Genomic DNA, 57671 nt, shown 5'->3' with positions numbered 1-57671 from the left:
GACCCGCGCGCCCCTGCGGCTGAACGGCGTCCACGCCCGCGACGAGGCGGGCCAGGCGGCGTACCTGCGTGAGTTGCTGGAGGCGTTCGACGCCGGCGGGGTCGACACCACCTTCGTGTTCACCTTCGCGCTCCGCGACCACCCGCACCGCCCCGGCGGCGATCCCCGCGAGGACCTGGACCTGGCGAGCTACGGCCTCGTCAAGGTCCTCGAGGACCGCACGGGGACCACGTACCCGGGGATGCCGTGGGAGCCCAAGGAGGCCTTCACCGCCGTCGCCGAGTACCACCGCGGGCACTGAGGCGGCGCGTGCCGCTCAGTCCTGCGGCCGGCGGTTCCGCAGCCGCGAGAGCTCCGACGACCACCGGGCCCGGCGGCCGGCGGGCACCTCGGAGTCGGAGGGATCCGGGGCGGGCACGGGCAGCCGGACCGATTCGCTGTACGCCTTCCACGCCTGGTACCAGTTGGGCGCCAGGACGGCGGCGAGCATGATGAGCGGGACGAGGACGGCGGATATCAACACGGCTGCTCCCTTCCGTGCGGTCGTCGCGCCGGCGGGGGCGCGGACAACGGCCGGTGGACGCTGGTCCGCCGGCCGGACCGGATGAAACGGGCTCCGTCCGATATCGTCCCTCCGGCCGCGTCGAACGCAAATCGAGTGAACGCCCCCCGCCCGTCGCGCTCCTGGTCACGCCGTCGTCGCGACCCCGCGACGAGGGCCGCGGCACCGCCGCCCCGCTGCTCCGAACGGATGACGCCACGGGACCCCTGGCCAGAGGTCTTGGGGGCGCCGCGGTGGCGTCAGCCGGCAGCGCCGTAGAGCTCCAGGGCCAGCGCGACGGCCGCGTGCGTGGCGGGGTGCGGGTCGTGCCGGCGCCAGATGAGCCGCACGGGCACCGGGGCGGCGTCGCGCAGCGGGCGGTACACGATGCCGTCGCGGCGGTACTGCGCGGAGGTGGACTCCGGTGTGACGCCGACGCGGCGCCCGGTGGCGATCGCGGCGAGCCAGTCGTCGATGTCGTGGGTGTACTCGACGGCCGGCCTTCCGCCCTCCGGCCACAACTGCGGGCTGGTCGTGCCGGTGCGCCGGTCGACGACCAGTGTGCGGCCGGCGATCTCGGCCAGCCGGACGCTGCGGCGCCGCGCCCAGGGGTCGTCCGCGGCGAGGGCCACGCAGCGGGGTTCGTGGCCGGCCAGGGCGTGCGACCAGCGGTCCAGGTCGACCGGGGCGCGGACGACCGCGAGGTCGCACAGACCCTCGGCGAGCCCCGCGGTGGGGGTGTTGTGCCGGATCAGCTGGAGTTCGACGTCCGGGTGCCGGTCGCGCCAGACGCGCTGGAACTCCGTGGTGCGGCGGCCGAAGGCGGACCAGGCGTGGCCGACGCGCAGGCGGGTGTGACCGGTGGCGGCCTCCCTGACCAGCTCGTCGGCGCCGGCCAGCAGGACCCGGGCGCGGGCGAGGACCTGCACGCCCGCGGTGGTGGGCGCGACCGTACGGCTGGTGCGGTGCAGCAGCCGCGTGCCGAGCACGCGCTCCAGGGCCAGCAGGTTCCGGGACACCGCCGCCTGGGAGATCCCGAGGTCGATGGCGGCGTCCGTGAAGCTTCCCGCGTCGACGATCGCGACCAGGCAGCGCAGGTGCCGCAGCTCGAGCCCGGCGGCTCCGCCACGATGCTCGTCCATGCGTCCAGCGTATCGATGGTGCGGCACATGCATTTCGCGTAGGGCCGCCCGGGGCGGGACAGTGGCCCGCATGACGACGGAGACCTCCGGCGACCTCGCGGCGGACGCGGCCGGAACGGCGCGGGCCGGGACGCCCGGCCGGCGTGCGGGACGCCTCGGCGGGGTGGCGCTGATGCTGGGCAGCGGGCTGTCCAACCAGGTCGGTGCGTCCGTCGCCGCCCTGGCGTTCCCGGTGATCGGGCCGTTGGGCGTGGTGGCGGTCCGCCAGTGGGTGGCCGCGGCGGTGCTGTACGGGGCGGGACGGCCCCGGATGCGGTCCTTCACCGCCGCGCAGTGGCGGCCGGTCCTGGCCCTGGCGGTGGTCTTCGCGGCGATGAACCTCTCCCTCTACACCGCCGTCGACCGCATCGGCCTGGGCCTCGCCGTCACGCTGGAGTTCCTGGGGCCGCTGTCCGTGGCCCTGATCGGCTCCCGCCGCCGCACCGACGTGCTCTGCGCGCTGGCCGTCGCCGCGGCGGTGGTCGTCCTGACCCGCCCCGAACCCTCCACCGACTACCCGGGCATCGGCCTCGCGCTGGTCGCCGCGGCGTGCTGGGCCTGCTACATCGCCCTCAACCGCGTCGTCGGCGGACGCCTCCCGGGACTGCAGGGCCCGGCCGCGGCCGCCGCCGTCTCCGGCGCGGCGTACGTGCCCGCCGGCGCGCTGGCTCTGTGGTGGCATCCCCCCACCCCCAGCGCCCTGGTCTGCGCCGTGACCGCCGGGATCCTCTCCTCCGCCGTACCGTTCCTGTCCGACCTGCTGACGCTCCGCCGGGTGCCGCCGCACTTCTTCGGCGTCTTCATGAGCGTGAACCCGGTCTTCGCCGCGCTCGTCGGCCTGGTCGTCCTCGACCAGCACCTCGACGCGGCCGCGTGGGCGGCCACGTTCGTGATCGTCGCCGCGAACGCGGTCGCGGTCGGAACGGTCGCGCGCAGGGGCTCGCCTGCCGCTGCGTCGGGCGGCGAGACTGTCCCGCATGGGTGAACCGTCCGACGACCGGGCATGCAGGGAGTTCTTGAACGGGATCCGCGTGGGTGACCTCTGCGGCGGGACGGCGGCGGAGGTCACGCGCCGCGGGGTGACGGTGACCCTGGACGGTTTTCCCGCGCGTCCGCTGGGGACGGTGGGCCCGCTGGACCTGTCCTGGATCCGGACTCCGGTGATCGAGCCCGGGCAGCGGATCACCGCTCGGGTGACGTCCGTCGACGTGGACGGGGCAGAGGTCCGCCTGTCGACGGCGGCCACCCTGCACCCCGAGTTGTGGTCGTTCCTCGCGTCACTGCGCCCGGGCGCGTGGATGACCGGCACGATCGCGTCGATCGAGCGGTTCGGGGTGTTCGTGGCGCTCGACGAGGGGCCGGACCACCCGGTCTTCCCCGGCGTGGGGTTCATCACCCATCCCGAGCTCTCCTGGCGCCACTTCGAGGACCCCATGGAGGTCGTCCGGGTCGGGGAGCGCGTCACCTGTGAGTTCATCCACTTCGACACGACGCGCGGCGAGGCGCGGCTGTCCCTGCGGGCGACCGGGCCGGACCCCTTCGCGGAGTTCGCCGAACGGACGGGCGTGGGTCGGACGTTGCGCGGGCGGGTCACCAAGCTGGTCCCGTTCGGCGCCTTCGTCGAGGTCGCTGACGGGGTCGGGGGCCTGGTGCACCTCCGGGAGCTCGCCGACCCGCCGGTGGACGCGCCGGAGGACGCCGTCAGGACCGGCGAACGGATCACCGTCGTCGTGACCGGTGTCGACCGTGCGGGGCGCAGGCTCTCGCTCTCCCGGCGGCGGGTTCCCGCGGTGCGTCAATCCGACGGATGACGGAGCCGGCCGGGCCGTCCGGTCGTAGCCGGCGACCCGGCGGAGGGTGGTTCCGCGTCGTCTTGCCCCGGGGGTGTTTCCCGCGGTGGGCGGGGTGGGCAGCCAGGGACTGTGCGTGCGTACCCCGGGGTTCGTTGACACGTGGAGATGAGGGACCAATGCCTCCTGAGATAGTCGGTCGTCGAGGCTCGCTGGCAGGGGAGAGGTTCGGGATCGGCGACAAGCCCGTCACGTTCGGGCGCAAGGCCGGGAACACGGTGGTGATCGCCAGCGTCAGCGTCTCCCGCCTGCACGCGGAGGTGCGCCGCGAGGGGCACGGCTTCGTGCTCTACGACCGGGGGAGCAGCAACGGGACGCGGGTCAACGGGGAGCACGTGACCTCGCACGTGCTGCAGCCCGGCGACGAGATCGTCATCGGGGACGAGACCTTCGGCTTCGAGGCCGCCGACGCGATGGAGACCATCCTCGACCTCTCGCTGCTGGAGGCGCTGATGCCGCCGGCGGAGCCGGAGGAGCCCGGGCCGGTGCTGAAGGTGACCGTGGCGGGCGGCGGTCCGGTGGGGCTGGCGTTCGCCCTCCTGCTGGAGAACCTGATGGGCCGGCGGGTCTCCCTCACCGTCTACGACGGCCGCTGGACCCAGGAGGGGGACCGCGTCGTCTGGAAGGACGAGGGCCAGGGCAACGTCCGCCGGCAGCAGGTCGTGACGGTGCAGAGCCGGCAGTACCTCAACCTCCCCCAGGAGGTGCAGGACCGGCTCTTCGCGGAGGGCACGTACACCGAGATGTGGCCCGCGGGCCCGGACTCGATCCGCGGTTTCAACCCGCGCAACATACGCATCGCCTACGTCGAGGACACGCTGCTGGACCTGGCGAACGCCAAGCGCGACCGCATCCGCCTGGTCCCCGCCCGGTTCGACGCGGCCGAGCAGCAGGAGACGGTCGCCGGGGACCACGTGCTGGCGATCTGCGAGGGCGGCCGGTCGCGTACGCGCGAGCACTTCGCCGCACGGTTCGGGACCGCCGACACCTCCATCTACTCGCTCGACGGCGAGCACCTCCAGGACGTGGTGCTGGGCCTGCGCGTGCGGTCCAAACTCCCCGACCCCACGACCGTGCTGCTGACCGTCGCGCAGAACCGGTTCCTCCTCAACTCCCTGCGCGGCGAGGGCTTCCTGAACATGCGGTTGACCGACGCCGAGGCGCGGGAGGTCGTCGGGATCGACCCCGTGCGGCAGGTCTTCGAGCAGTGCATCGCCTCCCGCCCCTGCGTGATGAGCCGCGACGGCCACGGGGACTTCCACTGCTCCACCCACAGCACGTTCTTCCTGCCCGCCCTGATCAGGGGGTCGGCGCTCTGGCAGCGCGTCAAGGAGGGGCTGACGCTCTTCGACGTCGACGAGGAGGACCTGAGCGCGATCACCGCCTTCCGGCTGGACATGGTGCAGCGCCCCCGCTTCACGGCCCGCCTGCACCCGGCGACCGCGGCCGGCCCGGGGACGTACGGGTTCCTGCTCGGGGACGCCGCAAACGCCATCCACTTCTGGCCCGGCCGGGGCCTGAACAGCGGTCTCGCCTCGGCGATCTCGCTCGCCCGCACGCTCAGCGGCACCTGGCGCGGCAGGGCGCTGCGCGACGCGGACTTCGTACGCCACGAAGCGGCGATGTCGATGCTGCAGTACCGGCACAAGAGCCGCGCCTGGAACGCGATGATCACCACCGACGAGAACGGCGTGGGCCAGGCGATCAAGGACAAGATCGCGCGGAGCATCGAGGAGTCCGCCGCGGGCGAGCCGGACCGGGAGGCGGACGTCGACGCGCTGATGGAGCAGCTCCGCGCCATCCGGGAACGGCTGGCCCCGCGCATCCCCGGGATGCCCGACGACGCCGTCCTGCGGGAGCGGTTGGAGGGGCTCGGGAGCGAGACGCTGCGCGCCCTGCGGGACAGCGGCCCGTGGGACACCGTCACCGTCGGCGGCGAGGAGGTCGACATCGACATCTTCTACCGGGACGCGGGGAACGCGGGGGCGGCCTCGCGCCCGTCGCCGGTGGCCGGCTGAGCGGCCCCCGTCAGAAGTCGACCGGGCCGGGTGGTGCGGCGCCCGGCTCGTCGAGGACGGCGCCGATCAGCCCGGGGAAGCGGCTCTCCAGGTCCTCGCGGCGCAGGCTGACCAGTCGCTGCCGGCCGTGCGGGTCGTTGCGGATGACCCCGGCCTCGCGGAGCGTCTTGAGGTGGTGGGAGAGGGTGGACTTGGGGATCTCGCCCTTGACGGGCTGGCAGGCCGAACCCTCCAGGGGCCGGTCGGCCAGGCGGCGCACGAGGTCCAGCCGCGAGGGGTCGCTCAGCGCGAAGAGCACGTCGGTCAGCACCAGGTCCACGGTGTCGGGGTGCGGCAGCTCCCGCGGGGCTCCAGTCATGGTTCGATAATAGTTGAACAATCGCCGGGTGTGCGCTTACCCTCGCATGGTTCGATATTTTTGGAACCATTCGGAGTACCGCCATGCCCACCCAGCGCCCCGCGCGGCGGATGCCACGTCCGGCCGGCTTCTGGTCGCTCGCCGCGACCCTGCTCGCCTTCCTGGCCGCATCCAGCGCGCCGTCCCCGCTCTACGTGGTCTACCAGCACCAATGGGGCTTCTCGTCGACCGTGCTCACCATGGTCTTCGCGGTCTACGTGCTCGCGCTGCTGGTGGCGCTGCTGACCGTCGGAGGACTCTCCGACCACGTCGGCCGGCGCCCGGTGCTCCTCGCGGCGCTGGTCGTGGAGGCGGCGGCCATGGTCGTCTTCCTCGCCGCGGACGGCGTCGGCGCGCTGTTCCTGGCCCGCATCCTCCAGGGCGTGGCGACGGGCGCGGCGGCCGGCGCCATCAGCGCCGGGCTCATCGACCTGCAGCCGTCGCCCACCTCGCCCCTCGGCTCCCTGCTGAACACCGCGGCCCCGGCCACCGGACTCGCCGCCGGCGCGCTCGGCGCGGGCCTGCTGGTGCAGTACGCACCGGCCCCCACCCACCTGGTCTTCGCCGTGCTGGCCGCGGTGTTCGTGGTGCTGGCGGCGCTCGTGCTGTTCCTGCCCGATCCCGTCTCGCCGCGCCCGGGGGCCTGGGCCTCGCTGCGGCCCAGGGCGGCGGTGCCCGCGCAGGCCCGCCGGACCTTCCTGGCGGCGACCCCCTGCCTCGTCGCCACCTGGGCGATGGGCGGGCTGTACCTCGCCCTCGGCCCCTCCCTGACCGCCGGGGTGCTGCACCTCGGCAGCCACCTGGTCGGCGGCCTGGTCGTGACCACCCTCTTCGGGGTGGCGGCCGTCGCCTCGCTGGTCGTCCGGGACGTCACGCCGCGGCGGATGATGGCCGGCGGCTCGGCGGTGCTCGCCGTGGGCACCGGGCTCACCCTGCTGGCGCTCGCCGGACTCTCGACGGCACTGTTCTTCGCCGGGACCGGGATCGCCGGCTTCGGCTTCGGGGCCGCCTTCCTCGGCGCCTTCCGCTCCCTGGCGGCACTGGCCCGGCCCACGGAGCGGGCGGAACTGTTCGCGTCCGTCTACGTCGTGAGCTACCTCGCCCTGAGCGTCCCCGCCGTGCTGGCCGGGCTCGCCGTGCCCTCCTTCGGCCTGCACGACACGGCGACGGTGTACGGCGCCGCTGTGGTCGTGCTCGCCCTGCTGGCGGCCGTCTCGGGGGCCGTCGTGCGCAGGCCCGCGGTCGTGGCGCCGTCCGCGCCCGAGCCCGTGTCCGGCGCCGGCCGGCCCGCCGTGGCGGCCGCGGCCGGCCAGGCACCGCCGAGACACAGCTGACGGCGGTACGACGAGCGGGCGTCTCAGTGCTCCGAGGCGCCCGTGAGCCGCTGGTACAGCTCCCAGGTCGAGCGTTCCACCCAGTTGTGCCGCAGCCTGCCGTCCTCGCGCACCGCCCAGACGGCCGTACCGGAGAAGGAGACCGGCCGTCCGTCGGGCTCGGTGCCCAGGAGGCCGTTGTTCCTGCCGTGCACGATCCAGCGCGACGCCACCCGGCTCCCGTCCTCGTTCTGGAAGGTCTCGACGACCTCGATCCGCAGGTCGTCGACCTGGCCCAGGAAGGCGGTGAACCACGCCTTGAAGTCCTCCCGGCCCTCGACCGAACCGCCGGGCTGGGTGAGGACGAAGTCCTCGGTCACGAAGTCGTCGATCCGGTCGGCGTCGTGGCCGTTCCAGACCTCCTCCCGGAACGCCTCGACGATCTCCACGGAACTCCTGTGCGCCACGGGTCCCACCTCTCCTCCTCCCGGCCGCGGCCGGGAGAGCCGCTCGGGTCTACAGGCGGACCGGCAGCTCCGTCCTCCCGTTGAAGACGAAGGTCGGCAGGGGCCTCAGCTCCTCCAGCGGCACCGCGGGGCGCAGGCCCGGGAAGCGCTCGAACAGGGCGGGGAGGGCGGCTGCGGCCTCCAGTCGTCCGAGGGGTTCGCCGACGCAGCGGTGCACGCCGTGGCCGAAGGCGAGGTGGTCCTTGTCGCGCCGGTGGACGTCGTAGGCGTCCGCGTCCTCCGGGTGCCTGCGCGGGTCGCGGCCGCCGGCGCCGAAGCCCATGACGATCGCCTCGCCGCGGCGGATCAGCACTCCCTCGCCGAGGTCGATGTCCTCCACGGCGTACCGCAGCGGCATGTGCTGCACCGGGGAGTCGGCACGCAGGGTCTCCTCGACGACCGCCGGCCACGGCACGGCGCCGGTGAGGACGTCCCTCAGCTGCTCCGGGTGGCGCAACAGGCCGATGACCGCGTTGGTGATGAGGTCCGTGGCCGAGGGGAGGCCTCCGGCGACGGTGACGGCGAGGGCCAGGAGCCGTTCCTCGTCGGACATGTCCGGGGCCTGGGCCAGGGTCGTCGCCATGTCGTCGCCGGGCGTGCGCGTCTTCTCGGCGAGCAGCGCGGCCCAGAAGGCCATGGCCTCGTCCGTCGCGGCGGCCGCGGCCACGGGATCGGGAGGCGGCTCCAGCAGGGCGCCCATCGCCCGTACGGCCCGTTCCCAGCGGTCCTCGGGTACGCCGAACAGGTCGCACAGCGTCTCGCTCGCGACGACCCGGGCGTACCGGGCGCGGATGTCGACGGTGTCCCCGGACCCGGGCGTCCCGAGCGCGTCCAGGTAGCCGGCCGTCCTGTGCCGCAGGTTCGCCCCCAGCACGGCCGTCCGTCCGGGGGTGAACGCGCGCTCCATGACGGCGCGCAGCCTGCGGTGGTCGGAACCGTAGGCGTTGAGCACGGTCGGTGAGGCGAGGAAGGGCGCCAGCGGCCAGTCCTCGGGCACGTCGCCGAGTGCGGGCCAGTGCTGCCGGGCGTCGCGGGACACCCGGTGGTCGGCGGTCAGCCGCCGCAGCACGTCGTGCCGGGTCACCGACCAGGCGGCGACGCCCCCGGGCAGTTCGACGGGGGTGGCCGGGCCCGCCGCCAGCAGGCGTGCGGTGTCCTCGTGCAGACGGTGGCCGGCCGGGTCGAGCCGGAACCGCTCGGGGGGCTTGTGCATGGGGAGTCCTTCCTCCGGCATGGCGCCGTCGCCGCCCGGGAGCCCGCCGGAGTGCCGGCGGCGGCCGGCGTGGGCGGCCCGAAGGCCGTTCACGCCGCGTCCCCGCACGGGGCCCGTGCGCACGCCTCCACCTTTCCGGTGTTCGCCGTGTTCCGCGCGGCGTGCCGTGCGGCCCGCCGGGCTCCGGCGGGGCGGACCGGGGCTTGCGCTGCCCAGGGTGGATCGCGCAGCAAGGTGCGGCAAATCGATGGACCGCATCCCGTGATGCGAGGCGTCGATGGCACGGGGCGGGCGACGCCGTCAGCGGCCGCCCGGTGCGAAGGCGCCGCCGTCGGCGAACACCAGACGGGCGAAGTTCTCGCCGATGCGCCGGTGACCGGCGGGGTCGGGGTGGACCTCGTCGGGCAGCGGCAGTTCGGCGTAGTCGGCCGTGCCGTACAGCTCGCGGCCGTCGAGGTGGTGCAGATGGGGGTCGTCGGCCGCCCGGAGGGCGACGATCCGGGCCAGCTCGTCGCGGATGACGTTGAGGGTCAGGCGTCCCGCGGCGCGTTCCGCCGGGTCGCCGGTGGCCCGGAACCGCAGCCTGCCGCCGTCGAAGTCCGGCGCCAGCGGGCCCGGGGTGTCCTCCTGGACCGGACAGAGGATGGGGGAGACGACCAGCAGCGGCGCCGTCGGGTGCCCCTCGCGGACGATGTCGAGGAAGCCGTGGACCGCCGGGGTGAAGGCCCGCAGGCGCATCGCGTCGGTGTTGACGATGTTGATGCCGATCTTGAGGCTGATCAGGTCGGCCGGGGTGTCGCGGATCGCCCGGGCGGTGAACGGATCCAGCAGCGCGCTGCCGCTGAAACCGAGGTTGACCAGGTCCACGCCGCCCGCGGCGGCGGCCAGGGCGGGCCATACGGCCGACGGGTGCGCGGCGTTGGAGCCGTGGCTGATGGAACTGCCGTGGTGCAGCCAGACCTTGCGGTCCTGCGGTGCCGGCGGCTCGACGGGTGCGTCGGTGCGCAGGGCGATCAGCTCGGTGATCTCGTTGTGGGGCAGCCAGATCTCGATGTCCTTGTCGCCCGGGGGAAGTTCGCCGAACCGGGCGGTGCCGTGCGGTCCCTCGTGCAGCTCGGACGTCTGGCTGACCATGTCGGTGACCTCGCGGACGTTGCCGCCGGCCACGGTGGCCTGGGCGGCGAGACGGCCGTCGGCCAGCAGGTCGTACACGCCGTCCGGCGGTGGCGGGAAGCCCCGGTAGGCGCGCTTGGTGGGCAGCGTGTCCAGTTCGACGGTGGTGGCCCGGGTGCGGAAGGCCAGCCGGACGCCGGAGGGCTGCGCCTCCGCGGTGGCCAGTTGCTCGTCCGGGATCTGCCGGCGCGCCGCGGCGGGCAGGCGGTGCGGGAGCAGCCCGTGGCGGGTGCGCTCCACGTCGAGGGCGCCGCGCAGCAGCTCCTCGGTGACGGGAGTGGTGATCAGGTTTGTGTGCGTGTTCATGGTCCGATACCTGTTCGTGCGGGTGGTTCCGGGGACGGGGCGCGCCGTCAGGACGCCGCCGGCCGCTCGCGCAGCAGGGCGTCGAGCGAGTCCAGCGCCCACGCCCACGACTCCTCGGCGGCGACCGGCGTGTGGTCGAAGCCCCCTGCCAGTTCGAGGCTGACGTAGCCGTGGAAGACGCTGCCGAGGAGACGGACGGCGTGCGTCTGGTCCGGCTCGGGCAGGTCGTAGCCGCGCAGGATGGCCCGCGTCATCTGGGCGTGGCGGACGCCGGCGCTCGCGGCCGCCGTCTCCGGGTCGAGCCTCAGCTGGGCGGCCGCGTAGCGGCCCGGGTGCTCGCGGGCGTAGGCGCGGTACACGTTCGCGAAGGCCACCAGCGCGTCCTTGCCCGCGCGTCCGGCCAGGGCCTCGGCGGCCCGGTCGGCGAGTTCCTCCAGGGCCAGCAGGGCGATCCGGGTCTTCAGGTCCTGCGAGTTCCTGACGTGCGAGTACAGACTGGCGACCTTGACGCCGAAGCGTTCGGCGAGCGCCGAGACGGTGACCTGGGCGAAGCCGACCTCGTCGGCGAGTTCCGCCCCGGCCCTGGTCAGGCGTTCGGCGGTGAGTCCTACGCGTGGCACGGCGGGCCTCCCTTCTTCCGTAGGGAATTATGCACATACCTAAAGCCATTAGGCAAACGCCTAGTGGTCAAAATCGTTGACGCGGGGCGCAGCCTGACGAACGGCTCACCCAGAGTGCGCGTCGCGTGACCACGTGTAACGGTCTTCTTGTGCGTTTCGGGGCCGCGGCCCCGAGGCCGACCGCCCCTAGCGCGGCTCCCGTTGCACGGGCCCTGACCTCGTACCCACCCCCACGCACGAACCACAAGCACGCACCACGTTCTGCTGAAACGCGAAGGGTCACGACGCGACCGTCGCCGTGTCGTGCCGCAGTGCCGTGCGCCGCGCCGGGAACCGGCCGGGGCGGCACATCTGACCCTTCGGCCAACCGGAAGGAATGGGTTGTGAAGGTTCGTATGGGCTTGAGCCGGGGAAGGACGCTCGTCGCCGTCGCGCTGGCCACGATCGTCACCTCGGCCCTGACGGGGTCGGGGTTCGCCGTCGCGGACGGCCACTCCGGGGACTCCATAAACTCCGACCACTGGGGTGTCATCACCCGGAACACCATCGGCTCTCCTGTCGCCGTCCTCCGGGACGGCCCGTTCGGCTCGTTCGGCGTCACGGGCGCGCCCTCCAGGCCGCCCTACGGCAACGGCAGCCTCGGCATCGAGGTGGCCGACGACTCCACCTCGCTCGCTCCTCCGAGCGAGAAGGTCGACTTCGGCAACGAGCTCGACTTCTACGGCAGCCGCGTACGGGACCTGACCAGGCTCGGGTTCCACGTCTTCCAGACCGGAGAGAACGTCGGCTACGGCGGCACCCGCAACTTGCCGAACATCAGGATCGAGATCAACCCGCGGCTCACCGCCGGCGACACCTACTCCACGATGGTGTGGGTCCCGCCCGCCGTCGCCCCGGTGAATCAGTGGAGCGCGTTCCTCGACGCCACCACCGTGTCCGGTGAGTGGTTCCTCTCGGGCAACGAACTCGCCCCCCTGTGCACCCAGTCCAGCCCGTGCAACCTCACGACGCTGCGGAACGCCCTTCCGCAGGCGACCGTCTACAGCATCGCCGTCGGCAAGGGCCGCGACTACAACTGGGTCGGCGCGGTCGACGGCCTGCGGGTCAACCGCTACGTCTACGACTTCGAGGCCGACGGCGTACGGGCCCGCCGCGTCGGCTGAGGGCTGCGATCGTACGTCGGCCGGAAGCCCGGGCCGCCACCGGGGCATGTCGACCGGTGGCGGCCCCGGAAGGGCGGGCCGCCGCGGGCGGACGTAGATTGTCGAAAAGGGCGTGGGCTGGCGCGTCGGCCCCGACACCCTCTGAACGGAGTTCGGTGGTGAGCGTGGAGTACACCAGGGACCACTTCGTCGAGATGCTGCGCAAGGCGGGCTTCGCCGAGGTCGCCGACGAGGCCGAACGGGTGCTGCCCGACCCGGTCGAGGACCGCAGGATCGCGGCGTTCCTCGCGCCGCACGGCATCACCCTCAACGAACTCGTCAGCCGGATGGGCGGCACGCTCTAGCCTGGCCGCATGTTCAACCGGCTAGGGATGAGGGTGTTGCCGCCGGACCGGCGGTACGGCGCCCGGCTGCAATTGCTGGTGGACGGTGACGACCTCGTCCACGACCTGCTCGGACCCGGCGGACGCGGCCCGTTGGCGGCGTGGGCGCTGCCGCCGGACCGCCCCGGCCCACTAGCCGCGACCATGGAGGGCCGCCGTGTCGAGTGCGGCGAACCCGCGTGCACCGGCGGTTGTTGCGGCCCTCTCTCGGTCCATGTGCGTCGCAGCGGCGGCGTCGTGGAGTGGGCCGACTGGCAGGGGCCGTTCACCCGGCCGCCGCCGGAACTCCACTTCGACGCGCGGCAGTACGACACCGAACTGGCCCGGGCCCGCGCGGACCGCTGGTGGGAGCGGACCGCGCGGACCCCGGCCGGTCAGTGACCGCGGCCCAGGGTGGACTCGCGGACGACCAGGTCGAAGCCGGGCCGCACCCGGCGCGGCGGGGCGTCCGGCGCCCCGGTCAGGCGCTGCACGAGGCAGTCGACGGCCTGGCGGGCGATCGCCTTCTTGTCGGGGGAGATCGTGGTCAGGGTGATGGCGCAGAAGCGCCCCTCCTCGATGTCGTCGAAGCCGACCAGCGCCACGTCCTCCGGTACGCGCAGGCCCCGGGAGGTCAGCACCCGCAGGGCGCCGATGGCCTGGAGGTCGTTGTAGGCGAAGACCGCGTCCGGCAGGGCCCCGCGGTCCAGCAGGTCGGCCATCGCCTGGGCGCCGTCGGCCCGCCCGTACCCGGAGGCCGTGGCGACCAGGTCGTCGCCGTGCGGCAGCCCGGAGGCGGCCAGTTCCTCGCGCCAGCCGCGCAGTCTCAGGTGCGCGGGCTGCCGGGCGACCTCGCTGCGGGCGCCGATGAAGGCGATCCGCCGCCGTCCGGTTCCCGCCAGGTGCCGCACCGCGCTGCGCGCGGCGGCCACGTTGTCGATCACGATGTGGTCGTACGGGGCGTCGTACTCGCGCTCCCCGAGGAGCACCAGGGGCGAGTCGTCGGTGCGGGCCAGCAGGTCCGGCGTCTCCAGCTCGATCGGCGAGAGGATCAGCCCGTCGATCACATGGGTGCGGAAACCCTGCGTCACCAGGATCTCCTTGCGCCGTTCGCCGGCGGTGTGGTCGAGCAGCACCGTGAAGTCGTGGCGTGCGGCGGCGTCGATGACGGCGCCGGCCAGCTCGGCGAAGTACGGGTTGCCGAGTTCCGGCAGTGCCAGCGCGATGATGCCGGTGCGGCCCTTGCGCAGGTGCCGGGCGGTGAGGTTGGGCCGGTAGCCCAGTTCGTCGATCGCCTGCTGGACCCGCGCGCGCATCGCGGGTGTGACGTGCGGGTGGCCGTTCACGACGTTCGAGACGGTCTTGATGGACACTCCCGCGCGCTGCGCGACGTCCTTGAGGCTGACGCCCACGGCGCTCCCTTCCGGATTGGGCCGGTGCCGGAGGGCCGCGCGCGGCCCACCGGCACCGGCACGGTCATGTGGTGTGCGGTCCCCGCGCGAGGTACCGCTGGGCCACGACCACCACGATAAGGAAGCCGCCGCTGACCACCGATTGGTACGAGGAATTGAGGGAGCCGATCTGGTTGATGAGGTTCTGGATCACCGCCAGCACCAGGACGCCCCACAGGGTGCCGCTGACCGAGCCCGCACCGCCGACCAGCAGCGTGCCGCCGATGACGACCGCGGCGATGGCGTCCAGTTCCATGCCGACGCCGATGATGGTCACGCCCGAGGAGAGCCGGGCCGCGTTCAGGGCGCCCGCGAAGCCGGCGAGCAGCCCGCTGACCGCGTAGACCAGCACCCGGGTCCTGGCCACCGGCAGCCCCATCAGCGTGGCCGCGTCCGGGCTGCCGCCCACGGCGAACAGCGACTGCCCGAACGACGTGCGCTGGAGCACCAGCCCGCCGGCGGCGAACAGCACGAGCGCGATCAGGACCGGGTGGCCGAACCCGAGGACCGTGCCCTGCCCGAGCCCGGCGAAGGCCGAACCGTGCGGCACCAGATAGGTGTCGGCACCCTCGTCGGTCAGGGCCAGCACCAGTCCCCGGGCGGCCAGCAGCCCCGCGAGGGTGACGATGAACGGGGCCATCCCGGCCCGCGCGATGAGCAGGCCGTGCACGGTGCCGAGCAGTCCGCACACCGCGAGCGGCAGCAGCAGCGCCGGCAGCGTCCCGTACTGCGCGGCCCAGGCCGCGAGGACACCGCCCAGCGCGAAGACCGAGCCGACCGACAGGTCGATCCCGCCGGTGATGACGACGAACGTCATGCCGAGCGCCACGATCGCCAGGAACGAGGCCTGCACGGTGACGTTCCGCGCGTTGTCGAGGGTTCCGAAGGACGGGAAGACGAAGGAGGAGACCAGCACGAGCATCAGCAGGACGGCGAACACGCCCTGCCGCTGCACCAGTACGGCCAGCCGCCGCCGGTCCCCGGCGCGTGCCGCCGCCACCGCGGGCGGCTCCGGTGTGGCCCCGGCGGAGCGGGGCGTGGTGAGTGACTTCATCGGGATCGGCGCTCCCGGGCGACGTAGACGGCGACGAGGATGATGACGGCCTGGGCCAGCTGCGCGGTGGAGTCGGGGAGGTCGTGCTTGACCAGGGTGGCCCGCAGCAACTGCATCAGCAGCGCCCCGCAGACCGTCCCCAGGACGCGCACCGACCCGCCGGTGAGCGGGGTCCCGCCCACCACCACCGCGGTGATCGCGGACAGCTCCATCAGGGTGCCCAGGGTGGACGGGTCACTGGCCGTCAGACGGGCGGTGGCCAGCACCCCGGCCAGGGCGGCCAGCACCCCGCACACCACGTAGACGCCGACCAGCACCCGCTTCACCGGCAGGCCCGCCAGCCCGGCCGCGGCGCGGTTGCCGCCGATCGCCACCAACCGGCGTCCGAAGGTGGTGCGGTGCACGACCACGGCGACCAGCAGGGCGAGGACCCCGGCGATCAGGACGACCACCGGGACGCCCAGGACGTCGTCGGTGCCCAGCCCCAGCAGGCCCGGGTTGGCGATCTGCTTGAGCTGCCCGTCGGCGAGGACCAGGGCGAGGCCCCGGCCGCCCACGAACAGCGCGAGGGTGGCCACGATGGGCTGCAGCCCCACCACCGCCACCAGGGTGCCGTTGACGGCGCCCACCACCACCCCGGCGACCAGCGCCGTCAGCAGCGCGGGCAGCAGCCCGTAGCCCAGGTACAGCGGCAGCAGGGCCGCGGCGAGGGCCATGACCGACCCCACCGACAGGTCCACCCCCTCGGTGCCGATCACCAGCGCCATGCCCAGCGCCACGATCACCACGGGGGCCACCTGCACGAGCTGGGTGCGCAGGTTGGCCGCGGTCAGGAAGTGGTCGGTGAAGACGGCGTTGAACAGGACCAGCACGGCCACCGCCGCGTACACCCCGTACGCCTGGAACCAGGCGGGGGCGGGGAGCCGGACGGGGCCGCGCCGCACGGCCGGGGAGAGCTCAGCCATCGTGCCGCACCTCCTCGCCGTCCGCGTCGCCCTCCGGCGTGGGCGCGTGGGCCGCGAGGACCTCCAGCAGTTCCCCCTCGCCGACCCGTTCGCCCGTCAGCTCGCCGGCCACCGCGCCACCGCGCAGCACCACCAGGCGGTCGGCGCCCTCGACGAGTTCCTCGATGTCCGAGGAGATCAGCAGCACCGCGAGTCCCTCCTGGGCCAGTTCGTCCACCAGCGCCTGCACCTCCGCCTTGGCGCCGACGTCGATGCCGCGGGTCGGCTCGTCGAGGAGCAGCACCTTCGGCTCCAGGCACAGCCAGCGGGCCAGCAGCACCTTCTGCTGGTTGCCGCCGGAGAGCTCGCCGACCTTCTGCTCGGGCCCCGAGGCCTTGATCCGCAGGCGTTTCATGAAGACGTCGACGACGCGGTCCTGGCGGGCCCGCGAGACGACGCCGCCCCGCGACAGCCGCGGCATGGCGGCCAGCACGATGTTCTCCCGCACCGACAGGCCCGGGACGATGCCCTCCGCCTTGCGGTCCTCGGGCAGCAGGCTGACGCCGGCGCGGATCGCGGCGGCGGGGGAGGGGCGGCCCAGCCGCCGCCCCGCGACCGTCACCGACCCCGAGTCCAGCGGCAGCGCCCCGGCCAGGGCCCTGGCGGTCTCGCTGCGCCCGGAGCCCAGCAGCCCCGCCAGCCCCAGCACCTCTCCGGGGCGCAGCTCCAGGGAGACGCCGTCCAGGACGTGACGCCTGCTCAGCCCGGAGGCGGTGAGCACCGCCTCGCGGTCGGGGTGGTGGTCCTCGCCGAAACCGGTCCGCCCGTGCCGGCGCACCTCGGAGACCTCGCGGCCCAGCATCATGGCGACCAGCTGCATCCGGTCCAGCTCCGCGAGGTCGCCGGTGTGCACCAGGCGCCCGTCGCGCAGCACCGTGACCCGGTCGCAGATCCGGTACAGCTCCTCCAGCCGGTGGCTGACGTACAGGACGGAGATGCCCCGGTCGTGGAGGTCGCCGATGACCCGGAAGAGTGTCTCGACCTCGCGCGGCTCCAGCGCGGAGGTCGGCTCGTCCATCACCACGACCTTGGCGCGGACCGACACCGCGCGGGCCAGCGCCACCATCTGCCGGGTGCCCACGCCGAGGCTGCCGAGCGGGTGGCGGACGTCGGCGGTGACACCGAAGCCCGCCAGCAGTGCCGCCGCCTCCCGGTGCATCCGCGGGAAGTCGATCAGGCCGAGACGGTTCTTGGGCTCGCGTCCCAGGAAGATGTTCCGCGCCGCGCTCATCAGCGGGACGAGGTTGACCTCCTGGTAGATCGTGGTGACACCGGCGTGCTGGGCGTCGGACGGCCGCGCGAAGGCGACGGCGGCGCCGTCGAGGCGTACCTCGCCGGCGTCCGGGCGGTGCACACCGGTGAGGACCTTGATGAGGGTGGACTTGCCGGCGCCGTTCTCCCCGACGAGGGCGTGGATCTCGCCCCGGCGCAGGGTGAAGGAGACGTCGTCGAGCGCCACCACGCCGGGGAAGCGCTTGCCGATGCCGACGGCCTCCAGCACCGCGGGCGCGGTGGGGCCGTCGTCCGGACCGGGCGGCGGTGCGGCGGATGCCGCGTCGGGGGGTGCCATGGCGGGCCTTCCGTGGGGTCGCGGTGTCGGGGAGCGGGTGGCCGGGAGCCGGTGGGCCGGTGGGCCGGGGGCCTTGAGGCGCGGGCCTGCCGCCCGGCCGGGGAGGAGGACCGGGCGGCAGGCGCGGGGGCTCAGTAGGCCCCGGACAGCGAGTCCTCGGCGTTGGACGCGTCGTACTCGCGGTCGGAGATGATCACGTCCTCGGGGATGGCCTCGCCGGCGAAGAACTTCTGCGCGGTGGCGAAGGCGAGCGGCCCGAAGCGCGGGTTGGACTCGATGACGCCGTTGTACTGGCCGTTCGCCAGGGCCTGCACGGCGTTGCGCGTGCCGTCGATCGACACGATCTTGACGTCCTTGCCGGGCTTCTTCCCGGCCGCCTTGAGCGCGGTGACCGCGCCGAGGCCCATCTCGTCGTTCTCCGCGTAGACCGCGGTGATCCCGGGGTTCGCCTGGATCAGCTGCTCCATCACCTGCTGGCCCTTGTCGCGGGCGAACTCGCCGGTCTGCTGGGCGACGATCTCCAGGCCGGGGGCCTGCGCCTTGAGTTGGTCGACGAAACCCCTGGTGCGGTCGGTGGTGACGTTGTTGCCTGAGGCCCCGAGCAGGATCGCGACCTTGCCCTTGCCGCCGGTGACCTCGATCATCCGGTCCGCGGCGCGCTTGCCCTGCTCGACGAAGTCCGAGCCGAGGAAGGCCACGTAGTCCTTGCACGCGGTGGCGTTGATCTTGCGGTCGATGGTGATGACGGGCACGTGCTTGGCCGCCGCCGCGCGCAGCGCGGGCTCCAGGCCGTCGGAGTTGAGCGGCGCGACGATCAGCAACTGGGCGCCCTGGGCGAGCATGTCCTGGATGTCGCTGATCTGCTTGGGCAGTTGCGACTGCGCGTTGGTCGTGAGCAGCTTCTTGACCCCGAGCTTCGCCGCCTCCTCCTTGATCGACTGGGTCTCGGCGATGCGGAAGGGGTTCGCCTCCTTCTCCGACTGCGAGAAGCCGACGACGGCGTCCTTGAGGTCGATCTTGCTCGCCCCGTACGTCTGCAGGGTGCAGCCGCTGCCGGCGGCGTCGGTCGCCGCGGTCGGGGACTGCACGACCTGGGCGCCCTCGGAGGAGGAGGCGGAGGCGCTACCGGAACCCTCCTCCTTGGCGCAGGAGGTGGCGGTCAGGGCGGCCGCGGCGGTGAGGCACACGACGGCAAGGAAGCGGGTGGAACGGGAGGTGCTCATGGACGTTCAACTCCTCGAAGAGCGGTGTGCGACCTGATCGGGGGAGGTGCGGTGGCGCCGCCGCCCCGGGGGGACGGCCCGGGAGGCGGCCCGCCCCGTGCCGGGGCGGGCCGTCGGTGCTCTGTCAGCGCTTCGCCGGGACGGCGGGTTCGTCCGCCGCCAGCGACGCCACCTCGGCGGCGCTCAGCGCGCGGTCGTAGGCGTGTACGTCGGAGATCGCGCCGCTCCAGTGGTCGACGGGGTTGCCGCCGTACTTGCCGCGGCCGATCACCAGGTGGCCCGAGGGGCCTTCGGCGTTGCAGCCGCGGACCGAGCCGGCCTCGCCGCCGTCCACGTAGATCCGCAGCCGCCCCTCGCGGTGGCTGTAGCTGCCCACCAGGTGGTACCAGCGCCCGGCCTCCGGCTCGCCGATGGTGCCGGCCAGGGCCCGGCTCCCGGCGAAGCTGAAGGCGAACCGCCGGTCGGCCTGCGAGTACTGCAGGTAGAAGGCGCTGTTGGTGTCGCCGTCGACGGACACCGCGGTGCTGAAGTGCCCCTTGTCGTCCAGCCGGACCCAGGCGGCCACCGAGTAGTCGTGGGTGTCGGTGTCCAGGACGGCGGCGCCGGTGTCGACGGAGCCGGTGCGTCCGTCGAACTGCAGGGCGGCGCCGTTCGGGCCGGTCGTCCAGCTCGTGCCGCCGCTCAGGGTGCCGTCGTGGTCCCCGGCGACGTCCTCGGCCACGGTGCCGGAGCCCTCGTGCAGCGGCCACCAGCCGACGCCCTTCGGTCCGGGCGTGCCGGGCGGCACGTCGGCCCCGCCCGCCGCTGCTCCGGCCGCGATGACCTGGCGGTTGACCTCCCGTACCTGTTCCGGGATCACCTTGACCACGTCGCGGTCGTAGGTGAGCAGGCCGTTGAGCTCGCCCTCGACGTCGGTGATCTGGGTGTAGACCGAGCCCGACAGGCCGCAGGCCGCCGGACGCAGCAGCTTGCGCGTGTTCTCCACGTAGGCCGCGGTCAGTTCCTCCCTGCTGTGGGCCGCGTCCCCGTAGTCCTGGCCGCCCGCGGTGCCCAGGATGTGACCGGGGACGAGGTAGGAGTAGCCGCCGTGCTCGCCGTCGACGGCGGCGCGGGTGTCGTCGGGGGCCGGACTGGCCGGGCCGTGGTAGTCGTGGAAGTCGATCAGGTCGCCGCGGCCTGAATCTCCCTTGGAGGCACAGCAGTTGACGCCGGAGTGGGCGTCCACCAGGCGTGCGGGGTCCTGCTCCCGCACGGCGTCGGCTAGTTCACCGGTGGCCTGCTTGCTCCACTCGCCCCAGCCCTCGTTCATCAGCGTCCACACCAGGACGGACGGGGTGCTGATGTGCTGGTCGACGATCTGGTGGACCTGGTCGACGAACGTCTGCGTCTCCGGGGTGCCGGCGGCCGCCGTACCGCGGCTCGGCATGTCCTGCCACACCATCAGGCCCAGCCTGTCCGCCCAGTAGTACCAGCGGGCGGGCTCGACCTTGATGTGCTTGCGGACCGCGTTGAAGCCGAGCTTCTTGTGCTGCACGAGGTCGTACTTGAGGGCCTCGTCGGTCGGCGCGGTGTAGAGGCCGTCGGGCCAGAAGCCCTGGTCGAGGGTGGCGAGCACGAACACCGGCTTGCCGTTGAGCTTGATCCGCTCGGTGCCGCCGGCCGGTGACACCTCGATCGACCGCATCCCGAAGTAGGAGCCGACGCGGTCCTTGCCGCCGCGGCCGTCGGTGAGGGTGACCTCGAGGTCGTAGAGGTACGGGTCGTCCGGGCTCCACAGGCGGGCGCGGGGTACGGGCAGCCGCAGCGCGGTGCCGGCGGCACCGGTGACCGCGCCGGCCTTGCGCCCGTCACGGGAGTACGCGGTGGCGGTGACCCTCGCGCCCGGTGAGGTGCCCGCGCCCGGCCGTACGGTGACGGAGAGCGAGGAGTCCGCGACGTCCGGGGTCAGCACCAGGGAGTCGACCGACGCCTGGGGGACCGGCTCCATCCAGACGGTCTGCCAGATGCCCGAACTCGGCGTGTACCAGATGCCGCTGGGGTCGCGGGACTGCTTGCCGAGGGCGTAGCGGTCGTCGGTCGTGTCGCGGACCTTCACCAGCAGGGTCTGCGGGCCGCGCCCGGCCAGGGCGTCGGTGACGTCGGCGCTGAACGCCTGGTAGCCGCCGGTGTGGTGGGCCACCTCGAGGCCGTTGACGTACACCCAGGCCTCGTAGTCCACGGCGCCGAAGTTGAGCTTCAGCCGGTTTCCGGAACGGACCCGCCAGTCGTCGGGGACGGTGAAGGTGCGCTGGTAGAGCGACCAGTCGTGGTGCCGGGCGACGCCCGACAGACCCGACTCCATCGGGTACGGGACGACGATGCTGCCGCTCAGCCTGCCCTTCGGGAGGGCGGTGTCCTGCGCGGTCGGCTGGAACTGCCAGGTCCCGTTGAGGTTCTTCCACTTCTCGCGGGTCAGCTGCGGCCGCGGGTAGTCCGGCAGCGGGTGGGACGGGGAGACGTCCTCGGCCCATCTGGTCCGGAAGTACCAGGTCGAGTCGTTGCGCGCGACGACCGAGAAGGGGCCGAGGTCGCCGCCGGCGGTGGTGATGCCGCCCCGGCCGTCGTAGCTGATCCGTACGTCGGCGTGGAGCGAGACCGGGGAGTCGGCCTCGGCCGGCTTCAGGACCAGCCGGGAGGGGTGCTTCGGGTCGCGGGAGACGGTGGCCGACCAGCGCGTGCCGCCGGACAGCAGGGCCAGGTGGGAGGCCGCGCCCTCGGGGAGGGCGGTGACGGGGGAGTCCAGCTCGACGGTGGCGGTGCGGCCGGTCGTGGCCACCGACGCCTCGGCGTCCGCCGGGGCGAAGCCGGCCGGCAGGTGCAGTGCGGAGTCCGGTACGGGGCGGCGGTCGAAGCCCGGCCCGGACCACTCGGTGTGCAGGTAGGCACCGCCGTTGCCCTGGTTGTAGTCATAGGCCAGCTCGTGCAGGCCGGCGGTCAGGGTGATCGGCTGCGAGGTGGTCTGGACGTCCCAGTCGGTGGTCCAGTGGTCGATCACGCTCGCGCCGTCCAGGGACATGCGGAAGCCGTTGTCGCCCTTGATGTAGAAGGTGTACGTGCCGTCGGCGGGCACCTCCAGGCGGCCAGTCCAGCGCACCGCGACGTTGTCGGTGGTGCCGGCGTAGGTGCGCAGGGTGGGCAGCAGGTCGTCGACGTGGAGCGAGGTGTCGATCCGGGTGCCGGTGTACCGGGCGAAGTCCAGGGCGGTGCCGCTGGACATCCGGTAGTAGTCGCCGCGCAGTCCCGCGTCGGCGGGGGCGGCGGTGCGGCCGGCGGGGACGTCGGCCGTGGCCGAGGGTCTGGCGGACGCCGTGACCGGCGTCAGCAGGGCCGCCCCGAGGAGGATCGCCACCAGGGCGGTGAAGCGAGCAAAGCGGTTGGTACGTCGTCGGCCAGGACTCATGGTGCACCTTCCGTGGGAGTCTTCGACGCCTTGACGGGAAAGTTGCGGGTCAGGAGTGTGCGGTGCCTGGAACCAAGAGCGCTGCGCGCCGGGAACATGGTCTTACAACGTTGGAAATTGTCGGCGCGGAGAGCATGAAAGCAGGGCCCCGCCGCCGTGTCCAGACCTCGCGTCGAAGCCCGTCGACGGGCCGTCAGGTGATGTGCAAACGGCGCGCGAAGGCCTTCACGCCCTTGCGGGAGCTGAACGGAAGGGGGTCGCGGGGGCCGGGCGGCAGGTATGAAGTGCCCCTGACAAGGGCGTCGTTGGAGGTGGATGTGCTGCCGTCGCGCGGAACCGGAACGTGTTCAACGTTGGAAACCGGCCCGGACGGAAGGGGCCGCCCGGGGCGGGTCGCGCGGGCCGCGCATCCCGTCCCGGAGCGGTCCCCCGTGGGTCAGCCGATGCTCAGGTTCTGCACCTGGGTGTTGGCCGCGAAGCCGTTCACCCCGAACAGCCCGGTGGCGTAGGTGTCGTCGGTGGCGTCGATGACGGGATCGGCGCCGCCGCCGAGCCACACCCGGATGCGGGAGCCGTCCGTGCGCACCTTCAGGTGGTAGGTGCGGCCCTCGACGATCTGCGTGGCGTGGGCCGCGATGTCCCGGCCGGGACGCCACAGCTTGACCACACCGCTGGTGTCGATGTTCGCGGTGTAGCCCGCGCCGTCGTCGCGGGCGCGGAAGGTGAGCCCGGCCGCCGTGCCGTTGGTCACGGACAGGTCGCCCTCGTAGGTGAAGTCACCGCCCGTGCGGTCGCTGAGGTAGAAGCCGTCCTGCGGCGAACTGCCCCTCAGCCCGGACGGCGTGACCGTCCAGGTGCCGCCCCGCGGTGTCCACCGCCCCGCCGGGAAGGCCGTGAAGCCGGTCGTTCCGGTGTCGAGGTTCTGCACCGTCGCCGTGCCGTTGAAGACGTTCACCCCGAACACGCCGGTGGCGTAGGTCCCGTCGGTGGCGTCGATGACGGGGTCCGTGCCGTTGTCCAGCCACACCCGGATGCGGGAGCCGTCCGTGCGCACCGTGAGGTGGTAGGCGCGGCCCTTGGCGATCGGCACGGGGTACGTCGCGATGTCCCGGCCGGGACGCCACAGCTTCAGGACGCCGCTGGTGTCGATGTTGGCCGTGTAGCCCGCGCCCGAGGCGTTCGCGCGGAAGGTCAGGCCGGCGGCCTGCGCCGTGTCCAGCGTGAGGTCGCCCTGGTAGACGGCGTCGCCGGCGCTGCTCGCGCTCAGGTAGAACCCGTCGCCGCTCGCGGAGGCGCGTTTGCCGCCGCTGACGTCGGTCCACGCTCCGCCCGCGGCGTGCCACGGCCCCTTGAGGTTGCTCTCCAGGGTGGACTGCGCCGTTCCCCAGCTGGTGTTGAGCCGGGTGAAGGTGGCGCTGTCGAGCTTCACCTTGCCGCCGACGGCGAAGAGCCGGATGCCCTGACTGTCCGCGGCGGAGTCGAAGTCGGCGTTGTCCGACAGCGAGTAGAGCCCACCGTCGGCGAACGTCTCCAACTGCCCGCGGTCCACCAGCAGCCGCATCGTGACCTTCCCGTTGCGCGGCTTGAGCGGCTTGCCGCGCAGGGTCTGCGCCCCGGTGTCGTAGACGACGCTGCGGTCGGCGGTCCCGTCGGAGCGTGCGTGCAGGTCGAAGCCGAACGACGTGGCGGTCGCGCCCTTCACGTCGAACTGCGCGGTGATCTCGTACGTGTCGGCCTTGATGCCGGCGAAGAGGTCGTTGCCCTTGGCCGCACCCACGGTCTGGTTCTTCCAGCTCCGGGTCTCCGAACCCAGCGAGGCGAGTTCGGCGACCGGGGTCCGGGTGATCCGCGGCCCATCGGGGGTGCTGACCAGGCCGAGGGAGACCGGGAAGGTGGAGTTGCCCGTCCAGGTGCTGCCGCGGTTGCCGCCCTGCCAGGCCATCTGCACCGTGCGGCCGTCGGGGCCGCCGGTGAACGTCTGGGCGGCGTAGAAGGTGCCCCCGGCGTAGGTGGTGCCCAGGTCCATCTGCTGCGGGCCGGTCCAGTCGGTGCGGAAGGTCGTGCCGTCGAAGGAGCCGACGACGTACTGACTGGACGCGGAGGTCAGGACCCACCGCTGCTGCCCGGCCCGCCCGTCCAGGGCCAGCGGGTACATGTCAGGGCACTCGAAGAGCCACGGTGCCTTGAAGCGGCTGGCGAAGGTCCAGTCGAGGAGGTTCGGGGAGGTGTAGACGTCCACGCCGTTGCCGCCCTGGTTCGACCAGACGACCATGGCCCACCGCTTGCGTGCCGCGTCCCAGAAGACCTTGGGGTCACGGCTCTCGGAGGGGATCTCGATCCGCTTGCGGCCCTTGTCGTAGGCCTGGAACGTCCGGCCGTCGTCGTTGCTGTAGAAGACGCTCACGCCGTCGGTGTTGGAGAACACCACGATCGGGTCGAGGGAACCCGTCCTGAGCCCTGAGGTGTTGTCCTTGTCCACGACGCCGCCGCCCGAGAAGAGCGTGCCCGGGTGGACGCCGGGTTCGAGCGCGATCGGCTTCTGCGTCCAGTGCACCAGGTCGGGGCTGGTGGCGTGGCCCCAGTGCATGGTGTCCCAGGCCAGGCCGTGCGGATTGTGCTGGTAGAAGAAGTGGTAGCGCCCGTTGGCGTACACCAGGCCGTTGGGGTCGTTCATCCAGCCCGACTGCGAGCTGAAGTGGAACTGGCCGCGGAACGGCTCGCTGTAGGTGGTCGCCGGGTACGGGAATTCCGCGTAGTCGCCTACGGTCCCGGCGACCGCGGGGGTGCCCGGCAGTAACGCGGCCAGGCTCGCGATCAGGGCGACGAGCAGCGCCCCGACTCTTCGACGCATGTGAACCCACTCTCTGCACGCCGGTGATGTCATCGTTGACATATGTCATCGCTGACATCCGATCGATGACCGATGATGGGGCCCCGCCGGGAACCCGTCAACGCCTCGCACCGGATCCGCCGCGACGCCTCATGCCCCGGTCGAGGCGGCCAAGTCGCCGTTCACCGCCTCCACCTGACGGTCCCACGGCGGGTTCGGCCCGGCGGCGGCGCAGGTCAGCGCCGCCACGCGGGCAGCGAAGGCGCAGGCATCCCGGACGTCCTCCATCCGCAGACCGTCGAGCCGGCCGCCCAGCAAGCCGCGGCGCCCGAGGTGGTGCAGGAGCCCCGCCGTGAAGGAGTCCCCGGCGCCGACGGTGTCGACCACCCGCGCCGGCACGCCGGGTACGGACACCCGCCGGCCGTCGAACGAGGCGAGGGCGCCCCGCGCGCCGAGGGTGACCACCACCAGCGGGGTCCCGGCCGCATGGAAGCCGTCGCAGGCTGCCTCCGGCGGGGTGTCCGGGGCCAGCACGGCGAGGTCGTCCTCGCTCAGCCGCAGGATGTCCGCCGTCGCGCACCACGTCCGGATGCGGTCGCGGTAGACCCGTGGATCGACCAGGGCGGGCCGGACGTTGGGGTCGATGCTCACCGTCGCGTGCCGCCGCGCACCGGCCAGCACCTCCTCCACGAGGGCGGCGCCCGGCTCCCTGACCAGGGCCAGCGAACCGGAGTGCACGCAGGTCGGGTCGCCGAGCGCGGTGCGGTCCAGCTCCGCGCGCGTCCACTGCCAGTCCGCGGTGCCCTCCGCGTGGAAGGAGTACGCGGCCTGCCCGTCGCGGTCCACGTCGGCGACCGCCAGCGTGCTGGGCTCCGAAGCGGCGGGGGCGGCCGACAGGTCGACACCGGATTCCCGCAGGTGGGCCCGGAACAGCCGGCCGAAGACGTCCCCGGACAGCCGGGTCAGTAGCCGGGTCGGCGTGCCGAGACGGGCCAGCCCCACGGCGGTGTTGGCCGGGCCGCCGCCCGGCAGGACGCGCAACCGCAACTCCTGGGCCGACACGGACGGAACGGACGGGGCGGCCCCGTGACCGGGTTCGGGGAAGACATCGGCGACGCACTCTCCGAGCACGGTGACCTGAGGCGGCTGCATGGGGAGGTTCCTCCAGGTAGGAGACGGGAACGCTGGGGCCTGCACCCGGCGGCATCCGGGAAGGGGTGCGGGGGACGACTCCCCGTGCCACCAACAGGCTTTCTCCGCAGGGGCATTGACGTTGCCGGAGCGGGAGTCCATCATCCTCCGCATGCGGTGTCAACGATGACATGTGTCAACGTTGGCACTCTCCCTGGCGAGTTCCCTTCGCCGAACGCAGCGCCATACGGCTGTCCCCGCTCACTGCTTTCCGTAGGAGTCGCAGATGTCCCGTAGAGCCCGTCCGGTCCTCGTCATCGGAGCCGTCGGCCTCGCCCTGTCACTGGCCGCGTGCGGTTCCGGTTCCGGTGGCGGTTCCCCGTCCGGGGGCAAGGTGAAGGTCGGCCTGATCACCAAGACCGACACCAACCCCTACTTCGTCAAGATGAAGCAGGGCGCGGAGCAGGCCGCCAAGAGCGAGAACGTCGAGCTGACCACTGCCGCGGGCAAGTTCGACGGCGACAACGCGAGCCAGGTCACGGCGCTGGAGAACATGGTCGCCGCCGGCGTCAAGGGCGTGCTCATCACCCCCAACGACTCCAAGGCCATCGTCCCGGCGATCGCCAAGGCGCGCGCCAAGGGCGTGCTCGTCATCGCGCTGGACACCCCGCCGGAGCCGCAGGACGCCGCCGACGCGCTGTTCGCCACCGACAACGTGAAGGCCGGCGAGCTGATCGGCGCGTACGCCAAGGCCGCGATGGCCGGCAGGACGCCGAAGATCGCCACGCTCGACCTCGCCCCCGGCGTGTCGGTCGGCGTGCAGCGTCACGAGGGCTTCGTCAAGGGTTTCGGCGTCAGCGCCTCCGATCCGTCGATCGTCTGCTCCCAGGACACCGGCGGGGACCAGGCCAAGGGCCAGACCGCCATGGAGAACTGCCTGCAGAAGGCACCGGACATCAACCTGGTCTACGCGATCAACGAGCCTGCGGCGCTCGGCGCGTACACCGCCATCAAGGCCAAGGGCCGCGAGAAGGACGTCATGATCGTCGCCATCGACGGCGGCTGCACCGGCGTGCAGGCGGTCAAGGACGGCATGATCGCCGCGACCTCCCAGCAGTACCCCCTGAAGATGGCCGCCGACGGCGTCAAGGCGGTGGCCGCGTTCGCCAAGGACGGCAAGAAGACCAGCGGTTACACCGACACCGGCGTCACCCTGATCACCGACAAGGCGCAGACGGGCACACAGGCCGAGGACACCGGCTTCGGCCTGCAGAACTGCTGGGGCTGAGCCCGGTGACCGCATCCACCCCGCTCGCCGCCGTGGGCAGGGAACCGGCCGCGCTGCGCCGGTTCCTCACCACCCCCGCCGCGGGGCCGTTCGCGGCCCTCGTCCTGGCCTCGGTGTTCTTCTCGCTCGCCACCGACCAGTTCCTCTCCGGCGGCAACTTCTCGCTGATCCTCCAGCAGGTCATGGTCGTCGGCACGCTCGCCATCGGCCAGACGCTGATCATCCTCACCGCCGGCATCGACCTGTCCTGCGGGGCGGTCATGGCCTTCGGCGGCATCCTCATCGCCAAGCTCGCCGTCCAAGGGCCGCTGCCACCGCTGCTCGCGATCGGTCTGGGCGTCCTGGTCTGCGGTGCGTTCGGTCTGGTCAACGGCTTGCTGGTGCGGACGGTGCCGCTGCCACCGTTCATCGTGACGCTGGGCATGCTCAACGTCGCCTTCGCCCTCACCCACATCTACTCCGACGAACAGACCGTCACCGGCCTGCCGGAACCGCTGACCGCGCTCGGCCGCACCTTCCCCCTCGGCAGGACGGACGTCACCTACGGGTCCCTGGTCACCATCGCCCTCTTCCTGGGCTTCGCCTACGCACTGAGCAGCACCGCCTGGGGCCGTCACGTCTACGCCCTCGGCAACAGCGCGGAGAGCGCGCGGCTCAGCGGCATCCGGGTCTCCCGGCTCACGGTCGGCGTCTACACGGTGGCCGGGCTCGTCTACGGGATCGCCGCCCTGCTGCTGGTGTCACGGACCGGGGTCGGCGACCCCCAGGCGGGACAGACGGACAACCTCGACAGCATCACCGCCGTCGTCCTCGGTGGCACGAGCCTCTTCGGCGGCCGCGGCACGGTCCTGGGCACCTTCGTCGGTGTGCTCATCGTCGGCGTCTTCCGCAACGGCCTGCAGTTGATGGGCGTCTCGTCCGTCTACCAGACGCTGGTCACCGGCGTGCTGGTGATCCTCGCGGTGACCGTCGACCAGCTCTCGCGAAAGGGGACCCGATGACCGGCCCCGCCCCCCACGACCCGGCCCCTACCGCGCCGCGGGTCCCGGTGCCCGCCACCGGGCCCGAACCGGTGCTCAGCGCGCGCGGTCTGGTCAAGCGCTACGGGCACGTCACCGCCATCGACCACGCCGACTTCGACCTCATGCCCGGCGAGGTGCTGGCCGTCATCGGCGACAACGGCGCCGGCAAGACCAGCCTGATCAAGGCACTCACCGGCGCGCTCGTCCCCGACGCCGGCGAGGTCCGGCTGCACGGGCGCCCCATCCGGTTCGCCGGGCCGCAGGACGCGCGGGCGCACGGCATCGAGACGGTGTACCAGGACCTCGCGGTCGCGGCCTCCATGGACATCGCCTCCAACATGTTCCTCGGCCGCGAGATCCGCCGGGCCGGCGTCCTCGGCTCGGTGTTCCGCCTCCTGGACAAGAAGGCGATGCGCCGTCAGGCCGCGGACCACATGGCCGCGCTCAAGGTGGGCGTCGGCTCCATCACGCAGCCGGTGGAGACGCTCTCCGGCGGCCAGCGCCAGGCCGTCGCCGTGGCCCGCGCCGCCGCCTGGGCGCGCAGCGTGGTGGTGATGGACGAGCCGACGGCCGCCCTCGGGGTCAAGGAGTCGGGACAGGTCCTGGACCTCATCCGGCGGGTGCGGGACAAGGGCATCCCGGTCATCCTCATCAGCCACAACATGCCGCACGTCTTCGAGATCGCCGACCGCGTCCACGTCCACCGGCTCGGCAGGCGGGAGGCCGTCATCAAGCCGTCCGACTACTCCATGGCCGAGGTGGTGGCCATCATGACCGGCGCGCTCGGCGTGCGACCCGACGGCGGTACGGTCGTGGCGGACAGTGACGCAGCCTCGGCCGCAGGGGTTCTGGGGAACTGACCGACGGGCTCCGGGAACCCGCGGGGCCGACACACGGAGAAAAGGTGGTCCATGACAGCGCCCCGCAGACCGACCCTCGCCGACGTGGCCCGCGAGGTGGGTGTCAGTGCCAAGACGGTCTCCCGGGTGCTGAACGAGGACGGTCCCAGCTCCCCGGAGACGAGGAGGCGGGTGCTGGAAGCCGTGGCGGAGCTCGGCTTCCAGCCCAACCTCATGGCCAGGAGCATGCGGGTGGGCGGCCCCGACACCACCGTGGGGCTGGTGGTGCCGGACCTCGGCAACCCGTTCTTCGGCGCCGTCGCGGGTGGCATCGAGGACGCCGTGCACGGCCACGGGCTGACCCTGCTGATGGGCTCGTCGGACGACGACCCGGAGCGGGAGCACGCACTGATCCGGACCTTCCTCGCCCGCCGGGTCAGCGTGCTCATGGTCGCGCCGGCGGTCGGTGCCGACCACACCCACCTCAAGTCCCACCGGGCCGCCGGGATGCCGGTGGTCTTCCTCGACCGGCCCGGCAACGGCCTCACCACCGACACCGTGGTCAGCTCCAACCGGGCCGGTACCCAGGAGGGCGTCGCCCACCTGATCGCCGGCGGTCACCGCAGGATCGGCTTCATAGGCGACCTCCCGGCCCGGCTGTACACGCGCCGCGAACGGCTCGCCGGCTACCGCGCGGCGCTCGCCGAGGCGGACCTGCCGCACGACCGCGCCCTCGTCGCCGACGCGCACGACCCGGCGGGCGCCGCCGAGGCCACGGCCCGGCTGCTCGCCCTGCCGGATCCGCCCACCGCGCTGCTGTCGGGCAACAACGTCATGACGATCGGGGTGATGACCGAGCTGTCCCGCAGCGGGCGCAAGGACGTCGCGGTCGTCGCCTTCGACGACGTCCCCATGGCCGGCATCCTCGAACCCGCCCTCACCGTCGTGGCCCAGAACCCGTCCACCATGGGCGAGTTGGCCGGTTCCACCGCCCTCGAACGCCTTGAGGGCGATCGAACCCGCGCCCGTACGATCCTGGTCGAGACCCGGCTCGTCCCCCGCGGCTCGGGGGAGCTGCGCCCGCCCGCGCGCACCCGCTGACCGCCGGGCGCTCCGCCCCGCCCCGCCCCGGACCGGCCGGCCCGGGGCCACGGGCCCGCGGCCACCGAACGGGTCATCGGCCTCCGCCCGCAGTGTGCATTACCGCCCATACCGACCCTCGTGACCTAAGGTGATCGTCCTGTCGCGAAAGGGTCGTGGTCGATGTGATGACGGTGGCGAACGCGAGTGCTCCGGGCCGCAGGCCCCCCGCCGGCCGGCGGTGCGGACGGTGACGGGCGCCTGGGACCTGCTGGCGCAGGGCCTCGGGTCGGCGGGTGATCCGGCGCAGCTGCTGCCGGCCCGTCAGCAGATGGCCTTCACCCTTGGTTTCCACATCATCCTGGTGCCGTTCGGCGTCGCCCTCACCACGCTGATGCTCATCGCGAACCACCGCGGTCTGCGCCGCGGGGACGCCGACGCGATGCGGCTCGCGCGGCGCTGGTCGAAGGTGGCGGCGGTGCTCTTCGCCGTGGGCGCGATCACCGGTACCGTCCTCTCCTTCGAGCTCGGCATCCTCTGGCCCGGCCTGATGCGCGACTACGGCCCGGCGTTCGGCTTCCCGTTCGCCATCGAGGGGTTGTTCTTCTTCCTGGAGGCGATCTTCGTCTCCCTCTACATCTACGGCTGGGACCGGCTCTCGCCGTGGGCGCACTTCTGGACGGGCGTACCGGTGGCGCTGTCGAGCATCGGGGGCGCGGCCGCGGTCATCGCCGCCAACAGCTGGATGAACCAGCCCGGCGGCTTCACGTCGCGCGACGGGAGGATCGTGGCCGTCCGGCCGGCGGAGGTCTTCTTCAACGGGGCCTTCGGGTGGGAGTTCCTGCACATGCTGCTCGCCGCCTACATCGTCGCCGGGTTCGCGGTGGCGAGCGTCTACGCGGCCGGCATGCTGCGCGGCCGCACCTCCCGCTACCACCGCACCGGGTTCCTCATCGGGTTCGTCACCGCCGCCGTCGCGCTCCCGCTGCAGGCCCTGGTGGGGGACACCATCGCCCGGTACGTCTACCAGGCCGAGCCCGCCAAGTTCGCCGCGGTCGAGATGCTGCCCGAGACCGGCACGCACGTCCCCGAGACGCTCGGCGGGGTGCTGGTCGACGGGAAGGTCCGGTACGGGATCCCCGTGCCGGACATGGCCTCCCTGCTGGCCGGTTTCCGCCCCTCCACCGAGATCAAGGGGCTCGACGCGATCCCCGCGGACGTGCGCCCCTCGGACCGGCTCGTCAGCACCGTCCACCTCGCCTTCGACGTCATGGTGGGACTCACCTTCGCCCTGCTGGCCCTCGCGCTGTGGTTCGCCTGGCTGTGGTGGCGGCGGCGTCCGCTGGAACGGCAGCGCTGGTTCCTGCGCTGCTGCGCCGTCAGCGGCCTGGCCGCCGTGGCCTGCCTGGAGAGCGGATGGATCGTCACGGAGGTGGGCCGGCAGCCCTGGACCGTCGTCGGTCACCTCCTCACCCGGGACGCGGTGACCACCCAGGGCAACCTGTGGCCGTTCTTCGGGTCGGTCGTCGTCATCTACGCGGCCGTGGGCACCGGCGCGGTGACGGTCCTGCTGTCGATGAAACGCCGCTGGCAGGCCGAGGGCGACGACAGCGTCGACGTCCCCTACGGCCCCCGCACCGGCCCGGAACCCGCCGGCGCCCGCGCCGGGACGGAGCGGTGATGCCGGACGCCGTCGCCGCCTTCCTCTTCCTCGGCGTCATCGCCTACTGCCTCTTCGGCGGCGCGGACTTCGGCGCCGGCTTCTGGGACCTCACGGCGGGCGGTGCCGAGCGGGGCAGACGCCCCCGGCACCTGATCGACACCACCGTCGGCCCGGTCTGGGAGGCCAACCACACCTGGCTCGTCTACTGCCTGGTCTTCCTGTGGTCGGGGTTCCCCGTCGCGTTCACCGCCATCACCACGACCCTCTACATCCCGCTGGGCATCGCCGTCCTCGGCATCGTGCTGCGCGGCGCCGGCTTCGCCTTCCGCAAGGTCTCGCTGCGCACCCCGGAACAGCGCCTGTACGGCGTGGTGTTCGCCGCGTCGTCCGTCCTGACCCCGTACTGCTTCGGGTCGATCGCCGGGGGCATCGCCTCCGGGCGTGTGCCCACGGCGGGCAACGGGGACGCGGTCACCAGCTGGCTGAACCCCACCTCGGTGCTCGGCGGCGTGCTGGCCGTGCTCGTCTGCGCCTACCTGGCGGCCACCTACCTGTACGTGGCCGCCCGTCAGCAGCGCGACGACGGCCTGCAGCGGCACTTCCGCGGCCGGGCCCTGCTCGCCGCCCTGGTGACCGGAGCCGTCAGCATCGCCGGTGTCTTCGTCCTGCGTCACGACTCCCCGCACCTGTTCCGCCGGCTGAGCGACGGCGCCCTGCCCCTGGTGCTGCTGGCCGCGCTCTGCGGGGTCGCGACCATGGTCATGGTGTGGCGGGAGCGGACGAGGTTCCTGCGCGGGATCGCCGCGTCGGCGGTCGCCCTGGTGGTGCTCGGCTGGGGCGTCGCCCAGTTCCCGTACCTGCTCGGCACCCATCTGGAGATCGGCGCGGCGGCGGCACCGCAGGCCACGCTGGCGGTGACGATCGGCGTCGCCGTGGTGGCCGGGCTGCTGATCTTCCCCTCCATCGCGCTCCTCTTCCGGCTGGCGAACCGGGGGAGTCTGCGGCCCGGGGAGCGGGAGCCGGCCGGGCCGGGAGCCTGAGGGCACGTGCGTCACGACGCCCGTGGGCGGACGGATGCGGCCCGGCCGGCGCGCCCCTGGGGAGGGAGGCGCCGACCGGGCCGGACGGTGGGCCGGTGACCTCGGACGGTCAGCCGGTGACCACGAGCGCGGTCTCGCCGGAACGACCCGCCCCGGTACCGGTCACCCGTACCGTCAGCGTGCCGCCGTGACCGTGCGGGACCGGGACGAACGCGTGGGCGAAGCCCTGCGCCGTCGCGCGGCCGGAACCGACGACCCGGCCGTCGAGCCGCACCGTGAAGCTCTCACGGGGCGACAGGCCCGCCGCGGTCACGGACGCGGTGGAACCCGTGGCCGCCTCCCCGGGCATGGCGTCCACGACGAACGTCGGCCGGGTACCGGAGCCGCGCACCGGCTGCAGGTCGTCCGCGTCCACCGGCGGCACGATGATCCTGCGCACCGCGAGGGCCTGGAAGATCGGACCCTGGACCTCGTAGTACGCGGTCGCCCACAGCGGCCGTCCGGCGGGCACCGTGACGGTCCGGGAGACCGGCGCGCCCTCCTGCGCGCTGCGCGTGACGGGGATGCGCTCGTCGAGGAGGAGCGAGGAGCCCGCGTAGATCTCCGGACCCTCGCCGACCGTCAGGGCGAAGCCCCCGCTGTACGCCGCGGGGCGGTTGGTCACCGTCATCCTCAGCGGCGCGGGACCGCCGTGGTGCTGCGCCGAGGTGCCGCGCTGGAAGGTCGCGTAGAACGGTTCCACCATCGCGGGCCGGCCGGTGAGCCCGGCGCGGTCCTTGTTCCGGTACGTGGCCACGGTCGTCCCGTCGATCACGAGGTCGAGGCGGTCCACCCCGGTCGTGTCGTAGGAGCGGGTGAACGTGTCCTCCGGATCGGCCTGCAGCGTGGCGAGGACCACGTCACCACTGGTCAGCTTGTAGCGCAGCGTCGGGAAGACCGGCACGTCCGAGTTGTTGGTGTAGCTCACCTGTGCCGTGTGGGCCGTGCCGCGCACCTCGGTGATCGAGGCGCCGCTCGCCTTGACGGCGGTGGGCGTCCAGGACAGCGTCGTGCTCTGCCCGGGGCGGCCGTGGCCGGCGACCACGGCGAGCGTGGCGGTGAGCTTCTCCGGCCTGGTCTCCACCGGCTCGGACTTCCAGGCGTACCAGCCCAGGTCGCCCGCGTCGACGGCGAGGGTCCGGCTCAGGTACGTGCCGGACTTGCCGCGGACGGTGACGCGCACCGTGCCCTTGCCGCGGATCGCGGTGGTCATCGCGGCCAGCGGGTTGCCGTCGAAGGCGTGGGCGTCGGAGTGCTCGGAGTCACCGAGGACCAGCTCGGCGACGGTGAAGGAACCGCCCGCGCTCCGCTTGCCGTACCTGACCTCCAGGGTCTGCCTCCCGGTGGCGATGTCGGACGGCAGGGTGACCAGACGGCCCACACCACCGTCGTCGGTGGTGCGTCCGCTCGCCAGGACCCGGCCGGAACCCTTCACCCTGATCTGGAAGTCGACGGCGGGGTCCAGACCGGTCGCCACGACGACGGCGGACTGGCCCGGCACTGCGTAGGCGGGCTGCACGGCGACCGTGGGCCGGGAGCCCGGGGTACCGCTGGGCGGGCCACCCCGCGGGTCACCGGTGACGGTCAGGTAGGTCGTCCGTCCGGTGTCGCCGTACGTGACGCGGCCGAGGTAGACCGCTCCGGCCCGCAGGCCCTTCCACGACAGCGTGACCGGGGTGGTGCCGCCCGCCCGCAGGGCCGCCGTGGCGGGCTGCGCCGTCAGCGATCCCTCGGCGCCCTTGTCGCCCAGGGCGAAGCTGGTCACGGTGAAGTCGAGCGGTCCGGACCCGGCGAAGAAGTCCACCTCGACCTCGTACAGACCGGGTTCGGGGTCCTCCAGGTCCAGTTGCTCGTCGGCGGAGTCGGTGGCCGCGCGGTCGACCAGCGCGGTGTCCCCGTACTTGTTGAGCTTGTACACCGACAGGTCGAGGTCGGCGGCGTCGTCGGCGGCGTCGAGGACGAAGCGGGCGTGCTCCGTCCCTGCCGGCACCTCCACGACGTGGGTCCGCGCGGGGCCACCGACGGTGCCCGAGCCCTGGACCCGCAGGCCCCGGGAGAGCCCGGTGAGGTCCAGCGGGACGTCGCGGTCCTCACCGCCCTCGAGGGTCACGGTGGTCCGGCCGGTGCTGCCCGCAGCCGCGGCCGCCGTGGGCGCCACCAGGGTCACGGGACGCACGGCGAGCGCGCTGCGCACGCTCTGCTCCCCGCCGCGCCAGGTCAGGTACCCCGTCGCGTACTCGCCCAGCGGGGCGGTGGTGCGGGTGAACGTCACCGTGAACGTACGGGACTGGCCCGCCTCGGTGAAGGTCAGCGACCGCGGTTCGACGACCGTGTCCACGCCGGGGATCGACACCGGGTCGGCGGTGAAGGTGCCGGGCCCGGTGGAGGTGACGGTGCGGGTCACGGTCTGCCGGCCGGCCAGCGAACCCACGCCGATCGACGCCAGGTTGAGGTCGGACGGCGCGGGAGCCGTGGGGTCGCCCTTCACGGCGGCCACGTACCGGGCCCAGTCGTCGGGGCCGTTCAGGTAGAGCAGCCCGGGGTGCAGGTAACGGGTCGCGTCCACCTGGCCGTTGCCCTGCGCGAAGACGTCCGCCGACGCCTCGCCCGCCGCCGTCACGGTGGGCCGGGTGGTGGTCATCAGCGCGGACTTGATCTCGGCCGGGGTGGCCTGCGGGTGCAGGCCCAGGTACAGCGCGCCGAGACCGGCCACGTGCGGGGAGGCCATCGACGTGCCGGACATGAAGGTGAAGCTCGGCCGCCCGCCGGCCGCGTTGGCGCCGTCGGCGAGGACGGACACGCCCGGCGCGGCGAGGTCGGGCTTGATCAGGTCGCCGCCGTCGGCCTGGACCGGGCCGCGCGAGGAGAACCCGGCGACCTGCGGGACCGCCGCCGACGCCAGCCGGTGCGGGTTGCCGTCCACCAGGGTCGCCTTCGGCGCCTCGGTGCCGGCGTACGAGACCAGCGTGTCGTAGCCGTCCGCGTCGACCGCGATGGTGGGGACGGTGTGGGCGTCGAGGTCCGTGGAGTCCGGTGAGGGGTTCACCAGGACCATGCCGATGCCGCCCGCGCGCTTGACCTCCGCCGACTTGGCCGCCCGGTCGTACGTGCCGCGCTCGCACAGCACGATCGCGCCCTTGACCTTGGCGCCGTCCAGGCTGTCGGGACCGCACAGCTGCGGCCGGACGGAGATGTCGGTGCCGGCGCCCGACGCGGCCACCAGCGGGCCGGACACCTTGCGGCCGTCCGCCGGGAGCGAGACGGACGCGCCGAGCACGTTCCCGCCGTCGCCGAGTTCCACGGTGGCCTCGCGGGTCGGCATGGTGCTGGCCGCCGCGGTGGTGATCCACGGCGAGGCGTTGTCGACCGTGCTGTCGCCGGGGCCGGAGTTGCCGCCCGCGGTGGCGACGAAGATGCCGCTCGCGGCGGCGTTGCGGAACGCCTCGTCCACGACCGAGTCGGTGGTGCGGGCACCGTCGGCCGAACCGATCGAGTAGTTGATGACGTCGACGTTGTCGGCCACCGCCGCGTCGATCGCCGCCAGCAGGTCGCCGGTGGCGCAGCCGTCGTCCGTGGTGTCCTTCGCGTCGGGACCGCTCCAGCAGGCCTTGTAGGCCGCGACCTTGGCCGCCGGCGCCACACCGGAGATCTTGCCCATCGGCACGCCGCCGAGGTCGGCGTCGACGCCGCCCGCGCCCGCCGCCGTACTGGCGGTGTGCGAGCCGTGCGCCTCGCCGTCGCGCGGCGAGAGGTACTCGCCGACCGAGGGGCCGCCGATGTGACCGGTGCCGAAGTTGTCGACGAAGTAGCGCGCGGAGACCAGCTTGGTGGAGCAGTCCGCGGCCGTGAACTGGACGCCCGCGGTGCAGGCGCCGGTGAAGGTCCCGCCGTCCGACTTGCGGTAGGTGACGACGGAGCCGTCCAGGTACGGGTCCTGCCCCGCCTTCGTACCGAGCGGCGCACCGGCGAACGAGGGGTTCTCCGGGGCGATGCCGGTGTCGACGACGCCCACGACCACGCCCTTGCCGGCGCCGGCGGCGCCGCCGTTGGCGGCCCAGACCCCGTTCGTGCCGCTGAGGCCCAGGTAGTCCGTGGAGTTGACGGCGGCCAGCGGCTTGCGCAGGTCGTCCTTGACGACCGACACCACCGTGGGGTCGGTCCGCAGTTCCTCGACCTGACGCGGCTGGAGCTCGGCGGTGAAGCCGTTGAGCGCCGCCGAGTAGGACGAGATCACGCGGGTGCCCACGGTGCGGGCGGCGTCGTCCTGACGCCCGCGCAGGTAGGTGCGGTAGGCCTTCACCGAGGCCGAGCCCGCCTTCAGGCCCTCTCCGTCGCGGGGTGCCGTGCGGGCCTTGCCGGCCACACCGCCGGTGTACGTCGCCGCGGCCGGCTCGCGCAGGGTGACGATGTACCGCCCGGCGGACGGCTGTTCGCCGGACCCGGGACCGTCCGCCGCGAACGGCGCCGGGACGGCGGGTGGCGTGGGGACCGGTGCCGCGAACGCCGGTGCCGGGCCGGCTGCGCTGAGGACCGTCAGGCTGACGCCTGCGACGAGGGCCGCGAGTGACCGCGGTATCGCCGACCGGCGCGCAGGAGGATGGGCAGGTGGTGCCACCAAAGCTCCTTCGTCAGGGGGTGGCCGGGCTTCCCGGCCGAGTGACGCGCCGTTCGGGCGCACACTAGTTCTAGCCGGGGTGATCCTTTGGTGACCAACGTCCGGCGCTGCCGAAACCGGCCAGTGACCAGAAGGGGCCACCACCTCGGCGGCGCGTCGCCGCGCGACCCCGACGGGGATTGCGGGCGGCCGCGGATCACGGACCGTGCCGCCGTGGGTCGTACGGAGCGAGGACTCTGTCTTTAACCCGCAGTCCCGTCGCCCTGGTCGGTGGCCGCGCCGGAAGGAAGCCCTGGGCGCGGCATGCCGGCGCGGCCTCGGCCCCCTGCCGGGCCGCGCGGCCCGGCGGCGGCATAGACGGCGCGCACCCGCATTCCGCGGCGCAACGCGCCTTGTTCAAGGGCTCGTTCGGGGCGAGCGGGAACGGCGGGCGGTCCAGGGCGCACAGTTCGGTCTGCGGCCCCGGATCACGGACCGCGCCGCCGCGGGTCGTACCTGTCGAGGACCCGGCGTTGTACCCGCCGTTCAGCCGCCCTGGTGGGTGCGCCGCGCCGCCGAGTTCGACGGCATCGCGCTCGGCACGCCGTCCGTGCCGAGGTTGTTCGGCGCACCGGATGCGCGTTTCGATCGCCCTGTCCGCGGGGTGCCGCGGCGACGTCGGTGCCGAACCGGTTGGTGGCTCCGACTCCGAGTTGGCGGGCGATCGCCTCGTCCTTCACGCCGGCGGCCGCGAGCGCGCGCAGGTTCCGTTCCTCGTGTGGTGCCGCGCACGCGGTCGCCCGCCGGCTGGCCCGGTCGGGGTCGGGGTCGGGGTGCGGATGCCCGGGGGCGGTCAGATCCAGTTGCGGCGGGCCGCGGCGACGCCGGCGCCGAAGCGGTTGGTCGCTCCGAGTTCGGTGAACAGGTCCTGGATCCTGCGGCGGAGCGTCCGCGGCGAGATGCCGAGCTGGCGGGCGATCGCCTCGTCCTTCACGCCGGCCGCGAAGAGCGCGAGCAGGTTCCGTTCCTCGTCGGTCGGTCGCTGCGACCGGTCCGTCCCGTCCTCCGGCGCCTCGGGTACCGCCGCGGGCGGGCCGCCTGTCGTGGGTTCCCCCGTCAACGGGGAGGCGGCGGCCCAGTAGTTCTCGAAGAACTCGCCCAAGGCCGCCAGCAGGGGCGGGGATTCGGTGTACAGGTACTCCGCGGACCCGACCGACAGGCTCAGCGACACCATAGCGGCGCAACGGTCGGCCATCGCCAGCTTGAGCGGCAGCGCGGGCACGACCCTGGCCTCCTCGCCACGCGACACGAGGCTGCCCAGCTGCTGCCACCCGCCGTCGGCCTCGAAGCTGGCGGCGGCGTAGACGGCGCGCACCCGCACCCCGCGGCGCACCGCCGCCTCGTCCAGGGGCTCGTTCGGGGCGAGCAGGAACGGCGGGCGGTCCAGCGCGCACAGTTCGGTCCGCGCGGTCTGCTTGAGCCGGTAGTAGCGGTCCCCGACCGCTTCGAGGCCACTGATCACGCCGGTGCCGGGACCGCCGTCGCCGGCCTTCCTCGCCGCGTCGAAGAGCGCCCCCAGCGGGCCGGCCGCCTCGCGCACGGCGGCCAGCTGGCGCTCCCGCGACTCGACCAGCGCGCGCAGGGCGTGCCGGGGGTCGACCGTGAAGAACTCCCCCGAGGAGCGCCGGCTCATCAGGCCCGCGTGGTGCAGCCGTTCGAGGACGGCCAGCCCCTCGTCCGCCGTCACGCCGAGGGCCGCCACCACGTCGTCGACGGTCGTGCTGTCGCGGGACAGCAGGAGGCGGTAGGCCCGCTCCGCCACCGTGTCCACCCCGACCCACGCGAGCGGTGCGTCGTTCTCCACCAGAGCATCCATTCCTGCAGTCCACCCCCGCCCGACGAGATGGAACCAAGAACGGCCGACAACTTCAAACGGCGCCGGCGGCCGCCGCCCGGCGGGTGCGGGGCCATGTGGGGGGCGACCGCGTACGCCACGGCCGCGCCGCCGACCAGCGGCCCGCCGACGGGTTCGTGGTGGCCGGTACCGGTGCGGGCGTAGATCGGGACGACGGCGTCGTCCGTGAACAGGGCCCACCGCTCATCACGACGGCTTCCAAGCGCGGTACGCAGGCGCCATGACGCTTCTGACATGCGGCGATACTCTGGAGGTATGGATCGACTGGAGACGCGTGAGCTCGAGTACTTCGTGGCGGTGGCCGAGGAGCTGCACTTCAGCCGTGCGGCGGACCGGCTGGGCATCGCGCAGCCGCCGCTGTCGCGGGCGATCGCCCGCCTGGAGCGGCGCATGGGCGTCGTGCTGCTGGAGAGGACCAGTCGCCGTGTCGGGCTCACCCCCGCCGGCGAGGTCTTCCTGGAGGACTGCCGGCGGCTGCTGGGCGAGCTGGACGGGGCGGTGGACCGCGCCCGGCGGGCGGCCGCCCCCGGGCGGCTCGTCCTGGCGGTCCGGCCGGGTACGGGCTCGGGCCTGCTGGCGGAACTGATCCGGTCCTACGACGGCGCGGCCCCCGAACTCGTCTTCACCTACGACCGGGTGGGCGCCCTGCGCGACGGCACGGCCGATCTGGCGCTGCTGTGCGTCGGCACCGACGACCTGACCGGCCTGGGCGCGGTCGAGGTGGCCGAGGAGCTGCCCGTCGCGCTGCTGCCCCGGGACCACCGGCTCGCCGGTCGCCCGGAGGTGACCACCGCCGACCTGCGCGAGGACCCCGCCTACCGGGAGGCATGCCCGCCGGCCGGCCTCGACGAGATCGTCGACCGGGTGGCGCTCGGCCGGCTCGTCACGGTCGTGGGCTCGGCCGCGGCGGACCGGGTGACCCGGGACGTGGTCGCGGTGGCGGTGGCGGACCTGCCCCCGACGACGCTGGCCCTGGCCTGGGCGGGGCCCGAACCGGGCCCGGAGGCGGCCGCGTTCGCCCGTACCGCACGACGTGTGGCCGGTGACCTGTGGGCGGGGTGACATTCGTCGCACGGGCGCCGGTGGACAGAGGTGCCCTCATGTTGTTTATTCTTCAACCAGTGAAGCGCGGCCCGCCCCCACGGGCCGCGGTGTCCCTGGACCGCGCGACCCCGAACAGCGGGGGAGGTCCTCCCTGAAAGGAACCACCTTGTCGATCAAGCTCGCGATCGTGTACTACTCCTCCACCGGCACCATCACCGAGATCGCGAAGGAGATGGCCGAGACCGCGGAGAAGGCGGGCGCCGAGGTGCGCCTGCTCAAGGCCGCGGAGCTCGCCCCGCAGGCGGCGATCGACTCCAACCCCGCCTGGGCCGCCAACCACGCCGCCACCGCCGACGTCCCCGTGGCCACCCCGGCCGACGTCGAGTGGGCCGACGCCGTGATCTTCGGCACCCCGACCCGCTTCGGCAACATGTCCTCGCAGCTCAAGCAGTTCATCGACACCCTCGGTGGCCTGTGGGCGCAGGGCAAGCTGGCCGACAAGGTCTACAGCGGCTTCGTCTCCACCGCCACCTCCCACGGTGGCCAGGAGTCGACCCTCCTCGCCCTGTACAACTCCATCCACCACTTCGGCGGCATCGTCGTGACCCCCGGTTACACCGACCCCGCCAAGTTCGTCGACGGCAACCCCTACGGCACCTCCCACGTGGACGCCCAGGGCGCCAACCCGGTGAACGACACCACCCGCACCGCCGCCCGCATCCAGACCGAGCGCGTCATCAAGCTCACCGCCGCGCTGAACCGCGGTCTGCAGGGCTGATCCCACGCCGACGGCGCACCCGCTCGGACCCTCGGGTCGCGGGTGCGCCGTTCGCCCACTCGGCGGCGCCTCCCCCTGTCGTGCCGGAGGCGCCGCCGTGTCGTACCCGCCGCGGTTCAGACGCCCGGGCGGGCGAGGTAGACCCACCCCAGCGGGTTCCACCGCAGGCGGCGCACCTCGACGCCGTCGATCTCGGCGTCTTCATCGCGCGCGCCGCGAGAGCGGGGGCGCGAGGCCCGTTCCATCGCGATCGCCACCGCGTCCTCGGCGTCGCCGGCCTCGCCGACGACGAAGAACTGCCGTCCCACGGAGCCGCGGGCGGTGCGGAAGCGCAGGCCCACGAACCACCGGTCGCGGCCCGTGCGGCCGGCGTCCTCGCGGACCTCGGTGGTCATGGGGTGGCGGTCTCCGATGGCGGTCATGGTGGCTTTCCCTGCTCCTCGGTCCGGTGCGGCTTCGACGTGACTTCACCGTGACATGCCGGTCATACGGCGAAAAGGGGAGAAAAGCGTCCCCCCATCCCGGGAATAGCCCGCCCAGCGGGAACGGGAACGGGAACGGGACGCGGCACGGCCCTCCCGGGCGCTGCCCCGTGCGGGGTGCGCCCGGAAGGGCCGGTGCCGGGTGCCGGGGGCCGGTGCTCAGCCGCGGCGTACCTCGATCGTGCGCTCGGCGGTCACGCCGTTGACGGTCACACGGAGCACCGCGGTGCCGGTGCGCAGCGCCTTGAGCGCCCCGGTGGCGGGGTCGTACGCGACGACGGGCGCCTTGTCGTGCTGCCCGTGGCCGTGCCCGTGGTCGTCGCCGCCGTCACCGGCCATGTCGACCCGGCTGCCGGACCAGGTGGCGCCGACCGGCCAGGCCACCGGGACGGTACGGGTGCCGTCCTGGGTGACCGTCGCCGAGGCGTGGCCCAGGCCGCCGAGGGTCAGGGTGGCCGGGGCGACCATGTCCACCGCGTCGGTGCGGGCGTGCACCTCGGCGCGCAGCCAGGTCCCGGAGTCGCCGGAGGGGACGTCGAACGGGTCGGCGACCCGGCCGTGGCGCGGGTCGATGCCCAGCATCGTCCAGCCGGTGAAGCCGCCGTTGTCGGGCGTGCTCGCCGGGTTCTTGCCGGAGTTGCCGTTCACCAGGTACGGGACGCCGTCGACCTGCGCCGCGGAGAAGGCGCCGACGTGACCGGCGACGAACGCCGCGGACTTGTGGCCCTCGGCGCGGAAGTCGGCGAGCCACTGCTCGACCAGGGCGGCCTCCTTGCGGTCGCTGAGCTGGCTGGCCTTGTCCGGCAGCGGGTCCTCGGTCGGGTGGTGCTCGAAGACCACGACACCGCTGACGGAACGGTCGGCGGCCGCGTCGCGCAGCTGGTCGTGCAGCATCTGGAGCTGGGCGAAGCCGCCGCCGCGCAGGGTGCCGCTGGAGGAGTCCAGGGTGATGAAGCGGGTGCCCTCGACGTCGAAGACCGACGTCGTGTCACCGAAGGCCGCCGTGAAGTTGGAGGTGTTCCCGGGGCCCATCACCTCGTGGTTGCCCGGCACGTAGTGCCACGGGACGGTGCCCTTGGTGCGGGCGTCGAACTCGTCGAGCAGCGTGCGGGCGAGCGCGAAGTCGGCCGGGGAGCCCTCGTCGACGAGGTCGCCGTTGATGACCAGCAGGTCGGGCTTGGCCTCGGCGATCTCCTCCAGTGTCCGGCGGGCCGCGGCGACCAGCGGGCTGCCGGGGTCACGGGCGACGAACTGCGCGTCGGACATGACGGCGACCCGCAGCGGACGGCCGTCGACGGTGCCGTTGGTCACGACCACCGGGTCCTCGACCCGGGGCCGCACGGGCAGCTCGACGTCGGGCGCGACCTTGACCCGCAGGTCGCTGACGGTGACCGCGCCCTTGTAGGAGCGGGCGGCGCTGGTCTCCAGCAGCCGCACCCGCTGGAACGTGAGCGGGTAGGGCGTGCCCACGGGCACCGGGAACTCGACCTTGCGCCAGCCGGTCCAGGTGATGGTGGGGCCGTCCAGGTTCGCCGTCACGCCGGCGCCCGTGCGGTACTGCAGCCGTGGCCACTCGCCGTTGCCGTCACCGTTGATCCACATGGTGACGGCCTGCGGCTGGCCGGGCAGCTGGATCTGCTGCGGCGGCACGGCGTACTGGCCGCGGGTGGCGGTGGACTGGGTGAAGTCGTACGTCAGCTTCAGGCCGGGGGCGCCGTCGTGGCCCTCGGCCGGGGCGACGGAGCCGCCGGGGGCCCGGTCGTTCGCCGAGGTCCAGGAGGCCGCGTCCGACAGGTCCGCGAAGGACTTCTCGGCCAGGCCCACGGTGACCGCGACGTCGGTGGTCATCTTCCCGACCGTCAGGTGCAGGGTGGTGGACGCGCCGTCGGTCAGACCGCGCACGGTGAACGTCGCGTCGTCCGCGGGCGACACCGAGACGACCCCCTCGCCGCCGGTGACCTCGACGTCTGAGGCGTCGATCGGGGCGGAGTCGCCGAGCGCGTCGTAACCGGTCACGGTCAGGCGGGCGGTGTCGTCCAGCCCGTCCAGGGCCACCAGGCTGCTGCCCGGGGCGATGCGGACGGCTGGGGCCAGCACGGTCAGCTCCGCGGAACCCGTGGCCCGGTGGCCGGAGGAGGCCTCCACCCGGCCGGTGCCGGAGCGCCTGCCGGTGACGACGGCGGAGCCGTCCCGGCCGGCGCGGACGTCCAGCCGTCCGTCGCCGTGCCACCGCACCCGTCCGGCGGGCACCGGCGCGTACGTCTCGTCGTGGGCGAGCGCCCGCACGGTGCGGTGCAGACCCGGGAAGACCTTGTCCGAACCGTCCGCGGTGAGCGCTGGCAGCACACGGAAACCGTGGACCTTGCCGGAGCCGGGCGCCGCGAACAGCCCGAGGCCGTTGGCGACCTGGCGCTCCGAACCGTCCGACGGGCTGCTGACCAGGCCGGTGGTGCTCTCGCCCGGCAGCCGGGCGGCCATGGTCGTGGAACCCCCGCCGTCCATGTTCAGGGCGTTGCGCGCGCCGAGGCCCTTCATGAAGGCGCCGAGCTCGTTGAGGTCCATGCCGCGGCTGTCGGTCTGCTTGCCGTCGATGGCGACCAGGTACATGGTGCGGCCGTCGGCGGAGAAGCCGACGCTCGTGCGGGACGTGGCCGTGACGGTGTCGCCGTCGGTGAAGTGCTTGACGGTGCCGTCCGCGATGAGGACCTGGCCGCCGCCCACGGCGACCGCCACGTCGCCGAAGTCGGCGCGCGGCTTGTAGGCGACGGTGACGGCGTCGCCCGGCGCGAGTCCGGCGAGCGCGTCGGCACCGGCCTCACGGCCCAGCAGCACGCTGGTGCCCGCGGGGACCGGGCCGGAGCTGACGGAGGAGTGCACCTCGGTGACCTTGCCGTCGCGCAGCAGCACTTCGGTCACCCGGTCGGCGCCGCTGACCGGCTTGGTGCGCGGGGAGACGCCCCACTGGTCGGTGAAGAGCCCGATGCCGCCGGCCGCCAGGACGGGGGAGTTGACCCCGGACAGCTTCAGGTGCCGGGTGCCGTCGACCGTGACGTCGCCCTCCAGGAACACCTGGGCGAGCCGGCCGAGGCCGTCCGTGCCGATGGCGACCGTCTGGTCGCGGCCCTCGGTGGGCGAGTTGACCAGGCCGTCCGCGCGGGACACCGCGGCGCCGATCGGGGCCTCGGTGTCGTTCATGTCGAAGTAGTCGCCGTTGACGGCGGCCACGGCTCCTGTGCGTGCGGCCTGCTCGGTCACCCGGGACTTCCCGGTGACCGTGCCGGAGGATATGTAGTCGACGCTCAGCCGGTCCTCGGCGAGGTCCGCGACGAGCACCTGTCCCCGGACCCAGCCGCCGGCCTCGAAGCGGTCGAAGCGGGTGAGGTTCAGCCCGGGTGCGACCGGGGTGCGGGTCTCGCGGGTGACGATCGACTCGCCCGGGGTGCTCGGGATGAGCCCACGGCCGGAACCGCCCGGCTTGGTCGTGCCCGCGGACGCGGACGCGAGCTGTTCGGGCGAGAACGCCTGGGCGGTCGTCATCATCCCGGCGCCGATGCTGAGCGCGGTGGCCAGGGCGAGCGCCGCGGCACCCCGGCGGACCGCGGAACGCGGACCCGGGGCGGCGGGCTGGAGGGGGAACGGCACGTGCTGACTTCTTTCCCTGTTGGGGTGGTGGTCGCCGTTCAGTTGATGTGCCGTCGGTGTCGCATCGCCGTGAAACGGGTGTTGATCCGGAATGCGCAATGTGAACATCCGTCACCACCACCCCGCTGAGCAGCGACGACGCCCGCGACGGCTGGTCGTTCCGGGTCGTACGGCCGGCCCGGTTCCGGCCCTCGCGGTGAGGGGGGTGCGGGGTCGTGCGGCCGGTCGCCCCGGACCTCGTGCCGCCGGGGCCGAGCCGCCGACCGGGGCGCACTCGGCGGCACCCGGCGTGGGCGGAACCGTAGGAACTGCGCGATGGGAAGCGCGTCTTGGGGCGGGCGGCCGTACGGGCGGCTCGGTCCCGGCCGCTCGTCGCGCCCGCCGGGTCAGCCCGCGGGGGTGAGGTACGTCCAGTTCTCGACGAGCCGGAAGCCCAGGGACTCGTACAGGGGGCGGGACATGGGGGAGTTCTGCGTGAACGCGTGGCGGGCGCCCGCGGCGACGGCGTCCCGGAGGCGGGCCGTGACGAGCGCGCGGTAGTGGCCGTTGCCCCGGTGCCGGGGCGGTACGGAGCCGTTGAACAGGCCCACGTGGTCGCCGACCATGACGTTGAACCCGGTCGCGACGGCCTCGCCGTCCACGTCGAGGGTGAAGGCGGTCATGTCGGGCGCGTCGAGCAGCGCGGGCAGGGCGAACGCGTCCGCGATCTCCCCGGGCATGCCGAAGCCCGCCGCGAGGGCGGCGGAGTACCGTGCGGCCTCCGCTCCGGTGAGCTTGGCGACCGTGCCGCCCGTGGAGGCCGCCGCGGGCGGTTCCGGTAGCGAGGCGGCGTCCCACGCCAGCAGCGGCAGTGTGGTGGTGGCGGTGAGGCCGTGGCGGGCCGCCAGCGCCGTCAGCTCAGGACCGGCCTCGCCGCGGGCCTGGATGCTCCAGGGCAGGCCGGCGGCCGACAGCTCCTCGGCGAGCTCCGCCGTCTCGCGCGGGTCCTGTCCGTGACCGGCGTACACCGCGTTGAGCAAGGCGACGGGCAGGCCCGTGCACACCAGACGCCCGCCGTGCGGGCCGTGCCGCGTGAACGCGCCGGGCAGGAGGTCCGTCAGCCGCTCCATGGCCCCGTAGAGGGCGTCCACCGCGGCATTGCTGATCGTTTCGGTCACGTTGCGGAGGATACCCGGGACGTCCGCCGGCCCACGCCGCCGCCCACGCCTCGGACCTGCGCTTTCGCTGTGGACGTCACAGCCGGTGCGGTCGTCCCGGTCTTCCTCACGGGTGCCGGCGAGGGTGTGCGGGCGCCGCGGGCAAAGGGAAGGAGCAGGGTAATTGACGAGTCAAGCATATTCTGATGATCTTCACGTGGGGTCCGTGGTGGAGGGCTGTGGTGGAGCGTTGTGCGTCACCGCCTTGACAGGTTACGGAGCCCTGGGCCATGCTCGTCACCAGTCAAAGCGGTGACGATTTGTGGAACTGGGAGAACGTGATGGAACTGAAGCTCGAGGTTGTGGTGCTGCCCGTGTCCGACGTGGACCGGGCGAAGGACTTCTACGCGGCGCTGGGCTTCCGGCTGGACGTCGACTACGTCGGTGACGACGGCTTCCGCGTCGTCCACTTCACGCCGGACGGCTCCGGGGCCTCGATCCTGTTCGGCGACGGCGTCACCACCGCCGCCCCGGGCTCCGTGCAGGGCCTCCACCTGATCGTCGAGGACATCGTGGCGGCCCGCGCCGAGCTGGCGGCCCGCGGCGTCGACATCAGCGAGGTCTTCCACGACGCGGGCGGCGTCTTCCACCACGCCGGTGAGACCGCCCGGGTCGCCGGGCCGCACCCCGCGCGCGCCAGCTACGGCTCCTTCGCGACCTTCGCCGACCCGGACGGCAACGGCTGGGCGCTCCAGGAGGTCACGGACCGCCTGCCGGGACGCTGACCACGCCCTCCCCCTCCCTCGACCGGCCCCCGAGCCCCCGCGGTGCCGCGGATCCCCCCTCCGCGGCACCGCGGGCCCCTGGACGAACTCCCTCCGCCCCCTTTGGAAGCAGGCTATGAAGACCGACGAAACGACGGGTCAAGCGACGAGCGGTACGTCCCGTGCCTACGACGTCGTCGTCATCGGCGGCGGACCCGTCGGCGAGAACGTCGCCGACCGGACCAGCGCCGCCGGACTGGCCACGGTGCTGGTGGAGGGCGAACTGCTGGGCGGCGAGTGCTCGTTCTGGGCGTGCGAACCCAGCAAGGCGCTGCTGCGGCCCGTGGTGGCACGGGCCGAGGCCCGCCGCATACCCGGGCTCAGGGGTGCGGTCGGCGGTCCGCTGGACGTGGCCGAGGTGCTCGCCCACCGCGACCGGCTCTCCGCCCACTGGAAGGACGACGACCAGGTCGACTGGCTGGACTCCGTCGCGGTCGACCTGGTGCGCGGCCACGGCCGGCTGGACGGCCCCCGGCAGGTGGTGGTGGACACGCCGGACGGCGGGACGGTCCGCCTGACCGCGCGGCACGCCGTCGTCGTCGCCACCGGGACGACGACCCGGCTCCCGGATCTGCCGGGGCTCGCCGGGGTCCGGCCGTGGACCAACCGCGAGGCGACCAGCGCCCGCGAGGCCCCCGGCCGCCTGGCGGTGGTCGGGGGCGGGGTCGTCGGCGTCGAGATGGCCACCGCGTGGCGGGCGCTCGGTTCCGAGGTCACCCTGCTGGTCCGTGGGAGCGGCGGACTCCTCCCGCGCATGGAGCCGTTCGCCGGGGAGATGGTGGCCGACTCCCTGCGCGAGGCCGGCGTGGACGTACGGCTCGGCGCCTCCGTGACGGCCGTCGCCCGCGAGGGCGGCCCGGACGGCCCGGTGCGCGTCACGCTGGCGGACGGCGGGTCGGTCGTCGCCGACGAGGTGCTGTTCGCGACCGGACGCGCCCCCCGTACCACGGACCTCGGCCTGGAGACGGTCGGCCTGACCCCCGGCGACTGGCTGACCGTGGACGACACCTTCCGGGTGACGGCCGTCGCCGAGGGCTGGCTGTACGCGGCGGGCGACGTCAACCACCGCGCCCTGATGACACACCAGGGGAAGTACCAGGCCCGCATCGCGGGAGCGGTGATCGGAGCGCGGGCCAAGGGCGAGCCCGTGGACGACCGCAAGTGGGGTGCGCACGTCGCCACGGCCGACACCGAGGCCGTGCCGCAGGTCGTCTTCACCGACCCCGAGGTCGCCTCCGTCGGCCTGACGACCCGTGAGGCGCGGGCCGCGGGGCGCCGTGTGGACGTCGTCGACTACGACATCGGGCGCCTCGCCGGTGCCGTGCAGTACGTCGAGGACTACCGGGGCAAGGCCCGCGTCCTGATCGACCCGGAGCGCGGCACGGTCGTCGGCGTCACCTTCGCCGGCCCCGGGGTGCAGGAACTGCTCTACTCGGCGACCGTCGCCGTCACCGGTGAGATCCCGGTGGACCGGCTCTGGCACGCCGTCCCGGCTTTCCCGACGATCAGCGAGGTCTGGCTGCGCGTCCTGGAGACCTACCGGGACATGCGGAAGGCCTGACACCGCGGCGAACGGCGAGGACCCGCCTCCCCTCGGGGGAGGCGGGTCCTCGTGACCGGGGGTCAACGGTGGTGGCGGACGACGGTGCGGAGCACCGCGCCGGCCATGGCCTGCTCACCGAGGGCGTTGGGGTGCGCCGGCGCCGCGGGGGTCGCGGGGGCGAGGGACTCGATCCAGCGCGTGCCCGTCGGCGCGCACATGTCGTGCCCGACCGTCGGGGTGTAGGTGTCGACGTAGGTCGCGCCCCCCTTGCGGGCCTGGGCGGCCAGCATGGCGTTGAGCGTCTTCTCCGTGTCGCGCAGGTAGGAGAAGTCACCGGCCGCGAAGGGCACCGAGGCGCTGGTGCAGGCCGATCCGTCGTCCGGGAACAGGTCCGGGTAGCCGACGACCACGACGCGCGCGTGGGGCGAGCGCCGGTGGATGTCGCGGATGACGGTGGCGACCTTGGGGGCGGTCTGCGCGACGCGCTCCGCGAGCTGGTCGTGGCCGCCGCCGGTGAAGTGGGCGCGGCAGGGGGCCCCGGCGGGGTCGGAGGCCGTCACACCGGCGCAGGTCGCGATGACGGCGCTGAAGCCGATGTCGTTGCCGCCGATGCTGAGCGTGACCAGGTCCGTGCCGCGGCCGAGGGCGTCGAGCTGCGCCGGGGCGCTGCCCTGCGGCGCGGTCATCTGCGCGGTCGTCGCCCCAGAGCAGCTGACGTCGGTGAGGCGGGCGTGCGTGCGCGCCGCCACGAGCGAGGGGTAGTTGTGGCTCGACCGCAGGCAGGCCGCGTCCACCTGGTCGGGGATCAGCGGGCCGGACGCGTAGGAGTCGCCGAGCGCGACGTGGTCCCGGCCCGGGTGACCGGCCGGCGAGGCGCCGGCGGTTCCCGCTCCGAGGCCCAGCAGCGTCACCATGCCCGTCAGGGCGGCAGCACCGAGTGCGGCCCGGCGACGGGTGCCGGGCCGGTTCAGTGTTCTCTTCATCTGTGTCCGTTCGTCGTGTTTCCGAGCCGTCCCGGGCCGCCGGGCGAGGCGGCCCCCGGCTGCGCGGAGGTCCCCGCGGCGGTGTACGCACCACGGCCGCAGGGTAATTGCTGCGCCAAGCAAGTAGATCATCGTCCCGCGCCGGGGCGCAAACGCCGGGGCCCGGCGTGGCGCGGGGCGACCAGGCCGGGAGTGGCGGGTCACCCCTGGCCGGGCGCCTCCGCGTTCTGCCAGACCGTCAGGTCGACCGTGGCGTAGTAACGGTCGGCGTCCTCGGGGGAGTAGCCCCGGACCGTGACGAGCGCGATGTGCCCGGAGGCGGTGACCACGCAGATCCGGCTGCCCCTGACCGCGTTCTCCCGTGAGATCTCCTGGGAGTACCGGGTCGCCGAGCGGCAGGTGGCGAGCGACCCCGCCTCGCCGTTGGTGAGCAGGACCAGGGTGTTGGCTTCGGGGGTGGCGAAGCCCCAGGTTCGCGTGATCGCGTCGGTGAAGTACCCGAAGTCCCCTTCGTAGTGGGCGCCGGACTTCACCCGGTACGGCTTCGGCGGCAGTTCGGAGAGGGAGATGGCGTAGCCGTCCGCAAGGGCGACGCCCTTGTACGAGCGGGAGGGCGGTTCGGCCGCCGGTGCGGCCTTCCCGTCCCCGCCCGGCACGGTGTGCGGCGAGGAGCCGCGGTCCGGTGATCCGGCCCCGCCCGGCTCGCCCGACCGGTCCGTGGTTCCGCCGTACAGGAGGAGCGCGGTGCACACCGCCGCCAGACCCGCGAGGACGGCCACGGCTATGGCCACGGCGGGCCCGCGCGTCCGGGCCGGGGCGGGGGAGCGCGGTGGGGCGGGCAGGGTGGTGCGGCGGCCGATGTCCGCGACGACGGGCGGCGGGAGCCATCCCCCGGGGCCGCGCAGTTCCGTCCGCGGGGACACCTGGCGGCACATGTCGATGACCTCGGCGGGGGTGGGGCGGCCGGCCGGATCCTTCCTCAGGCACAGCCGGACCAGTTCGGCGAGCTCGTCGGGCACGCCGGAGAGCCCGGGCTCCGCGTGCACGATGCGGTAAAGGGCGGCATGAGGGGTGCCCTCGCCGAAGGCGGGCCGGCCGGTGGCGGCGAAGACGGCGACCTGACCGAGGGCGAAGACGTCGGTGGCGGGCAGGCACGGAGCGCCGGAGGCCTGCTCGGGGGTCATGAAGGCGGGGGTGCCGATGACGACGCCGCTGCGGGTCAGCGCGGTCGCGTCGGCGGCACGGGCGATCCCGAAGTCGATGACCCGCGGCCCGTCGGCGGCCAGCAGGACATTGGACGGCTTGAGGTCGCGGTGCACGATGCCAACGCTGTGGATGGCCTGCAGCGACTCGGCGATCCCGGCGACGGTCAGCGCCACGGCCGGCACCGGGAACGGCCCGTGCCTGCCGACGGCCGCCTGGAGCGAGGGCCCGGCGACGTAGGCCGTGGCGAGCCAGGGGCGCTCCGCGTCGGTGTCGCTGTCGACGACCGGTGCGGTGTACAGGCCCTGCACCTGCCGGGCGGCCTGGACCTCCAGCCGGAACCTGCGGCGGAACTCCGGGTCCCCGGCCAGTTCCGGCCGGATGACCTTGACGGCGACCGGGCGCCCGCCGGGTGTGTACGACAGGTACACCGTCCCCATGCCGCCCTCGCCGAGCCGGGCGGCGATCCGGTACCCCGCGACGCCGGCGGGATCACCGGGCGCCGGCGGCTGGAACACCGGGCTCACCCGCTCAGTCCTCATCGCCCCCCTGACGACCGGTACGCCCCCGCACACGCGGTCGCGGGCCTTGAGCACGCTCCGGGTGCCTCCGGGGATATGAGCATCGGGCACCCCGGCCGCCCGCAGCAAGGGTGCCGACGCAGGGGGCGCACGCGTCCGCCACGCCCTTGGCCAACGGCGAACGGCAAGGGCGGTCGCGGGTGACGGGACGCCGCCCGTGCTCCACTCCGCCGCCCGGGTGAGGACCGCTCGACGTGCGGGGGACCCGGACCGCGCGCACCCTGGACGATGGGCGCAGGGGGACGTCGCCCCGGCCCGTTCCCGCGGCGCGGCATCCCGGAGCGACGGACCCGAGGAGCGCTGATGGCACGCACGGTCGACGCGGTCGTGGTCGGTTCCGGTGTGAACGGCCTGGTCGCCGCCACCGAGCTGGCCAAGGCCGGCTGGTCGGTGGCCCTGCTGGAACAGGGCGACCGGCTGGGCGGCTTCATCGCCACCGAGGAACGGACCCTCCCCGGCTACCTGCACGACACCTACTCCTCGTGGCATCCGCTGTTCGTGTCGGGAGGGGCCTACGCCGCCCTCGGCGAGGACCTGCACCGGCACGGCCTGGAGTACCGCAACGGCGACGGATTCGTCTTTGGCACCGTCACCGACGACGGGCGCGTGCTCCTCGCCCACCGCGACCCGGCCGTCACGGCGGAGGCCTTCGCGCACGCCGGGGACAGGGCCGCCTACCTGGCCATGCTCGGGCGGTTCCTCGACAACGCCGACGCCATCGGCGGGCTGCTGAGCGGCGAGCCCCGCTCGCCGCGGACACTGCGGCACATCGCGAGACTGCTGCGCCGCGAGCGGTTCACCGGCACCGAGGCCTGGCTGCGCTCCGCCCTCACCAGCGGACGCTCCTACTGCCGCGAGACGTTCCGGGGCGACGAGGCGGACGTGCTGTGGGTGCCCTGGCTGCTCCACACGGGCCTGTCCCCGGACCACGCGGGGGGCGGACTGCTGCTGCCGGTGATCGCCGCCTCCCTGCACGGCTTCGGGCTGCCCGTCGTGGCCGGCGGCTCCCGCAACTTCGTCCGTGCCTTCGAGACGCTCCTCGGCGAACTCCACGTGGACGTCCGCACCGGGCACCCGGTGGAGCGGCTGCTCGTCACCGACGGCAGGGTCACCGGAGTGGTCAGCGGCGGTGAGCCCGTCCACGCCCGCCACGCGGTCCTCGCCTCGGTCACACCGACCGCCCTGTACGGGGAACTCCTGCCGCCGGACGCCCCGGTGCCCGCCGCGGTCCGCGACCAGGCCCGGCGCTACCGCTACGGCCGCGCCGCGATGCAGCTCCACGTCGCCCTGTCCGCCCCGCCCGGCTGGAGCGACGACCGGCTGGCCGGCCTCCCGCTGTTCCACCTCAGCGACGGCTCGCCGAGCACCGGGATCGCCTGCGCGGAGGCCGAGGCGGGTCTGCTGCCGCGCCGGCCCACGGTGGTCGTCGGCCAGCAGCACGTCCTCGACCCCTCACGCGTGCCGGAGGGCGCCGCCTCCCTGTGGATCCAGCTCCAGGAACTGCCCTTCGCGCCGGCCGGCGACGCCGCCGGCGAACTTGGCACCGCCGGGGGCTGGACGAGGGAACTGACGGAGGGCTACGTCGGCCGGGTCCTGGCCCGGGTGGCCCGCCACGCCCCCGACCTGCCCGGCAAGGTGCTCGACTGGGACGCCGTCACCCCGGCCGACCTGCTCGCCCACAACCCCAACGCGGTGGCCGGCGACCCCTACGGGGGCTCGGCCGAACTCGACCAGAGCCTGCTGTGGCGCCCGCTGCCCGGTGCCCCCCGGCACGCCACACCCCTCCCGGGGCTGTGGCACATCGGCGCCTCCACCCACCCCGGGCCCGGCCTCGGCGGCGGCTCGGGACACCTCGCCGCGCAGCAGCTCATCCGGCGTACCCGGCGCCGCGGCCGCCGCTGACCGGACCCGCACCGCGGTACGCACAGCGGCACGCACCGCGCACCGTGCCGGGGGATTGTGCGCCGGGCGGCCGCGTGGTCCCCTGGCTGCCGCAGGGGGACACGTACGTCAGGAGGGGGCGCGAGATGCGGGCCTGCGATCCCGTACCGCTCGGCCGCACACCGCTGCGGGTCAGCAGGCTCGGGCTGGGACTGGCCTCACTGGGCGGGCTCTTCTCACCCGTGCCGGCCGCGCAGGCCGCGGCCGTCCTGGACCGGGCCTGGGAACTCGGCATCCGGCTCTACGACACCGCACCCGTGTACGGCTACGGGCGCTCCGAGACCCGCACCGGTGCGGCGCTCTCCGCCCGTCCCCGCGACGCCTTCGTGCTGTGCACCAAGGTCGGCCGGCTCATCGAACCGGGAGGCCCCGACACCCAGCCGATCTGGGCCGATCCACCACCGGGCGTCGGGCCGCGCCTGGACTACTCGTACGCCGGGGTGCTGCGCAGCGTCGAGGAGAGCCTGGCCCGGCTCGGGCTCGACCGGATCGACGTGCTCCATGTCCACGACCCCGACGAGGACTTCACGGCCGCCGTGGGCGACGCCTACCGGGCGCTGGCCGACCTGCGCGCGGCGGGCGCCGTCGGGGCGGTGTCCATCGGGGTCAACCACGCCTCCGTAGCCGTGGACTTCCTGCGCCGCGCGGCCGACCCCGGACCGGACTGCGTGCTGCTGGCCGGCCGCTACAACCTGCTGGACCAGTCGGGCCTGGACGAGTTGCTGCCGCTGTGCGCCGAACGCGGGACCGCCGTCATGGCCGCCGGGGTGTACCAGTCGGGGCTGCTCGCGGACCCGCGGCCCGGCGCCCCCCACGGGTACACCACGGTGCCCGCGGGACTCGCCGGGCGGGTGGCGGCGTGGCGGGAGGTGTGCCGGGACTTCGGCGTGCCGCTGCTCGCCGCGGCCGTGCGCTTCCCGCTGGGGCACCCGTCGGTCGCGAGCGTGGTGGTCGGCGCGCGTTCGCCGGAGGAAGTCGCGCAGAACGTCGCGTACTTCGACCACCCGGTGCCGGGGGAGTTCTGGCACGCCGTCAAGGCCGCCGGGCTGCTCCCGGAGCACGTGCCCACCCCGTGACCGCCCCCGCCGGCCGCCGCCCGTCCGGCTCGGGCGAGCCGGACGGGCGGCGAAGCGGTCGGTCAGGAGGCGGAGTCGTCGCCCTCGGCCGGCTCCTCGGGGACGAGCAGCACCGCGATGCGGCTGGCGTGGGCGACGGCGTCGCTGACGCGGGGGTTGAAGAAGGCCGCGACCGAGCCGCGGTGGTGCGGGCTGAGGACGAGGAGGTCCGCCGTGAACTGCTCCGCCGCGCCGGAGATGGCGGCGGCGACCTCCTGCGTGGTCACGTCACGGACGACCTCGCCGTCGGCCTCCGCCACTCCCATGCCGCGGAGCGTGGCGACGGCCTCGTCGACGACGGAGCCGGCGTCGGAGTCCTCCTCCAGGTTCACGACGGTGTCGAAGGCGACCGTCGAGGCGAGCACGTGCACGACGTGCACCGCGGCGCCGGTCAGCCGGGCCATGTCCCCGGCCGTGCGTACGGCGGCCCGGCTGGAGGGGTTGGAGTCGACGGCGACCAGGATGCGCTGGTACATGGAAACCTTTTCTCTTCTTCCGGGGGCTGAACAGGGTTGGCGGACCCAGTAGAGGCCCGCTCCGGTGGGACTTCCCTGACCAGCGGTGTTGTACGGCGTGAATATTCCGTTCACAGTCTGCGCCGACCACGAGGGCCGTCCGAGGCCGGGGGGGGTGCCGCACCGGCCCGGGCGCTGCCGTACCCTGCGCCCCGTCAGCCCGGCAGTTTCGCGGCGAGCACACCGACCGGCGTGATGACGGGCGGCACGGCGAACAGTTCGTCGCCGAGCGCCTCGATGCGCTGCCGCACCTTGCCCCGCAGGTGCGTCTCGCGGTCCTCCTCGGTCTCGAACGCGTCGAAGATGCGGAAGGCGGACGGCCCCAGGCGGAAGGCGAACCACGCCAGTGTCCCCGGTTCCGCGTCGACCAGCGCCTTGGCGTCGACGAGGAAGCGGGCGACGTCGTCCTCCCTTCCCGGCCGGGCCTCGAACTCCACGAAGAATCCGTACGCGGGCATGACGGTGCTCCAGATCGCAGGAGGGGACGGCCGCGCGGGCGGCCTGGTGGGGGCGACGCTACCCGGCTCCGCCGGCGTGTTCCGCGAAGCCCGCACGGCATTTCGCGGTCTGTTCCCGGTGTCCGGGGCCTGCCGGACCGGGCGGTGGTCCGGCTACGCTCGAGTCGTGGAGAGCGAGCGTGACGACGCGTCCGGCCCCGGCCGGCGCCGGCCGGGTCAGGCGGCCGTCCTCACCGCGTTGCTGGTGGTGGCGGCGCTGGTGGTGATGGGCGTGCTCACGCTGCTGCTCCGGCCCTTCGGCCTGCTGCCCGACGTGAGCCTGCTGACGGTCGGGACGGCCCTGATCGCCGGCGGCGGTGTCGTCGGTTCCGGCAATGAGCGCCCCCGCCGCTGGGGGCCGGCCGCCGTGGCCTGTGCCGGCGTCCTGGTGGCGACGGGAGCGCTCGGTCTCACGGTGGCCTTGCTGCTGGCCCCCTCCGCCGAGGACCTCGGCCTGCACCTCGGCATCGTCCTGGGATTCCCGCCCGCCGCCGCGGTGTTCACCTGGGTGGGCAACCGGAGCAACCGGTCCGCCCCGCCCGCGCCTCCCGCTGCGACCGGGGCCGACGCCTGACGGAACCCGTTGCCGGACCGGCACGTCACATCGGCGGGTCCGAGGGGGCCCGTTGCGCGGGGAGGCGTCATGAGACCGTTCGTGCTGATGGGCGTCGTCTGCCTGTTCCTGGGCACCGTCGGATGCGGTGGCCGGACGGTGGCGGGGACGGACGACGGCGGTGCGGCCGCCGCGCGCATGCGCGAGGTCGCCGAGGCGTGGAAGGGCTCGGCGGCGGCCCGGTCGTGGCGGGAGGGCTTCTTCCCGCTGGAGGACGTGGTCCGGCTGCCGGACGGCGCGTTCCGTACCGACGCCGACAAGCAGGCGTACCTGACGCGGAACTTCGAGCACCGCGGGCCGCTGCCCCGCGGCGCGCGGGAGGGGCGCATCCGCTGGGCGGACGGGACGTCGAGCCCCGTCACGGCGATGACCGCGCGGGAGGCCTACGACCGGTTCGACGAGGGGCCGGCGGGCCGCGAGGACCCGCTGACCGTCACCAAGGCCACCTTCGGGGAGATGACCCTGCTCACCAGCCGCGGTGCGGCGCGCGTCCCCGCCTGGCACTTCACGCTCGACGGCTACGACAGCCCGCTGGTGCGCGCCGCGATCGGTCCCGCGGCGCTGCCGCGGGCGCCGATCGCCACCCTCTCCGAGGCCACCGATCCCGGGATGCCCCTGCACGGGCTGCGCGAGGTCGCGGGGGACGGCCGGAGCGTCACCGTCGAGGCGGGGCACGGCGCCTGCGACGACGGTCCCGCCGTGGAGGTGCTGGAGACCCGTGACAGTGTGGTGCTGCACGGCGCGATCCGCGGCGCCGAGGACGGCCTGTGCACGAAGCAACTGGTCATCGAGCCGGTCACGGTCCGCCTCGACCGGCCGCTCGGCGGGCGGATCCTGCTCGACGCCTTCACCGGAGCGCCCGTGGCGCTCGTCGGCGCCGGGCGGTAGGCGCCCCGCTGCGGGCCCGCGGCCCCCGTACGACGACGGCCGCCGCGCCCCGAGGGGCGCG

Annotated in this window: 46 protein-coding genes (1 of these 46 running past the window's edge); 22 read left to right on the top strand and 24 right to left on the bottom strand. The window is 73.6% G+C overall.

All coding sequences use genetic code 11. The features are described from left to right. Nucleotides 1-301: the final stretch of a hypothetical protein gene (locus ABZ479_RS27195; protein ID WP_500463988.1), read on the top strand. 725 nt of this gene lie to the left of the window's left edge; only the last 301 of its 1026 coding nucleotides appear in the window; the start codon falls outside the window, past its left edge; the stop codon is at nt 299-301. A gap of 15 nt (nt 302-316) precedes the next feature. On the opposite strand, the gene ABZ479_RS27190 is transcribed toward ABZ479_RS27195, so the two are convergent. Together ABZ479_RS27190 and ABZ479_RS27185 are read right to left on the bottom strand one after the other, a co-directional pair. Continuing rightward, nucleotides 317-523: a hypothetical protein gene (locus ABZ479_RS27190; RefSeq protein ID WP_500463987.1), complete on the bottom strand. Its 207-nt coding sequence runs from the start codon at nt 521-523 to the stop codon at nt 317-319. 278 nt (nt 524-801) lie between these two features. Further along, nucleotides 802-1683 (bottom strand): LysR family transcriptional regulator, encoded by an 882-nt coding sequence (locus ABZ479_RS27185; protein ID WP_500463986.1) that lies wholly within the window; start codon nt 1681-1683, stop codon nt 802-804. A 172-nt stretch (nt 1684-1855) separates the two neighbouring features. Between ABZ479_RS27185 and ABZ479_RS27180 the strand changes: the two genes are divergently transcribed. The 3 genes from ABZ479_RS27180 to ABZ479_RS27170 all read left to right on the top strand — a co-directional run bounded on the left by ABZ479_RS27180 (nt 1856) and on the right by ABZ479_RS27170 (nt 5590). Continuing rightward, nucleotides 1856-2707 (top strand): EamA family transporter, encoded by an 852-nt coding sequence (locus tag ABZ479_RS27180; protein WP_500464043.1) that lies wholly within the window; start codon nt 1856-1858, stop codon nt 2705-2707. Nucleotides 2708-2738: 31 nt separating this feature from the next. Further along, nucleotides 2739-3533, top strand: coding sequence for a S1 RNA-binding domain-containing protein (locus tag ABZ479_RS27175; protein WP_500463985.1), 795 nt, complete (start codon nt 2739-2741; stop codon nt 3531-3533). A gap of 158 nt (nt 3534-3691) precedes the next feature. Then, complete coding sequence (locus ABZ479_RS27170; RefSeq protein WP_500463984.1) at nt 3692-5590, top strand: FHA domain-containing protein; 1899 nt, start codon at nt 3692-3694, stop codon at nt 5588-5590. Between the two features lie 10 nt (nt 5591-5600). Here ABZ479_RS27170 and ABZ479_RS27165 read toward each other — a convergent pair whose 3' ends face one another. Continuing rightward, entirely contained in the window at nt 5601-5948 is a 348-nt protein-coding gene (locus ABZ479_RS27165; protein ID WP_500463983.1) for an ArsR/SmtB family transcription factor, read from the bottom strand. Between the two features lie 83 nt (nt 5949-6031). Between ABZ479_RS27165 and ABZ479_RS27160 the strand changes: the two genes are divergently transcribed. Then, on the top strand, nt 6032-7321 hold the full coding sequence (locus ABZ479_RS27160) for an MFS transporter (protein ID WP_500463982.1): 1290 nt from the start codon (nt 6032-6034) through the stop codon (nt 7319-7321). Nucleotides 7322-7344: 23 nt separating this feature from the next. On the opposite strand, the gene ABZ479_RS27155 is transcribed toward ABZ479_RS27160, so the two are convergent. The 4 genes from ABZ479_RS27155 to ABZ479_RS27140 all read right to left on the bottom strand — a co-directional run bounded on the left by ABZ479_RS27155 (nt 7345) and on the right by ABZ479_RS27140 (nt 11118). Continuing rightward, nucleotides 7345-7767 (bottom strand): ester cyclase, encoded by a 423-nt coding sequence (locus tag ABZ479_RS27155; protein WP_500463981.1) that lies wholly within the window; start codon nt 7765-7767, stop codon nt 7345-7347. A gap of 49 nt (nt 7768-7816) precedes the next feature. Further along, a complete protein-coding gene (locus tag ABZ479_RS27150) occupies nt 7817-9019 on the bottom strand; it encodes a cytochrome P450 (RefSeq protein ID WP_500463980.1) in 1203 nt (400 codons plus the stop codon). 300 nt (nt 9020-9319) lie between these two features. Further along, nucleotides 9320-10498, bottom strand: coding sequence for a GDSL-type esterase/lipase family protein (locus tag ABZ479_RS27145; protein WP_500463979.1), 1179 nt, complete (start codon nt 10496-10498; stop codon nt 9320-9322). 47 nt (nt 10499-10545) lie between these two features. Continuing rightward, nucleotides 10546-11118 (bottom strand): TetR/AcrR family transcriptional regulator, encoded by a 573-nt coding sequence (locus ABZ479_RS27140; RefSeq protein ID WP_500463978.1) that lies wholly within the window; start codon nt 11116-11118, stop codon nt 10546-10548. A gap of 401 nt (nt 11119-11519) precedes the next feature. Between ABZ479_RS27140 and ABZ479_RS27135 the strand changes: the two genes are divergently transcribed. From ABZ479_RS27135 to ABZ479_RS27125, 3 genes are all read left to right on the top strand, one after another. Continuing rightward, nucleotides 11520-12281 carry a hypothetical protein gene (locus tag ABZ479_RS27135; protein WP_500463977.1) on the top strand — a complete coding sequence of 254 codons (762 nt, stop codon included), beginning with the start codon at nt 11520-11522 and terminating at the stop codon, nt 12279-12281. A gap of 164 nt (nt 12282-12445) precedes the next feature. Continuing rightward, on the top strand, nt 12446-12625 hold the full coding sequence (locus tag ABZ479_RS27130; RefSeq protein WP_499601024.1) for a hypothetical protein: 180 nt from the start codon (nt 12446-12448) through the stop codon (nt 12623-12625). 9 nt (nt 12626-12634) lie between these two features. Further along, a complete protein-coding gene (locus ABZ479_RS27125) occupies nt 12635-13045 on the top strand; it encodes a hypothetical protein (protein WP_500463976.1) in 411 nt (136 codons plus the stop codon). Here the strand turns inward: ABZ479_RS27125 and ABZ479_RS27120 are convergent. The 8 genes from ABZ479_RS27120 to ABZ479_RS27085 form a co-directional block, all read right to left on the bottom strand. Then, the gene (locus ABZ479_RS27120) at nt 13039-14055 is read right to left on the bottom strand and encodes a LacI family DNA-binding transcriptional regulator (protein ID WP_500463975.1); all 1017 of its coding nucleotides are present in this window, start codon (nt 14053-14055) and stop codon (nt 13039-13041) included. The two genes, ABZ479_RS27125 and ABZ479_RS27120, sit on opposite strands and share 7 nt — an antisense overlap. A 64-nt stretch (nt 14056-14119) precedes the next feature. Next, nucleotides 14120-15148, bottom strand: a complete 1029-nt coding sequence (locus ABZ479_RS27115) for an ABC transporter permease (protein WP_499601027.1) — start codon at nt 15146-15148, stop codon at nt 14120-14122. Beyond that, entirely contained in the window at nt 15145-16113 is a 969-nt protein-coding gene (locus ABZ479_RS27110) for an ABC transporter permease (RefSeq protein ID WP_500463974.1), read from the bottom strand. The genes ABZ479_RS27115 and ABZ479_RS27110 overlap by 4 nt, the downstream gene beginning before the upstream one ends. Then, nucleotides 16106-17722 carry a sugar ABC transporter ATP-binding protein gene (locus tag ABZ479_RS27105; RefSeq protein ID WP_500463973.1) on the bottom strand — a complete coding sequence of 539 codons (1617 nt, stop codon included), beginning with the start codon at nt 17720-17722 and terminating at the stop codon, nt 16106-16108. The genes ABZ479_RS27110 and ABZ479_RS27105 overlap by 8 nt, the downstream gene beginning before the upstream one ends. A gap of 131 nt (nt 17723-17853) precedes the next feature. Next, nucleotides 17854-18945 (bottom strand): ABC transporter substrate-binding protein, encoded by a 1092-nt coding sequence (locus tag ABZ479_RS27100; RefSeq protein ID WP_500463972.1) that lies wholly within the window; start codon nt 18943-18945, stop codon nt 17854-17856. Between the two features lie 124 nt (nt 18946-19069). Next, nucleotides 19070-22384: a LamG-like jellyroll fold domain-containing protein gene (locus ABZ479_RS27095; RefSeq protein WP_500463971.1), complete on the bottom strand. Its 3315-nt coding sequence runs from the start codon at nt 22382-22384 to the stop codon at nt 19070-19072. A 436-nt stretch (nt 22385-22820) separates the two neighbouring features. Beyond that, a complete protein-coding gene (locus tag ABZ479_RS27090) occupies nt 22821-25235 on the bottom strand; it encodes a glycoside hydrolase family 32 protein (protein ID WP_500463970.1) in 2415 nt (804 codons plus the stop codon). A gap of 129 nt (nt 25236-25364) precedes the next feature. Further along, nucleotides 25365-26366 (bottom strand): carbohydrate kinase family protein, encoded by a 1002-nt coding sequence (locus tag ABZ479_RS27085; RefSeq protein ID WP_500463969.1) that lies wholly within the window; start codon nt 26364-26366, stop codon nt 25365-25367. Nucleotides 26367-26631: 265 nt separating this feature from the next. Here ABZ479_RS27085 and ABZ479_RS27080 point away from each other — a divergent pair, with 265 nt between their 5' ends. The 6 genes from ABZ479_RS27080 (at nt 26632) to ABZ479_RS27055 (ending at nt 33277) form a co-directional block, all read left to right on the top strand. Beyond that, a complete protein-coding gene (locus ABZ479_RS27080) occupies nt 26632-27633 on the top strand; it encodes a sugar ABC transporter substrate-binding protein (RefSeq protein WP_500463968.1) in 1002 nt (333 codons plus the stop codon). A gap of 5 nt (nt 27634-27638) precedes the next feature. Then, a complete protein-coding gene (locus ABZ479_RS27075; RefSeq protein WP_500463967.1) occupies nt 27639-28634 on the top strand; it encodes an ABC transporter permease in 996 nt (331 codons plus the stop codon). Then, complete coding sequence (locus ABZ479_RS27070; RefSeq protein ID WP_500463966.1) at nt 28631-29515, top strand: ATP-binding cassette domain-containing protein; 885 nt, start codon at nt 28631-28633, stop codon at nt 29513-29515. The genes ABZ479_RS27075 and ABZ479_RS27070 overlap by 4 nt, the downstream gene beginning before the upstream one ends. 51 nt (nt 29516-29566) lie before the next feature. After that, nucleotides 29567-30595 carry a LacI family DNA-binding transcriptional regulator gene (locus ABZ479_RS27065; RefSeq protein ID WP_500463965.1) on the top strand — a complete coding sequence of 343 codons (1029 nt, stop codon included), beginning with the start codon at nt 29567-29569 and terminating at the stop codon, nt 30593-30595. Between the two features lie 229 nt (nt 30596-30824). Beyond that, on the top strand, nt 30825-32255 hold the full coding sequence (locus ABZ479_RS27060; protein WP_500463964.1) for a cytochrome ubiquinol oxidase subunit I: 1431 nt from the start codon (nt 30825-30827) through the stop codon (nt 32253-32255). After that, nucleotides 32255-33277 carry a cytochrome d ubiquinol oxidase subunit II gene (locus ABZ479_RS27055; RefSeq protein WP_500463963.1) on the top strand — a complete coding sequence of 341 codons (1023 nt, stop codon included), beginning with the start codon at nt 32255-32257 and terminating at the stop codon, nt 33275-33277. Before ABZ479_RS27060 ends, ABZ479_RS27055 begins: the two co-directional genes overlap by 1 nt. Nucleotides 33278-33386: 109 nt before the next feature. Here ABZ479_RS27055 and ABZ479_RS27050 read toward each other — a convergent pair whose 3' ends face one another. Both ABZ479_RS27050 and ABZ479_RS27045 read right to left on the bottom strand, forming a co-directional pair. Then, nucleotides 33387-37931, bottom strand: coding sequence for a S8 family serine peptidase (locus tag ABZ479_RS27050; RefSeq protein ID WP_500463962.1), 4545 nt, complete (start codon nt 37929-37931; stop codon nt 33387-33389). 832 nt (nt 37932-38763) lie between these two features. After that, the gene (locus tag ABZ479_RS27045) at nt 38764-39774 is read right to left on the bottom strand and encodes a LuxR C-terminal-related transcriptional regulator (RefSeq protein ID WP_500463961.1); all 1011 of its coding nucleotides are present in this window, start codon (nt 39772-39774) and stop codon (nt 38764-38766) included. A gap of 306 nt (nt 39775-40080) precedes the next feature. Between ABZ479_RS27045 and ABZ479_RS27040 the strand changes: the two genes are divergently transcribed. Together ABZ479_RS27040 and wrbA are read left to right on the top strand one after the other, a co-directional pair. Then, nucleotides 40081-40887 (top strand): LysR family transcriptional regulator, encoded by an 807-nt coding sequence (locus tag ABZ479_RS27040; protein ID WP_500463960.1) that lies wholly within the window; start codon nt 40081-40083, stop codon nt 40885-40887. A 148-nt stretch (nt 40888-41035) separates the two neighbouring features. Then, nucleotides 41036-41647 carry an NAD(P)H:quinone oxidoreductase gene (gene wrbA, locus ABZ479_RS27035; protein WP_354794843.1) on the top strand — a complete coding sequence of 204 codons (612 nt, stop codon included), beginning with the start codon at nt 41036-41038 and terminating at the stop codon, nt 41645-41647. Nucleotides 41648-41763: 116 nt separating this feature from the next. Here the strand turns inward: wrbA and ABZ479_RS27030 are convergent, their stop codons facing one another. From ABZ479_RS27030 to ABZ479_RS27020, 3 genes are all read right to left on the bottom strand, one after another. Then, entirely contained in the window at nt 41764-42069 is a 306-nt protein-coding gene (locus tag ABZ479_RS27030; protein ID WP_500463959.1) for a hypothetical protein, read from the bottom strand. Nucleotides 42070-42288: 219 nt separating this feature from the next. After that, on the bottom strand, nt 42289-45771 hold the full coding sequence (locus tag ABZ479_RS27025; RefSeq protein WP_500463958.1) for a phosphodiester glycosidase family protein: 3483 nt from the start codon (nt 45769-45771) through the stop codon (nt 42289-42291). Between the two features lie 386 nt (nt 45772-46157). Beyond that, the gene (locus ABZ479_RS27020) at nt 46158-46928 is read right to left on the bottom strand and encodes a GNAT family N-acetyltransferase (protein ID WP_500463957.1); all 771 of its coding nucleotides are present in this window, start codon (nt 46926-46928) and stop codon (nt 46158-46160) included. Nucleotides 46929-47197: 269 nt separating this feature from the next. Here ABZ479_RS27020 and ABZ479_RS27015 point away from each other — a divergent pair, with 269 nt between their 5' ends. Both ABZ479_RS27015 and ABZ479_RS27010 read left to right on the top strand, forming a co-directional pair. Then, complete coding sequence (locus ABZ479_RS27015; protein WP_499601043.1) at nt 47198-47692, top strand: VOC family protein; 495 nt, start codon at nt 47198-47200, stop codon at nt 47690-47692. Between the two features lie 115 nt (nt 47693-47807). Next, nucleotides 47808-49292, top strand: a complete 1485-nt coding sequence (locus ABZ479_RS27010) for a dihydrolipoyl dehydrogenase family protein (protein WP_500463956.1) — start codon at nt 47808-47810, stop codon at nt 49290-49292. A gap of 62 nt (nt 49293-49354) precedes the next feature. Here the strand turns inward: ABZ479_RS27010 and ABZ479_RS27005 are convergent, their stop codons facing one another. Together ABZ479_RS27005 and ABZ479_RS27000 are read right to left on the bottom strand one after the other, a co-directional pair. Then, nucleotides 49355-50257 (bottom strand): SGNH/GDSL hydrolase family protein, encoded by a 903-nt coding sequence (locus ABZ479_RS27005; RefSeq protein WP_500463955.1) that lies wholly within the window; start codon nt 50255-50257, stop codon nt 49355-49357. Between the two features lie 200 nt (nt 50258-50457). Beyond that, nucleotides 50458-52002, bottom strand: a complete 1545-nt coding sequence (locus ABZ479_RS27000) for a serine/threonine-protein kinase (RefSeq protein ID WP_500463954.1) — start codon at nt 52000-52002, stop codon at nt 50458-50460. A gap of 342 nt (nt 52003-52344) precedes the next feature. Between ABZ479_RS27000 and ABZ479_RS26995 the strand changes: the two genes are divergently transcribed. Continuing rightward, on the top strand, nt 52345-53943 hold the full coding sequence (locus ABZ479_RS26995) for a phytoene desaturase family protein (protein ID WP_500463953.1): 1599 nt from the start codon (nt 52345-52347) through the stop codon (nt 53941-53943). Between the two features lie 125 nt (nt 53944-54068). Further along, nucleotides 54069-55058 (top strand): aldo/keto reductase, encoded by a 990-nt coding sequence (locus ABZ479_RS26990; protein WP_500463952.1) that lies wholly within the window; start codon nt 54069-54071, stop codon nt 55056-55058. Between the two features lie 62 nt (nt 55059-55120). On the opposite strand, the gene ABZ479_RS26985 is transcribed toward ABZ479_RS26990, so the two are convergent. After that, nucleotides 55121-55573, bottom strand: a complete 453-nt coding sequence (locus tag ABZ479_RS26985; RefSeq protein ID WP_500463951.1) for a universal stress protein — start codon at nt 55571-55573, stop codon at nt 55121-55123. A gap of 194 nt (nt 55574-55767) precedes the next feature. Then, complete coding sequence (locus ABZ479_RS26980) at nt 55768-56070, bottom strand: putative quinol monooxygenase (protein WP_500463950.1); 303 nt, start codon at nt 56068-56070, stop codon at nt 55768-55770. Nucleotides 56071-56236: 166 nt separating this feature from the next. Here ABZ479_RS26980 and ABZ479_RS26975 point away from each other — a divergent pair, with 166 nt between their 5' ends. After that, entirely contained in the window at nt 56237-56683 is a 447-nt protein-coding gene (locus ABZ479_RS26975) for a hypothetical protein (RefSeq protein ID WP_500463949.1), read from the top strand. 69 nt (nt 56684-56752) lie between these two features. Further along, complete coding sequence (locus tag ABZ479_RS26970; RefSeq protein WP_500463948.1) at nt 56753-57610, top strand: hypothetical protein; 858 nt, start codon at nt 56753-56755, stop codon at nt 57608-57610. Nucleotides 57611-57671 lie beyond the last annotated feature (61 nt).

This window comes from Streptomyces sp. NPDC005722, from assembly GCF_040630935.1.
Classification (GTDB): Bacteria; Actinomycetota; Actinomycetes; order Streptomycetales; family Streptomycetaceae; genus Actinacidiphila.
This window is presented reverse-complemented; position numbering and strand designations above follow the sequence as displayed.

What these genes read in the sequence shown, in the direction of transcription:
- ABZ479_RS27185 (WP_500463986.1), bottom strand. Translation starts at nt 1,683, where the DNA reads ATGGACGAGCATCGTGGCGGAGCCGCCGGGCTCGAGCTGCGGCACCTG.
- ABZ479_RS27180 (WP_500464043.1), top strand. Translation starts at nt 1,856, where the DNA reads ATGCTGGGCAGCGGGCTGTCCAACCAGGTCGGTGCGTCCGTCGCCGCC.
- ABZ479_RS27170 (WP_500463984.1), top strand. Translation starts at nt 3,692, where the DNA reads ATGCCTCCTGAGATAGTCGGTCGTCGAGGCTCGCTGGCAGGGGAGAGG.
- ABZ479_RS27165 (WP_500463983.1), bottom strand. Translation starts at nt 5,948, where the DNA reads ATGACTGGAGCCCCGCGGGAGCTGCCGCACCCCGACACCGTGGACCTG.
- ABZ479_RS27160 (WP_500463982.1), top strand. Translation starts at nt 6,032, where the DNA reads ATGCCCACCCAGCGCCCCGCGCGGCGGATGCCACGTCCGGCCGGCTTC.
- ABZ479_RS27150 (WP_500463980.1), bottom strand. Translation starts at nt 9,019, where the DNA reads ATGCACAAGCCCCCCGAGCGGTTCCGGCTCGACCCGGCCGGCCACCGT.
- ABZ479_RS27145 (WP_500463979.1), bottom strand. Translation starts at nt 10,498, where the DNA reads ATGAACACGCACACAAACCTGATCACCACTCCCGTCACCGAGGAGCTG.
- ABZ479_RS27125 (WP_500463976.1), top strand. Translation starts at nt 12,635, where the DNA reads ATGTTCAACCGGCTAGGGATGAGGGTGTTGCCGCCGGACCGGCGGTAC.
- ABZ479_RS27115 (WP_499601027.1), bottom strand. Translation starts at nt 15,148, where the DNA reads ATGAAGTCACTCACCACGCCCCGCTCCGCCGGGGCCACACCGGAGCCG.
- ABZ479_RS27110 (WP_500463974.1), bottom strand. Translation starts at nt 16,113, where the DNA reads ATGGCTGAGCTCTCCCCGGCCGTGCGGCGCGGCCCCGTCCGGCTCCCC.
- ABZ479_RS27105 (WP_500463973.1), bottom strand. Translation starts at nt 17,722, where the DNA reads ATGGCACCCCCCGACGCGGCATCCGCCGCACCGCCGCCCGGTCCGGAC.
- ABZ479_RS27100 (WP_500463972.1), bottom strand. Translation starts at nt 18,945, where the DNA reads ATGAGCACCTCCCGTTCCACCCGCTTCCTTGCCGTCGTGTGCCTCACC.
- ABZ479_RS27095 (WP_500463971.1), bottom strand. Translation starts at nt 22,384, where the DNA reads ATGAGTCCTGGCCGACGACGTACCAACCGCTTTGCTCGCTTCACCGCC.
- ABZ479_RS27090 (WP_500463970.1), bottom strand. Translation starts at nt 25,235, where the DNA reads ATGCGTCGAAGAGTCGGGGCGCTGCTCGTCGCCCTGATCGCGAGCCTG.
- ABZ479_RS27085 (WP_500463969.1), bottom strand. Translation starts at nt 26,366, where the DNA reads ATGCAGCCGCCTCAGGTCACCGTGCTCGGAGAGTGCGTCGCCGATGTC.
- ABZ479_RS27080 (WP_500463968.1), top strand. Translation starts at nt 26,632, where the DNA reads ATGTCCCGTAGAGCCCGTCCGGTCCTCGTCATCGGAGCCGTCGGCCTC.
- ABZ479_RS27070 (WP_500463966.1), top strand. Translation starts at nt 28,631, where the DNA reads ATGACCGGCCCCGCCCCCCACGACCCGGCCCCTACCGCGCCGCGGGTC.
- ABZ479_RS27065 (WP_500463965.1), top strand. Translation starts at nt 29,567, where the DNA reads ATGACAGCGCCCCGCAGACCGACCCTCGCCGACGTGGCCCGCGAGGTG.
- ABZ479_RS27055 (WP_500463963.1), top strand. Translation starts at nt 32,255, where the DNA reads ATGCCGGACGCCGTCGCCGCCTTCCTCTTCCTCGGCGTCATCGCCTAC.
- ABZ479_RS27040 (WP_500463960.1), top strand. Translation starts at nt 40,081, where the DNA reads ATGGATCGACTGGAGACGCGTGAGCTCGAGTACTTCGTGGCGGTGGCC.
- ABZ479_RS27030 (WP_500463959.1), bottom strand. Translation starts at nt 42,069, where the DNA reads ATGACCGCCATCGGAGACCGCCACCCCATGACCACCGAGGTCCGCGAG.
- ABZ479_RS27015 (WP_499601043.1), top strand. Translation starts at nt 47,198, where the DNA reads ATGCTCGTCACCAGTCAAAGCGGTGACGATTTGTGGAACTGGGAGAAC.
- ABZ479_RS27010 (WP_500463956.1), top strand. Translation starts at nt 47,808, where the DNA reads ATGAAGACCGACGAAACGACGGGTCAAGCGACGAGCGGTACGTCCCGT.
- ABZ479_RS27005 (WP_500463955.1), bottom strand. Translation starts at nt 50,257, where the DNA reads ATGAAGAGAACACTGAACCGGCCCGGCACCCGTCGCCGGGCCGCACTC.
- ABZ479_RS27000 (WP_500463954.1), bottom strand. Translation starts at nt 52,002, where the DNA reads ATGAGGACTGAGCGGGTGAGCCCGGTGTTCCAGCCGCCGGCGCCCGGT.
- ABZ479_RS26995 (WP_500463953.1), top strand. Translation starts at nt 52,345, where the DNA reads ATGGCACGCACGGTCGACGCGGTCGTGGTCGGTTCCGGTGTGAACGGC.
- ABZ479_RS26990 (WP_500463952.1), top strand. Translation starts at nt 54,069, where the DNA reads ATGCGGGCCTGCGATCCCGTACCGCTCGGCCGCACACCGCTGCGGGTC.
- ABZ479_RS26985 (WP_500463951.1), bottom strand. Translation starts at nt 55,573, where the DNA reads ATGTACCAGCGCATCCTGGTCGCCGTCGACTCCAACCCCTCCAGCCGG.
- ABZ479_RS26980 (WP_500463950.1), bottom strand. Translation starts at nt 56,070, where the DNA reads ATGCCCGCGTACGGATTCTTCGTGGAGTTCGAGGCCCGGCCGGGAAGG.
- ABZ479_RS26970 (WP_500463948.1), top strand. Translation starts at nt 56,753, where the DNA reads ATGAGACCGTTCGTGCTGATGGGCGTCGTCTGCCTGTTCCTGGGCACC.